Consider the following 57,671-nt stretch of genomic DNA (forward strand, 5'->3'; position numbering starts at 1 on the left):
TTTATGAAAGAGATCTAATATATATCCATATTAAATAAGTCTGAAATTTAATTATTGCAACAAATAATCAAACCAGCAACCTAGTTCTGGAGGTAATAACCCCCCCTAAGGTGGCTTAAATTTGTTCTATTCTTATTAGAAAAACTATTTTTATTATTGAGTCTTCGACTCTCCCCATAGCTTTTCATTATTTTTACGACCAATAGGAATCTAGCGTGCCATCACCTCATCAGGGACTCTCTGTTGCAGATCTATAGTCAATAAACTATTATCATAATCTGCCTGCTGAACCTCTACATGTTCATCCAGGCGTAACGATAACTTAAATGAACGGCTTGCGATTCCCTTATATAAATATTCAACGTTTGGATCGTTTTCTTCTACTACTTTACCAGTTATAGTCAGTACCTTGTTTTCCAAATTAATCTCGAGTTGATCCTGATTAAATCCTGCAGTTGCAATAGAAATACGATAATTATTATCTCCTGTTTTTTCAATATTATAGTGGGGGTAATTTGGCGTATCGCTTTGTAATGCAAAATCGAATAGATCACTTAAGCGGTCAAAACCAATACTCCGACGGAATAGTGGTGATAAACTGAAATTACTCATCGTAACACCCTCCTGATTTTATCAACTAGCTGAGACTTCATTATCGATTCTGATAATAAAATAAGAAGCAATATCTGGATTGCTATCTTATTTATCAGGGTACATGCAGGTATTTTCAACGACAGAAATAAATGAAAACACGTTTCTTGCCCTATTTATATTTTTCCCGGCAGATTTAGAAAAAATTAAATTTAAGTGAGTATTTAAAACATCGTTTTTTTCTTAGGAAAGGCAAAAATTAATATTTTTTATAAAAAAAACCGCACCTTGGGGAAGATGCGGATAAAAATCGATATTTAATCAAGTTTGGAGCTTTTTGAACACCTAGTAAAATAATCAAGATTTAAGAAACTGTCAATAAAATATTTAACTAAAATCTTAATTGATAAAGATAAAATTTTCTCTCTAGCGGGTTTTATGAGCGTCTATTTAATTAGACTCAATCGTTATTGTCACCTACCTCGCCCCCATGGACCTGATGATCAATTTCAGTTGCACCCTTCAAAGCCAATAAACAAAATATAAGGTTTAGCATAATTTTTCTTCCTATGAATAAGTTTATGGGAATGTTTAAGTATTTTCCTCTTTTAACTGCCTTGATTTAAATATCATCTTATTAAAAATTAAATAAGATCATTTACATCACATTAAGAATTTCCTGAATCTAAGAAAATTTGAGGAATCTACTTAACAATATTGTTCCAGCAATTAAGCCGAGAACTCTTTTAATAAAAATCGCTTTACTGTCTCATCAAAATCCGGATTTGCGAGAATTGGCTGATTATTTTTAATAACTTGATAGCAACAGCTTGCAGCCACACCTACACCTAATAATGTCAACAATTTCATTGTTCACCTCAGATACTAAAAAGTTAAACTTAAACTATCATTCAAAATTGTAGCCTTCCAACTTAGTTTTGATGATTTTATGTTCTGTATGTAATTGAATGTAGGTAAGATAAATGGTGTTGGGTAAAAAATATACAGTTAAGTAAACATTGTAATTAACCTACTGTCTTGCACCACAGTTTTGTCAAAAAGGTCAATTCAGGTTAATTATGACTTAAATTACTTCTGTTTAATTATGTTCTTATTCTAATAAAAATAAAATGACAGGCATCCGGCATACTAGGTCTGAGTGCATTACATAACCAATTTCTTAAAGAGTAAAATATTTATATTTCATGTTTAATACTGAGTGGAAAGTTATTCCAAACCTGCAAAAAGTGTAATTACGTTTTTAAGTGGTTTTGTGTCTATATTCATCTTATCTTAATTTTTATTACAGATAAAAATTAGAATGTAGAGGTCAATTATGTGCTCAAACTATGAGTTTCCTTCGAAACAACGCTTGTCTTTACTCGACATTCATGAAGAGCAGCTAGAATTAGAAATTAAATCTCATGTCTATCCACTTGCACCTGCTCCTATCATTATGCGTGGCACGGAAAATTTTGAACTCGATATTGCCCATTTTGGACTAATCCCTTCCTGGGCAAAAGAATTAAAATTTGGTCGTCACACCTACAATGCACGTACTGAAACAGTTGCCAGCAAACCCAGTTTTCGGCATGCCTGGGTAAAAAACCAATTTGCATTGGTGCCTGTAGATGTGTTCTATGAACCTAAATATATAGAGGGAAATTCACATTGGTTTGGAATTTCACATGCAGATGGTAACCCTTTTACTGTTGCTGCAATTTATGATGATGCCCATATTGATGGCAAGAGAATCAGATCTTTTTCAATGTTGACCATGAACGCAGATAAACATCCATTTATGAAACAGTTTCACCGTCCAGACGATGAAAAGCGTTCGATTATTGTCATCCCAGAAGAATTGCGCTATGACTGGTTGCACTGTAGTCATGAAGAAGCCAATGATTTTTTTATTGAAATGAAAGACGAATTTATTGCCAAGCCTCAGAATAAAGAAAATTTATTAGATAAGAAAAATTAAGTACTCATAATAGCATTCAGTTTACTTATTTAAATACTTATAGAGCAAAAATATTTTATTAACACTTTTTAAAAGACAATTAAAAGCCCAAATAAAATTGGGCTTTATTGGATTAAAATTAGTTTCACTCTTCCACTTCTATAGGATCACCATCTTTCGGACGTGTATGACGCGTAGCATCATCTGCCGGGTCAACACTTGAACCATCTTTAGTAATTGCATTATATAATTCATCTTCCTTCTTATCATCAATAAATTCCTCGTCATCAAATTCCAGAGGCTCATTATCATCATTAAAGTTTAAAGGCTTTTCTTCATCTTTCATGGCGATCCCTTCATAATTATCATGAGAAATTCTTATGCTCAAACATTGGTTAAAGTTATTCAATAGTCAACAATCATCATTTGTGTAACTAAAAAGAAAGAAGAGTAAAATTTAAAATGTTTTAAAAAACTATCCGCTACTTCTTCTCTTAGCCTAAATCTATAATTCAAATGATTTAAAAATAAAATTTTTCTTGAAAGTCAGCTAACAAAGATAATCAGTTATCTTATAGCTGATTAAAATAGAAATTTTATTAAGGGATGGATACACAACAAAACCATAACCTTCTAGAGATACTACATAATAAAACTCCGATTAGAATTATTTTTAAAACATGAGTTTATTAGTTGTATTTCATACGATATTTATATTGATATCGAGGTTAATATGAGTAATCGGCATATCAAAGAAATAATTTCCTCAGCTGGACGTAACTTGCATACCATTATCATCACTGCGCGAGAAGATGACGGTTCAATTGAAACACGCGAGGCGGAACCTTATAGTTATCGTCGTAAAGGTAAGACTGAGAAATTTTTTTGTTATGACATTCGCAGAGATGGTATCCGAAATTTTCATGTTGATAATATTATTTTCGTTGAAGAAACAGAAAATACTTTTTATCCACGCTGGATCGTAGAGGTTTAGGCTCAAATTTCATCAATAAAAATCAGACTGTCCTATCAAAGTCCACCTATTACAATGCAGGCCAACTTTAACAAGTCTAATAATAAATGAAACTAATATATTTTTTATTGATTAATTTACAATCAATTTAGCTTCTTTGATTTATAGAATGACCAAAAATTTAATTAACTATTATCTATTTACATAACCTTTAAAAATAAGGCGCATAATTTTTGGGATTGTACTTTATTATACATTTTCTTCATCAACGTCCTTCCAAACTTAAATTCAGTTATGAAGCCCAAAAGAAAACCGCCTTATAGCGGCTTTCTTCAAGTTTCAATACTTAGCGCTGTTGTCCGCGTTGATTTTGTTGATCACGCTGATGAGCTTGTTGTGTTGAATCTTGCTGTTGACCTTGTTGATTAGGCTGCTGTTGCTGTTGCAGATCCTGCTGATTCTGTTGATCTTGCTGGTTCTGCTGATTTTGCTGACGTTGATTTGGGTTCTGTTGATTTTGCTGGTTAGGCTGTTGCTGTTGCTGTTGATTTGGATTTTGCCATTGGTCTTGCTGATTTTGCTGACGCTGTTGCTGATTCTGGTTCGGATTTTGTTGGTTTTGGTTAGCCATTGGAGACGCTCCTTTTTCCTTTATAAGTTAATGAACCGATCTTTACGAGTTCAGTATTTACTCTACAGCCTTCTGCATAAACTCCAAGTCATAACCTGTTACAGACTAATTCAATGTAAAATAAATTGATTTAAACTATTGATAATCCATTTTTACACTTACATTATTTACCCAAGCATCTCGTAAATAATAAGAATAGCTACTAATATGTGCAGATGAAATCTATATCTTAAAAAATGCAAAATTCTAATTTTTTAAAATATAAATATTTTATGTATAATTCGTAAAATTATTAACTATAAAACTTAGATTTAATATTTTTTCAAGACATCAAAACCTATATAAAGATTCTAAATACTTTATACAGGGAATATCAAAAATTGGTTATACACTCAATTAAAATATAAGTCATTTTTGAGAAGATTAAACAATTGGGGTAAGTATGGGGCGAAGACCAAATTACCGATCATTCTAGTCTAAATATAGTTAAGTCAATTAGTATAGCTTTCCATCATATTATAATTTTGTATATAAGCAGAATCGTTAATCCCATGCGCTACTACATAGTTTCCGCAATCTGTAACCATCTGAAGATTGATCAATACATTCAATTATGCAGAAAGACCAAAAATAAAAACCAAAGGAATTACTGCTGATAAAAGTTTTTTCATGATATTCCCCTAAAAATTAAGGAAAATTTTATTTTTAATTATTAGTATATGATTAAAGCGAGGAACAAAAACAAAATAAAGTAACCCTTTTAAGATATTAATTACTGCATTATAAACAATTTAATTAAACACAATATTATAAATAAAAATAAGCAAGTAAATATTTTATAATATATTGTTATCTAATAGTTTATTAAAAAACCTCTAAAAAAGAGGTTTTTTAATCTTATTCAAATTATCAATTAAATCGCGACCATTTTTACAATAATCGTTTGGGTATCTTCTTTTTCATCGGGTAATTGCAAACGTTTTAACTCCTTGCTTTTCACCTTTAGTTTTAAATTCTGGTAGGTAATAATCGCAGGAATCTGATCAAAATACTGTGCATCCGCATCAATTTCTTCCTGAAATAAAGGGGTACCCAACTGATAGTCCAGACTTTTCAGGACTACATATTTAACTGTAGTTTTCATTGTAACAACCTACTTTCATCAAGCACTTTATTTTTATTTTTACCACTGTTTAAGCTTAGATGATACCGTTAAATGCAAATTTTGCTTAACTCTTGGTCAAACACACTCATTCGCTGAATTTTGAACATGTGTATCTCATATTTAGCTTTTAACAGCATGTTTTGTATAAATGTATACAATCGTAAGGGTGATTGAAGAATCCGCATTTCGTCTATACATTGAATACATCACCCTCAAATAAAAATGATAGCCATGTTAAAAGAATGTTGTGATTTACTCGAACAAAAAAAACTGAAAGTTGCTTTTGTAGAAAGTGCAAGCTCAGGCTATTTAAGCAGCCAGTTTTCGCTTTATAAAGAATGTGGTGCACAAATTTTACTCGTTGGACTGGTTTGTTATGATGCCAATCTGAAAATGTCAATCTTAGGGGTACCTCAGGATTTAATTGATAAATATTCACCTGAATCCCCGGAAGTGACGAATGCGCTTGCGATTACCGGCCAGAAGCTGTTTCAAGAAGCCGATTTGATCGTAGCGTGTACCGGCTTGCTCAAACCTGGTGGTAGTGAATGTAAAGAAAAGCCGGTAGGAACGTTTTTTGTTTCGGTTTTCTATGAAGGTCAAACTTATGATTATCGCTATCTGATTGATGGTACACCTGAGGAACGCCTGGATATATTGACGGAACAGATTGCTGATCAAATGATGGATTTAATTGATAGCAAAACTGCTTAATTTCGCGTCTTTATAAAAAATTAGTGGATGAGGATAATGATGAAAGTCAATATTAGTTTGTTTTTACTTGGTATTTGTCTTAGTCCATTGAGCCTTGCGACGGTGGGTGGCCCACAAAACCTTGAAGTTTTGGGTTATGAAGCCAAGGACCAAAAACTATATCTGTTGCGCCATTATCTGGATGGGCGTGGACGTCTGCCTCAACTGTATTATTATAATTTTAAATCCAAGATGCCAAACCAGCTGATTCAGGTCAATTCCCTATATATCAATCCTAAAACCAAGAAAATTGACTATGATCAGAATAGCAAGAAGTTTGATCAGGAAATTGCCAAAATCAAGAAACGTTTGACTCCGGTAGTTCCTCTTCCGAAGCAGAATATTCAGCTCAAGTTACTAAAGACCAGAAAAGGCACTGCACCTGCATGGCATGATCCGAAACAAAGCGTACCTAAATGGACCTATCAATATCGGATTGAATCAGGTCACTATAAGAGTCCAATACAACAGGCTATCAGCTATAAACCCGATTTAAGGTTAAATCAGATCTATAAAATTCCGAAACAGGATAAATTACTGGTCACTGTAAAATATTTAGGCATTCAATTTGAAACTGGGTATCACATTGAAGATCCCGCCCTGCTCAGCCATTAAATGAAGATTAAATAAATATAACCTATAAAAAAATAAGGTCTGACGAGAGACCTTATTTTTTTATTTACAATAGCTGTAACTTAAACTGCTACAGCGCCGCGCTCAGCAATTGGAATCACTTTACGTAGTTCCGGACCCGTATAGTCTGCGCTTGGACGGATAATACGGTTATCTGCACGCTGTTCCATCACATGCGCTGCCCAACCGGTAACGCGTGACATCACAAAGATCGGTGTAAACAGTTTGGTTGGAATACCCATGAAGTGATAAGCAGATGCATGGAAGAAATCAGCATTACAGAATAATTTCTTCTCACGCCACATGACTTCTTCACAACGGACTGAGACTGGATAAAGTACGGTGTCGCCTACATCTTTCGCCAGCTTCTCTGACCACTGCTTGATAATACCGTTACGCGGATCATTGTCTTTGTAGATTGCATGACCGAAGCCCATGATCTTTTCTTTACGTTCCAGCATACCCAGCATTTCACGCTCAGCTTCTTCTGGCGACGTCCAGTTTTCAATCATATCCATCGCGGCTTCATTGGCACCACCATGCAGGGGACCACGTAGTGAGCCAATCGCACCGGTAATACAAGAATGCAAATCAGACAATGTCGATGCACATACGCGTGCGGTGAAAGTTGAAGCATTGAATTCATGCTCTGCATATAGAATCAGTGATACATTCATCACCTGCTCATGCAGCGCATTTGGCTTTTCACCACGCAGTAAGTGCAGGAATTGAGCACCGATTGAATCATCATCGGTATTTTCATCAATACGGATGCCGTCATGGCTATAGCGATACCAGTAACAGATAATCGCGGGTAGCGTTGCCAGAATACGATCCGCTACATCCTGCTGTTCAGCAAAAGACTTTTCTGTTTCCAGATTACCCAGCATGGAGACGCCGGTACGCATCACATCCATTGGATGCGAGTCCGCCGGAATGCGTTCCAGCACTTCTTTCAGTGCTTGCGGAAGGCGACGTAATGACTTAAGTTTTGCCTTATAAGCTGCAAGCTGCTCGGCAGTTGGCAATTCACCAAAGAAAATCAGATAGGCTACTTCTTCAAACTGGCAGTGTTCTGCCAGATCCTGCACATCGTAACCACGATATGTCAGTCCTGCACCGCTTTTGCCTACTGTTGAAAGTGCCGTTTTCCCTGCGACTTGTCCACGCAATCCTGCGCCAGTGAGTACTTTTCCTTCAGCCATTGTTTTAATTCTCCTGCTTAAACAGTTTATCTAATGTGTCTTCGAAGCTGTGATAATCTAAAAATTCGTAGAGTTCTTTTCGTTGTTGCATTTTGTCCAGTACATTTACCTGAGTACCGTTTTGACGGATCGACTGCATCACTTCTAAAGCCGCCTTTTGCATTGCACGGGTAGCTGACAGTGGATATAGCACCATACGAATGCCCTGCTCAGCCAGTTCTTCGGTGGTGTAATACGGTGTATCACCAAATTCGGTGATATTTGCCAAAACAGGTACACCCACCGCATCGCAGACTGTTCTATACATGGTGATGTCCGTCATTGCCTCAGCAAAGATCGCATCCGCACCCGCTTCTACACAGGCGCAAGCACGATCAATCACAGCCTGTAAGCCTTCTTTTTGCAAGGCATCGGTACGTGCCATGACCACAAAGTTAGAATCCGTTTTGGCATCCACTGCCGCCTTGATCCGGTCTACCATTTCCTGTTGCGATACGATTTCTTTATTTGGACGGTGGCCGCAACGCTTTTGTGCTACCTGGTCTTCAATATGTACTGCTGCTGCGCCAGCTGCAATCATCTGCTTAATGCTACGAGCAATATTAAATGCACCACCCCAGCCTGTATCAATATCTACCAGTAATGGCGTATCCACACGTTCAGTAATACGGCGTACATCTTCAAGGACATTATCAAGACTGGTCATACCCAGGTCAGGCAATCCATAAGAATAATTGGCCACACCGGCACCAGAGACATAAAGGGCTTTATAACCGACCTGTTTCGCCATCATGGCTGCATAGGCATTTACGGTTCCAATGATTTGTAGTGGTTTCTCAGTTTCTAATGCTTCTCTAAACTTTAAACCTGCAGACATTTGTTGTGTCATCTTCCCTTTCCACAGTGTTGGCTATAATTATTGAAGTTCGAGTATACCTATTCAAAACGCTCAATCCATGGCCTGATAGAATAAAAACTCTAAAACTTTAGTCAAATAATGCGGATAGATTTAGCATAAATCTTAGTCGAGATAATAGATACAGCAGTCTCCATGAAATGTGCGCACAACTTTGTTATGATGGCAACTGAAATAATCGAAAAGTGCTGATTTAGTCGTCAATATGCAGGATCTCGTTCAACTGGAACCCTTAGCCAAAGATGTGCCACAGACCAAGCGTGGTCATGAGCGCTGTCTCGCCCTTTTGATCAGTGCAACAGAGCTGTTCCTGGAACATGGTTATGATGCTGTATCACTGGATGATATTGTCAATCATGCCGGTGGCTCCAAGGCATCTATTTATAAATACTTTGGCAATAAAGAAGGCCTGTTTAAGTCGATTTGTGATTATCGCCGTACCCAGTTCTTTAAAGATATTTGTCTCCCCTTTTCTTTAAACAGTTCTAAAGACTTTAGAAGCTATTTGATTCAGACCTTGCTGAACTTCTACCAACATATCAAACAGCCGGAAAATGCCGCATTTATGCGGCTGGTGCTGGAACAAAGTGGACGCAATCTGGATATTGCTCGACATATTCATGAACAGGGGCCAAAACATATCCAGCACTCTATTGCTGAAGTTTTGTCACAGGCACATGCCAAAGGTCTGCTCAGCTGTCCAAATCCATTATTTTCTGCACAATTATATTTCGGTATTTTAAGAAATATGTAATGGCGCATTTTAATGGGTTTGCCAAGCGATGAAACTGATCAGGAAACTGTCGAATATGTGAATTATTGTGTCGATCGTTTCCTGGACGGTCATCAAAAAGTCTAGTTTTTTTGCAATTTCCTATTCATATAGTATATTAGCCGATTCCGTATTTTTTTAACTAACCAACAACTAATTGTTGAACCAGTTTTTCAGCAATTATTGTGGAGTAACGAATGGCTCTCCGTCACTTTCTGACTTTACGCGATCTATCGACTTTAGAACTTAACCAGATACTGCAACGCGCCATCGAGCTCAAGCGCAAACAGCATAACAATGAAGTTTTCCAACCGTTTGTTGGTAAAGTTATGGGAATGATTTTTGAGAAATCCAGTACCCGCACGCGTGTTTCGTTTGAAGCTGGCATGACCCAATTCGGCGGCAGCGCAATTTTCCTGTCTTCACGTGATACTCAATTGGGCCGTGGCGAACCTATCGAAGATTCTGCACGTGTTATTTCAAGCATGCTTGATGTAGTGATGATCCGTACTTTTGGTCATGACATCGTTGAACGTTTTGCTTCTTATTCAAAAGTACCCGTGATTAACGCTCTGACTGATGACCACCATCCTTGCCAGCTGCTTGCTGACATGCAGACTTACCTGGAACATCGTGGTCCAATCGAAGGTAAAACTGTGGCGTGGATCGGTGATGGCAACAATATGTGTAATTCATATATTGAAGCTGCGCATATGTGGGGCTTTAAGCTGAAAATTGCTGCGCCTAAAGGTTATGAGCCACAAGAAAAATTCCTGTCTGAATTTGCACACTGTGTAGAGCTGGTTGACTCAGCTGAAGATGCAGCAGTCAATGCTGACCTGATCGTGACTGACGTTTGGGCAAGTATGGGACAGGAAGAAGAACAGAAAATCCGTGAAAAAGCATTTGCTGATTATCAGGTCAATGAGCGCTTGATGGATCTGGCTCACCCCGACTGCCTGTTTATGCACTGTTTGCCAGCACACCGTGGCGAAGAAATTTCAGAAAATATGCTGGATCACAAAAATGCCGTGGTTTGGGATGAAGCTGAAAACCGTCTACATGCTCAGAAAGCATTGGTTGAATTTCTGATTAATGAAAATCTGAAAAAAGACTAAGTGTTCTTTTAATAAAAAAGCACCGAATTTGGTGCTTTTTTATTGCTCAAAGATTAATGATCATCTTTTAAATATTTTGGTTCTTTCGGTAATTGCCAGCTACAGAAGAAACATACAATCAGCATCACAATGACATACACGAAGAAGGTATTTTCAACACCTGCTGATTTAAACTGTAATGCGACCGAAGGTGCTGAACCACCAAAGACGGCATTACCCACTGCATAAGAGAAACCTACTCCTAAAGCTCGTACATGTGGCGGGAACATTTCTGCTTTTACGATACCGCCAATCGAGGTATAGAGGCTCAGTAACATCATCAGGAAAATCAGCAATAATGCAACGATCACTGGGGTATCACTGAAGACTCGCATACCGACCGCCATGACCGGATAAATCGCAATCGCCATCAATCCACTAAACAGCAGCATACAAGTACGACGACCAATTCGATCCGATAAAGCACCAAAAACTGGCTGTGCAATCATCAATATAAAGATACAGGCCGTCATAATAAATCCGACAGTCTTTGGATCAATACCGATATTGGTTAAATAGGTTTTTGAATAAACCGTAATTACATAGAAGCTTAGTGAACCCGCTGAAGTATAGCCAACCACCAGCAAGAATGTTTTCCAATGGTTCTTGAACAATTCTTTAAGTGTACCTGAATCTTCCTTATCACTATCTTCCGTAGATAGCGTTTCTTCAAGACGGCTACGTGCCAATAAAGAAACAATTGCCGCAATACCACCAATCACAAACGGGATACGCCAGCCACCATCAAGTAACTGTTGTTCGCTCATAAAGCCCAGGAAAATAACCCCGAGTAAACTTGCCAGCAACTGACCACCGGTCAAGGTCACATATTGGAAAGATGAGAAAAATCCACGCTGACCTTTTAAACCCAGCTCACTCATATAGGTCGCAACAGCGCCATATTCACCACCGACTGATAAGCCCTGTAACAGACGCACCAGCAGCAGCAAGAATGGTGCTGCCATACCCACCTGCTCATAAGTTGGTAAAGCTGCGAATAGGAATGAACTGATGGCCATTAAACAGATCGAAATGACCATGGATTTTTTACGGCCATATTTATCGGCAATACGGCCAAATAGCCAGCTACCTATAGGGCGCATAAAGAAGCTGGCAGCAAATACACCCCAGACATAAATTGCCTGAGTTGAACTGTCCATATTTGGTGCAGTGAGTGCCTTGGTAAAATAAACCGCAAATACAGCATAGATATAAAAATCGAACCATTCGACTAGGTTACCGGAGGCTGCCCCGACAATTCCTTTAATACGACTGTTTTTTTCCTGCTTGGAATAAGCTTGACTCAAAATATGACATCCTTATTTTTAAATCATTGAAGTTTCTTGTTTATAGGTTAATATTTTATACCTTTAAACTTAGATATTTTTTTGCATGCACCCTACGTACTTACCGGTATGCTGCGTGAGGAGGTGTAAGACTATAAACCTAGATGAAATCCCACACAAAAAATAAAGTGTAATTATTAATAGATTTTTCACATAAAAGATCGTTAAAACTTTAATATTTAAAAATAAGCAAAAAGAAGAAATCTGAGGATGCAGGAGAATTAACCAAGGTAGAGTTGCGTACAGATCTTATTCATGCTCTTATAATCCGTAAAACACAGTAATAATTTGTGGCCTTAAATGAAATATAAAATAAATCTATTCACTGCTTTAACCCTTGGCATTAGTTTTCTTAGTAGTCAGGTTTATGCTTCCGAATTTGATCAATACCTGCAACAGCAACAGATCATTGATTCAAAATTTAAAATCAAGAAAAAAGCAGAACTCAATGAAATGCTGGCTGTATTAAGTGCGGAAGATTCTAAAACTTTGCCCCTGCAAATTGATCACAACACAATTATTGAACAACTGAAACTCACTGCTAATAAAACCGAATTAAAAGGTTTAATTATTACTCCAGACTTTGCCCAGTTTGAAAAAGATCTAGGTCCTAAGGAAGTGACTCAGCTTATCCGCAAAAACTTATTACAGAACTGCGGTATTTTCTTTGAGCACCGTTATCAGTTAGAAAATCCTTATAAAGTAATGCTAGAGCTGAGTTCCACTACTCGGTCTTATGACGTTGAAATATCGCAGAAGGACTGTAAAGGGAACTAAGTTTCTACAGGAAGTAAATCAACGGATTAAACCTTGGGGTTGTATGATAATAATCAGCGCCCCAAATATCACCACTGCACCACCAAGCAAATCCCATCGAGACAGGCTGATCTGATCTACAAAACGCAACCACATCAAAGCAGTAAAGATATAGATACCACCATAAGCTGCATAGATCCGGCCTGAAGCAGCTGGATGCAAAGTTAATAGCCAGACAAAAGCTGCCAAAGCCAGAGCTGTCGGAATCCATAACCAGTGACTTCTTCCCTGATTTAAAATCAGATAAGGAAAATAACAGCCTAGAATTTCCATCACCGCCGTGACCAGGAACAGAAAAAAAGTCGTAATAAGTTTAGTGAACTGAAATTCCATATCTTGTTAAATCTTAGCCAGGCAATAAATCTTGATCAGATCATAGCAATAAAGAAATAAAATAACCCGTGCAGGCACGGGTTATTTTACGATGAGTAGAAGTTAGGCTGGTTCGGCAGTCTGATCTTCAAACACTTCAAGTTTCAAGCCTACAGCTTTGCCATTTTCTTTCTTCACAGATACAGCAACATTACCACCATTATCTGCCAGCTCACCAAACAGAATCATTTCTGCCAATGGTTTTTTCAGATGTTCCTGAATCAGACGCTGCATTGGACGCGCACCCATCAATCGATCGTAACCATTTTCAGCCATCCATTCACGTGCACTCTGATCCACTTCCAGAATAACTTTCTTCTCATCTAGCTGTGCCTGCAACTCGGTTAAGAACTTGTCGACTACATTTTCAATGATCGTGCTTGGCAAGGCCTTGAACTGGATCACGCCATCGAGACGGTTACGGAATTCAGGTGAGAATGCTTTTTTCATCGCTTCCTGGTTATCATTGCTGTTGTCTTGTTCCATGAAACCGATACTGACACGTGAAATGCTTTCAGCGCCAATATTGGTGGTCAGTACAAGCACCACATTACGGAAGTCTGACTTACGACCGTTGTTATCGGTCAATGAGCCATGATCCATAATTTGCAGCAACAGGTTAAATACATCCGGATGTGCCTTTTCGATTTCATCCAGTAGCAATACACAATGCGGATTCTTGTGAATCGCATCGGTCAACAAACCACCTTGGTCAAAACCAACATAGCCTGGAGGTGCACCAATCAGACGGGATACCGCATGACGTTCCATATATTCAGACATATCGAAGCGAACCAGCTCCACGCCCATCAGTTTCGCCAATTGCTTGGTGACTTCAGTTTTACCGACACCCGTTGGACCGGCAAAGACAAAACTACCGACTGGCTTATCTGGAGATTTCAGGCCTGCCCGAGACAGCTTGATTGCCGAACCGAGTGCTTCAATGGCTTCATCCTGACCGAAGACCACACGTTTCAAATCACGCTCAAGATTTTCTAATACAGTCTTGTCATCTTTAGAAACTGTTTTTGGTGGAATACGGGCAATTTTCGACACGATGTCTTCGATATTTTCTACCGTAATCATGCTATCGTCTTGCTCGGCTTTTAAACGGCGTTGCGCACCCGCTTCATCGATCACATCAATGGCTTTATCTGGCAAGAAACGGTCATTAATAAACTTCGCTGACAGTTCTACCGCTGATACCAAAGCCTGATCTTCATATTGAACATGATGGAAATCTTCAAACTTAGATTTCAGACCACGTAAAATATCAATAGTTTCAGAAATAGAAGGCTCATTCACATCAATTTTCTGGAAACGGCGCGATAAAGCATGATCTTTTTCAAAGACCTGACGGTATTCCTGGAATGTGGTCGAACCTATGCAACGCAATGAACCATTTGCCAGTGCTGGCTTAATCAGGTTCGAAGCATCCATGGTACTACCCATGCTGGAACCTGCACCGATGATCATATGAATCTCATCAATGAACAGCACCGCATCCGGTTTTTTCTTCAAGGCATTGAGAAGTTGTTTTAGACGTTTTTCGAAGTCACCACGGTATTTGGTTCCTGCCACCAGTGCACCGATATCCAGACTATAGATTTCGGCGTTTTCTAATGGTTTAGGCGCTTTACCATTGACAATCAGCCAAGCCAGACCTTCAGCAATCGATGTTTTACCCACACCCGGATCACCGACCAGCAACGGATTATTTTTACGGCGACGACAAAGAATTTGTGCAGCACGCTCAATTTCTTTTTCACGGCCAATCAATGGATCAGTTTTACCTTTTTGCGCTTCGTGATTCAGGTTAGTGGTGTAAAGATCCAGTGGACCTGGAGCATTCGATGAACCGGTTTCGCCGTCCAGTTCCTCAATTTCTTCTTCGTTCTGCACTTCTTCCTTGCGGGTGCCATGCGACAAATATTGAGTCAAGGTTAAACGGTTAATCTGATGACGTTTCAGCAGATACACTGCAAACGAATCACGCTCTGAGTACATCGCAACTAGAATGTCCGCACCTTCTACCGTACGGTCTCCACCACTTGACTGTACATGGAAAATGGCACGCTGCAGGATCCGGTCAAAACTTTCAGTCGGATGAGGTGCCTGATCGTTATTTTCGCCGAGTTTTGGAGTGTGTTGTTCTACGTATTCTTCAAGTTCTTTACGCAGCACAATAATGTCTGCACCGCATGCTTTAAGGGCATTCACGGCAGAATCGTTGTCGAGTAAAGCCAATAATAAATGTTCTACTGTCAGAAACTCATGTCTCTTTTGACGAGCCATGCTAACAGCCAAACGTAGTGATACTTCTAATTGACGACTGAGCATGCAACCCCCTTAATCTTTAGGCTCTATCTGGCAAAGTAAAGGATGACCTTGTGATCGAGCGTAATTATTGACCTGGTTCGCTTTCGTTTCCGCAATGTCTCTTGGATAGACGCCAGCAACACCTTTTCCTTCATAATGTACAGTTAGCATTACTTGCGTAGCTTGGTCAAGATTCATTGCAAAGTATTGTTGTAAAATTTCAATTACAAACTCCATTGGGGTGTAATCGTCATTCATCAATACCACCGCATACATCGGTGGGCGCTTCAACTCTGGCGGTGCTGTTTGTACTGTAATATCAGCATCTTCGTCATGAAAAGGGTCGTTTGCCAAGCGTGGGCTTATGTGCCAGTCAACCACACCGGACTGATTAAAAGAGTTCTTGATTTCACTTAAACAAATATGACGCTTGTTGCTAGGCATAAGATTTACATTTCACACTTTAGTTTGCATTGGCTTCTGTCTGAGGAATCTCTGACAGGAATGCAGATTGATTTTCAATTGCCTCGCCCTTACTCCAGCTAAAACGGCGGGTAACAGGCTTGCTTGTACCAGTCAGTCGAACTTCTATAAATTCTGGTACAAAACCTTTCGGCATTGTCCAACGACCAGTCAGACGTTCATAATTTTCGAAATTGAAGTTTTTATCTGCCAAAGGCACAATTAAAATTTCAGTTCCCCGAATCAGGCGCAATTCAACCGAACCGGAAACACGCCCCTTGCTTGGACTTACCTGAATCAGATCAAGCTGATATTCAAAGGCATTTTCAGGTAGAGGCTTTACTGCCAGATGCTGAACAGATAAAGGCATACCACCACGCTGACGCAGTACTTCACGATATAAGGTCGCCAGGCTTTCTGCCTGCGTATATTCATCACGGGTTTTATTCATCGCAAGATACAGGTCATTGGCATTACTTACGGCCAGATCACGTTCCTGCGTTGCTGTATTCAGGGTTTTATTCAGGGTTTCCAGACTGGCTTTCTGCTTTTGTACAACCTCAACCAGCTGTTCAGCATCCGCCTCAAAACCTACAACGGTCAGACCTTGACGATGACCTACCGAATAGCCAAGTAAACCACTACTCAGTACCAGAATTGCAGCACCTATCGCAAGTGGCGTGTTCCCTTTCAGAAATGGCATTTTCTTCTTGTTATCTGTGGTCAGATCGTGAGGTTCAGTATTCGGCATTGTCATCTCTTCTATCTTTTTCAAGACACACATTTAAGTCGAAATTCAAATGTGTGTGAAGTTGTAATACGTTTTTTATGGTAATAAAGCAATGTTTTGCAAGCCAGCGTTTTCAGCAAAGCCAAACATCAGGTTCATATTCTGTACCGCCTGACCTGCTGCACCTTTCACCAGGTTATCTTGTGCTACCAGAATAACCAGTTTCGTTGGTTGAGGCTTGTACAGTGCAATACGGAGTTCATTGGCACCACGTACTGAACGGGTTTCTGGCGAACTGCCTGATGGCATGACATCAACGAACTGTTCATTGGCATAGAACTGTTCATAGAGTGCCTGCAAATCTGCTATCTGGCCTGCTTCAGTCAGGTCAATGTAAATAGTTGACAGCATACCGCGAATCATTGGCACCAGATGTGGTACAAATAAAATATGGTCAAATACACCTTTTTGACCTGAGATATTTTCTAGCGCTTCTACAATCTCAGGATGATGACGGTGACCTGCTACGCCATAAGCTTTAAAGTTATCTGCATTTTCAGAATAGATCATGCCTAGGCTGGCTTTACGGCCTGCACCTGAAACCCCTGATTTAGCATCAATAATAATACTTTCAGGTTTCACTAAGGCTTCCGCAGATTTTAATACTGGTGCAAGGCCGAGCTGCACGGTTGTTGGATAACAACCCGGGTTACCAATCACATTCGCCTGTTTGATCTTGTCACGATTCAGTTCAGACAGACCATATACAGAATCTTGTAATATAGATGGACAAGCATGTTGCATGCCATACCATTTTTCAAACTGTGCCAAATTCTGTAAACGGAAATCTGCGGCAAGGTCAATTACCTTGGTATTTGCAGCTAGCAGTTCTTCTGCATGTTTCATCGCAACGCCATGTGGTGTCGCAAAAAATACGACATCACAAGATTTTAATAAATCAAGGCTGAGATCAGAAAATTCAAGATCAGTATGACCACGCAGGCTTGGGAACATATCGTCTACACGGCGACCTGCTTCGGTACGTGATGTCAGTGCTTTGACGCTAACGTTTGGATGTCGCAGTAATAGACGCAAAAGTTCAACGCCTGTATAACCTGTGCCACCCACAATACCCACTGAAATCACGATAATTACCTCTAACTAGATGTTTCCTTTATGCCAGGTAGTATGACAGGAAGTTCACGTTTTCTAAACTCTTTCACTGAGGAATGCTGATTTTTTATATATTTTGAAATGCATGTTTAAAGATAAGATTGAAACACCTTTATGTGTGTTTGGTCGTTACTGGAGTAGACCAACTATAATGACAAAGATAAATTACAAATAAGAAAGCAGGTAATGCCAAAAACATAATGACGTCTAGTCGAATCATAAATGGAATTAACCCTAAAATGGCCAATAGTGTTGCACTGGCTGAAAATTTTTTAGGTATTTGACGATGTTTAATCCATAAAATAGCCATATAAAATAGCATTCCCCACGCGAGCACTCCTGTCAGCATAAAAAATTTGACGGTTAAAGGATAATCCATGGGTAAACTTGGGAAAAAAATACTGTATAAAAATAGCCCGTAAAAAAACAGCGCAGGAAGCGAGACTATAAAAATTAAAATTGTGAGGATTAACCGCATCATGAGGACTTCTAATTTATCGTTATCATTAGATCTCTTTCATAAATCAAAAATGATCTACTTTTTGCTGCTTATTTGTACCGAAGAATTTTCAATATTCATGCATAATCTGCGGATGAAATACATCGATTCAAAGAAGCTTTCTGAAACACAGTTTAAGCGATACACCTGCATCTCATGGTCAACCTTTGATTTAATGGTTGAACAACTGAAAATGCATGTCCCTGCTAAAGGTAGACCATCTAAGTTAAGTGTAGAAGATCAGGTTTTACTCTGTCTGAGCTATTGGCGTGAATACCGGACATTATTTCACGTTGCTACGAGTTATGGGGTTTCAGAACCGACTGCCTCAAGAATCGTCCGTCATGTTGAAGACTGCCTGATTCAGTCTAAACTATTTAATTTACCGAAAAACTTGCCCGAAGGTGAAGGCATCGACTGGAATGTAGTGATCGTAGATGCCACAGAAATTCCAATACAAAGGCCTAAAAAAACAGAAAAAAAGCTATAGTGGCAAAAAGAAAACACATACCTTCAAAGTTCAAGCCATCATTCATTATAGAACTCAGAAAATTCTGAGTTTATGCACGAGTCGTGGTGCTGTACATGATTTCGAGCTTTTCAAACGCAACTTGAATCAGATTCCTGCAGGCGCCTTTATCCTTGCAGATAAGGGTTATCAAGGGATCTATACAGTGTATCCAAATAGCTTATTGCCATTAAAAGCAAAAAAAACGCTGCAAACTAGATCCCGAGCTAAAACCTTACAATCAGGAAATCAATAAAAGAAGAATTGGGATTGAGCATGTATTTGGCAGTTTGAAAACCTTCAAAATCCTTGCCGAGCGATATCGTAACAGAGGCAAAAGACTAGGATTAAGATTTAGTTTAATCGCGGGAATCTATAATTTGGAGCTGAGTAAAAAATGACTTATGAAAGAAGTCTAATGATTCTTGCATTAATTCTGACTGACCCACCACCATGGCATTGCAGTGTTTTTCAATATTTTTCGATGAATTAGATAGTCTGAATCATGCCGGGCCACTTCAGTCCAAAAATGCGGGCTATGATCAAAATGCCGGGTATGTGCCAGTTCATGCACGCAGAGATAACGGACGATATTTTCAGGAAACAGAATAATACCGCTATTCAGCATAATGTCATGTCTGGCAGAACAGCTGCCCCAACGGGTTTTCGGCTGGCGGATATTACAGACATTGAAAGATAATCCTGTTTCCAGACTAACCTGTTCAAGATAAATCGGTAACTGTTGTTTGGCATAGGCAATTACAAAAGCTTTTAAGTAGCTTTCAGGATTTCGATCACTGATATAGAGCATATAGTTTCCATGATCCAGAATAAAATTATGCTTCTGGGCCTGGTATTGAACTGATATTGGCTGATTCAGATTAAATAGCTGCAAGCTGGCAGGTAAACTACGATCAACACTTTGTATTTTTTCCTGCTGGGATTGCCAGGTTTTGAGTAACCAGCTTTCGGCATCATTAATAAAATTCTGGATTTGTTTTTTTGTGCAAAATACGGGTGCAGTCAGGCGAATTTGAGTACCATCCACACGAAGCTTTAAACGTGTTGAGCGAATATTTCGGACAATTTGAATTTCAGGTAAGTCGGATAAGGTCATTTTTATTCTTTTTTAATCTCCGCAAACCCCTCTTTCTCAAAGAGGGGCTTTTAAAAATCTCCCTTCTTGCACTTGTTTTAAAGCAGTGCTTTAAAACTTCGCTCAGAAAGATTTAGAGGGATTTTTTCTAGAAAGTTTAATTAAACCGCAGTACGCTCTTCAATACCGTTATCAGTAGCAACCACAGCAATATCAGCTTTATTTAAGGCAAAGATACCGTTACAAACAACACCTGGAATGTCATTCAAAGTTTTTTCTAACTCTAATGCATTCAAAATGTTTAAGTTATAAACATCCAAAATTACATTACCGTTATCAGTGATTACGCCTTCACGGTATGCAGGGTCCCCCCCTAAAGCAACAATTTTACGTGCGACTGCAGAACGTGCCATTGGAATCACTTCTACAGGAAGCGGGAATTCACGACCTAACTGTTCTACCCACTTAGAATCATCGACGATACAAACGAATTTTTTCGCAATAGACGCAACAATTTTTTCACGTGTCAGCGCAGCACCGCCACCTTTGATCATGTGCATATGGCGGTCGATTTCATCCGCACCATCGACATAGGCATCCAGACCGCCTACGCTATTCATATCAACAACCTCAATGCCTAATTTTTTAAGGCGTTGTGCAGTGGCTTCAGAACTTGCAACTGCTGCTTCCAATTGAAGTTCAGGCAAAAGTTCGATTAAGAAGTTGACAGTACTCCCAGTACCGACGCCTAAAATGCCCCCTTTTGGTAAGTGCTTTAACGCTGCTTTGGCTGCAGCTTGCTTTTTCTCATCTTGGGTTGCATATAGACTCATGACATCACTCAACTAATTTGGACTTTTGCAGTAATTTTAAACCGCAAAGCCGCGTGGTTTGTTACAATAAGTGCTTATTTTAAACTGTTAGATGGAAAATTAACATGCTGTCTCGTTTGGTTCGACAAATTTTACAAGCAACTGTATACGATGTTGCAATCGAAACCCCACTCGAAGCAGCGCCACGAATTAGCGAGCGCTTAAATAATAACATTCGCTTTAAACGTGAAGATTTACAACCGGTTTTTTCATTCAAGCTACGCGGTGCCTATAACCGTATTAGTCAATTACCGAAATCACAACTCGAACGTGGCGTTATCACAGCTTCAGCAGGCAACCATGCCCAAGGCGTGGCGCTGTCAGGGAAAAAGCTGGGGATTCGCGCGATTATCGTGATGCCAAAAACCACGCCTGATATCAAGGTTCAGGCGGTAAAACGCTTAGGTGGCGAAGTCGTATTGCACGGTGATTCATTCGACGTTGCCAATAAATATGCGATTCAACGTGCCGAAGAAGATGGCATGACCTTTATTCCACCTTATGACGATGAACTGGTGATGGCCGGTCAAGGTACCATTGCCAATGAAATTTTGCGTCAATGGCGTGATGTAGAATATGTCTTCGTTGCTGTTGGTGGTGGTGGTCTGATAGCCGGTGTTGCAGCGTACTTGGGAGATGTTGCTCCGCATGTCAAAGTTATTCCTGTGGAATATGATGAATCCGCGTGCTTAAAAGCGGCCTTAGAAGCCAATGAACGTGTGATTCTTCCATCTGTCGGTTTATTTGCCGATGGTACTGCAGTGGCACAAATTGGTGAAAAACCTTTTGAGGTCATCCGCCTGCAAAAATCAGATAATTCTGGTCCAATTGTTGAACCTGATGTGGTACTGGTCAATACTGATGAAGTCTGTGCAGCAATTAAAGATACCTATGACGAATGCCGTAGTATTGTAGAACCATCTGGTGCAATGGCGTTGGCAGGGATTAAAAAATACGTCGCTGAACACGGCATTCAAGGTAAAAATATCGTGTCGATTGTTTGTGGTGCCAACATGAACTTTGACCGTTTACGCTATATTGCCGAACGTACTGAACTCGGTGAGCGTAAAGAAGCAATCTTTGCCGTGACCATTCCTGAACAGAAAGGCGCTTTCCTGAGTTTCTGTCGTGCCCTGCAAGGCCGCAACATCACCGAGTTTAACTACCGTGCCAGCGATGCAACTGCAGCTCAGGTCTTCGTGGGTATTAGCCTGAAAAATGGCGAAAAAGAACGTCAGGAAATTTATGAAAACCTGAAATTCCAGTATGACGTTGATGATCTGTCTGACGACGAAGTAGCAAAACTGCACATCCGTTATCTGATTGGTGGTCATGCAGACATTGAAAATGAACGTCTGTTCCGTGTCGAATTCCCGGAGCGTCCAGGTGCGTTATTGACTTTCCTTGAACGTCTAGGCCCAACTCATAACATCACCCTGTTCCACTACCGCAACCACGGCGCGGCTGAAGGTCGCGTACTGGTCGGCTTGGAAGCGGAAGATGCAAAACAGAATCCAGACGGTTTGATCGAAACTCTGGAGAGTATCACCTATCCATATGACGAGATTACCAATAACCTGGGTTATCAACGCTTCCTGAAATAATTTCAGATTCTGATATCTAAACTAAAAAACCGTCTTTCGAGGCGGTTTTTTGATATAAGCAAATAAGAACGCAGGTCTTTGATAATATTTATGTAAAGCAAATAGCTGAAAAATTAATTAAGCACTAAGATAAGCACGTAAATTAATAGAAAGCGCATGTATAAGCGCAGCAACTTTAGGAAAAATACATGGCACTGTTTGCTGTGATCGGTTTAGGAAGTTTCGGTGCCACTGTTGCCACACAACTGATGTCACTCAAACATGAAGTAATTGGCATCGACCTGAATAAAAAATATGTTGAAAGCATTTCAGATGAACTCACCCATGCCGTGATTGCAGATGCCACGGATGAACATGTGCTGGACGAACTAAATGTTCAGAACTGTGAAGCGGTGGTGGTGGCGATTGGTGAAGATATTGAAGCCAGTATTCTCTGCGTCCTACACCTCAAGAATATGGGAGTTAAAAAAATCTGGGCCAAATCCAAGTCCAAAGCCCATCATATGATCCTGACTCATCTTGGGGTAGATAAGATTATTCATCCCGAGGAAGATATGGGCGTTCGGATCGCGCAATCCTTAAGTTATCCGATGGTCAGCCGCTATATGGCGCTTGAGGATAATCGTTATCTGGTCAAAATTGAGATTCATACCGAACAAAGTGGTATCAAACTCAATCAGCTGATGGATCATGCATCAGAAATTAAAACCATTCTGCACAAGCGTGGCCCCGTGGTTCAATATATCCTCGACCCGCATCTTATTCTTAAAGAAGGTGATATTCTGCTTGTTGAGGGCTTGCTGGAACCTTTACGCCGCCTGTCCAAACATTTTAAAAATCTATGAAAATAACTGCTCATAAAAACCGGACCATTAATCTCAGTCCACCCAGCATTATCGCATTGGGATTTCTGGCATTGATTCTGGTTGGTTCAATCTTGTTAATACTGCCAGTTTCTCATCATGGTGATGTCACTTGGTTTCAGGCTGTTTTTACTGCAACTTCTGCGGTGACCATTACCGGTTTGTCTGTGGTCAATGTCGGAGAAGCTTATACGGTCTTCGGCAAGATCGTAATCATGATTCTCCTGCAATGTGGCGGACTCGGCTTTATGACCTTTGCCATTCTGGCTGCCATGAGTCTGGCGCCTAAAATGGGACTAAGGCAACAGGTCATGGCTCAGGAGTCCATCGGTCAGACCAGCCTGAAAAAGATCAGTACTACCATTAAAGGTGTGTTTCTATATTCACTGTTCTTTGAAGCAATTGGCACAGTAATTCTGACTATTGCCTGGCTGCAGGACTATAACTTTGCCCAGGCTTTTTTCTACGCTTCTTTTTATAGTATTTCTGCTTTTAACAATGGTGGCTTTTCCCTGTTCCCGAATAGTCTAATGAGCTTTGCCGATCAGTATCTTATTACCTTCACCATTAGCATGCTGTATATCATTGGCGGCATTGGCTTTTTGGTGTTGATGGATGTACGACAGCATAAACGCTGGCGCAAACTGAGTACCAATAGTAAGCTGATTTTGAGTACCATTGCTGCACTGAATCTTTCTGCCTTTATCCTGATCTGGATTCTGGAAGCTTCTAATCCTCAAACACTGGCATTGATGAGTGTGGGCGATCAGGCGGTCAATGCCTGGTTCCATGCCACAGTACCGCGTTCTTCAGGTTTTAACAGCCTGCCGATGGATCAGCTGACCAATGCATCCACCTTAGTTACCATGTTCCTGATGTTTATTGGTGGTGGTTCTTTAAGTACCGCAGGTGGCATTAAGGTCGGAACTTTTATCATTGTAGTGATTAGTGTAATTAGCTTCCTACGGCGTGAAGATGAAATTCGTTTATTCAAGCATTCGATTCCAGAGAAAACCACCTTTAAAGCGTTGGCAGTGGTCTGTATTACCGCCCTCCTGATTGCAACCGGCTTTATGAGTCTGCTTATTCTGGAGCCAGATCAGGACTTTCTGGATCTGCTGTTTGAAACGGTTTCTGCCGCATGTACTGTTGGGTTGTCTCGTGGCGTCACTTCTGAATTACAGCCAGCCAGTCTGTTGATTCTGATGCTGTTAATGTTTGCAGGTCGTTTAGGTCCTTTGACCTTGGCCTATTTTATTGCCACACCGAAAAAGAGCCGCCTTAAACATCCACCTTCAGAAATTCAGGTTGGGTAATTTCGATATAAAACAAAAAATCCATGTCAGCACGTGGATTTTTTGATGATAATGCTTGTTAGAACCAGTTCATCAACGAAACACCCAAGCCGACATACGTCGCCTTATGGTTATAGTCGATCAGGCTTTCACCGTAGCCATCAAACAGCTGAAAATGTCCACGCAGACGACCACTGATCGGGAATGACCAGTCAAATTGCGCTGCACCACGACTGTCATCACCGCCTTTTAAGGTATGTCGCAACATAAGTGAAAAGTCATGATCTTTCCAGCGATAAAATGCAGTCAAATCGCCACGACCGACATAGTCTACGATATCCGGATTGTTATCATCTGGCAGGTCTTCTTCAAAACGATACCAAGGACGTAGCATCAGGGCAAAGTTATTACGCTCAAAGCCCAGATTCAGCATCACCCGGTTCCAGCTACGTGATAGTGGATCGGAACGGCCATTGGACTGATGATTAATGGTCAGACCTAGCATACGCCAGTCCAGACCAAATAAATCGTAATTGGTTCGGAATACAATACTGGCTTCTGGTTCATAATTGGTTTCACGGAATGGACGTGATTCTTCAGAGTTATATACTTGCCAGCGTGAAGACTGGGTATACGCCAGCCAGATATCACCATTATTACCAAAAATATTTTCTACTGCTTTGGTTTTTAGTGAAAGCTGAAACTTGGCTTCCATGGATTTCAGGTTCTGATCTTCTGTTACCGTATTACGTTCATTCGGACTTTCAGGAAACTCATTTTTCTCGGAGGTCCAAAATCCTGGCAATACATACACCGGCTGATAAGAACGGATATTCCAGGTACCCAGTTTACTTTCCGGTGAAAGTTCCCAACGGCTGTCCAATAAAGACAGGTTCGGTTTCAGTGGCGAGCCTTCACTGACCGTTACCGTAGAAACAGTTTTATCAATTCTAGCTTTCAGGTTATCGGGTTCAGGCGCAAGTTCAGCAGCTGCGCGACGTTCAGATACCAGTACCACTCTTTCAGCTTCTGGTACTTTGAACAAAGCATCATAACACGCTAGACGTTCTGCACTGGTTTCTACCGCGGCACAGGCCTCAGCCGTTGCTGGCATCGGACTGCTGGGAATAGTTGTTTGATTTTCTTCTGCATACACCTGCGCCCCACCCATACAGCCCAGCAAAATACTCAGCTGCAAAGTTGGGCGCTTAAACGAATTAAGCGCCATTCAATTTTCCTTTTTTCTTTTATTGAACTTGTTGAATTACAAATCCGAGCTGTTCCAGTGCTTCACGTTTTGCTACTGGTGCAACCACAGCACGCGACGGCTGTTGTTCTACCAGATATTGCTGGGCCACACGCTTCAGGTCGTCGAGCGTCACATTGAGCAGACGTTCACGTAACTGCTTACGGAATGCTGGAGTACGCTGATGCAGGTAAGCATAACAAGCTGTAATTGCCTCACCTGCTGGTGAACCCGGCTTATCCATGCTGGCAATCAGACCCAGAATCGCTTCTTCCAGTTGATGTGGCTGTTGTTCCGCATTTAATAGCCACTGAACACTCGCATCAAAGTCTTTGAAAGTCTCTGCTAAACGTGGATCACGATAGCTGTAGAAACGGAATGAACAGGCATTACCGTCATAGCTGGCACCGCCACCATAAGCACCGCCTTTTTCACGGATCGCACTATGCAGGTATCCATTACGCAAATAGCCTGCCAAGACCATCAATGGTGCTGCATCAGGATGAGATACTTCCACTGCCGGATAAGCTGCTGCACAGAACTGAACATTAGCCTGAATCAGCCATGCCTCATCTGCTTCATTCAATACTTTTTCAGTTTGAGCAAGTTGTACCGGATTACGGTCCACAGCAACTTTATCCCAAACATTCTGAACTTCTTCTACCAGATGGTCCGCTTGCGGTTCTTCACAAACCAGTAAGAACTGTTTTGGAGCTTGCAGTAAAATACGATGAATGCGTTTCAGCTCTTCAATCATGGCATCGTAAGCAGCTTCATCTTTCTCAATCTGAGACACCAGATTCGTCAGCCAGTTCAATGCACCAAGACCAGTGTTATGATAATCACGGGTCGCTAAAGCACTGTGCTGACGCGAAGCTACCTGCATTGCATAACTATGGCCTGAGCCCGAAATACGCGAATGCCAGCGTGTTTTACGCTGTTGCAGTAATTCGATAATACGGCCTTTTTCATCAAAACGAAGCTGCTCAAAACCGGTTTTCAGCAACTGAATCGCTTGCAGGTTATTTACCAGAGATTTAGTTGTGAGCGTTAACCAGGCAGAAACCTTATTCTTGTCATCTACTTTTGAACGTAATGAAGCTCCCATACCTAATCCACCGCTAACAGCAGTCTGGATTTGCTGGAATTCAAGATAATCATATTCGCCCGCACCGACTTCACCGACCAGAATCGACAGCAGGTTAAAATATGGTGATTGCACCACTTCATTAGGAATCTGTACCAGGACTTGTTGGTAATAAATACCATTGGTACCAGCATAATAAAGGTTTAATGGCGTATCGATGCCATTGGAAATCACTTCACGCAACTGACCCTGTACGATCTGCATTTCGGCAGGCACGTCTTCCAGGCCAACCTTAGGTAACAGGTTCAGGTCATCCGGTGTATCTTGACGAACTTTTAAAGCTTCAGTCTGCGCAACGATTTCAGCTTTTTGTTCTTCAGTCAGTGTTTTGCCAATTTCTGCCAGTCGTGCTTTTTCCGCTTCGGCCTCTTTGGCAGATTTGGTAGCATCTGGAACCAGCGTCAGTTGCACACGGTGCGGGTTATCAATCAGATGCTCTTTGATCAGATTAGACAGCCACATCGGGTCTTTCAGTTCTTCTTTAACTGCGGCAATTGCAGAATCCACATCCCAGACTTCAACCGGATCACGGTGATGAATTGCGCTACCTAAACCGTTCAGGATCAGGCTTAAACCATATGGCGTACCATCACCATTGATTTCACGCTGATGCAATTCAATCTGATGCAGAATCGCATCTACTGCCTGCTGATCTACCGGTTTCGCAGCAACATCTTCCAGAATCTTGAATACGCCATTTTTAAATTCTTCAGCATATTCTGGATTTGAGCCTTGAACTGCGCAATAGAAAGTCATTTCAAAGTTAGAGTCATCAACCCCCATAAATGGGCCTGTTGCATCTGCATAACCACAGGTTTCCAGATAATGACGCAGTGGAGATGCCGAATCTTCTAACAGGATACCTTCTACCAGACGCATACCCAGACGAAGTTTGATTTCGCTTGCTTCCGGTAGTAACCAGGAAATAACGTGATAGGTTTTATCACGTAAATCCTCTGCATCAACTGCATAAGTATCAGTCACGGATACCGGTGCAGACAAACGGGTTTCTGGCGTTGAGTATAAAGTCTCACCCTGTTCAAATTTAGACAGTGCCAAGTTTTCAAACTGTTCTTGCAGTTCATAAGCTGACTTGTTGCCAAAGGTCATGAATACCGCATTACTTGGATGGTAATGTGACTTATAGAAATCAACCAACTCCTGGTAAGTCAAATCAGGAATATCTTTAGGATCACCACCTGAGTTGTAGTGATAGGTGGTATCCGGGAACAGGTAATGCGCCAGCGTATGATAGAGCTGATCTGAAGGTGAACTCATCGCACCTTTCATTTCATTAAACACAACACCTTTGTAAACCGGTTCACCATTTTCGAGCTCAATACGGATCCCTTCCTGGGCAAAATCCAGCGGATTCAGGTTCGCTGCAAAAGCAGCATCCATATATACTTCTAACAGGTTCTGGAAGTCTTTATCATTCTGGGTTGCAAACGGATAAGCTGTCCAGTCCGCCGCAGTAAAGGCATTCATGAACGTGTTCAGGGAACGGCGAATCATCAGGAAGAATGGATCACGTACCGGAAATTTTTCTGAACCGCAAAGCGCGGTATGTTCAAGAATATGTGCTTCGCCTTTAGAATCCATTGGCTGCGTACGGAAAGCCACTAAAAAGACATTTTCATCGTGATTGGTTGCCAGGTGATAATGAATGGCGCCGGTCACATTATGTTTATATTCAGACACTAAAATGTCTAAAGCATCAACATGGTGTTGACGTACCAACTGAAACGCAGGATGTACAGTTTGTGAAATGGTTTCAGTGACATCTACAGTCATGCGATCTCCTAATTTTTAGATAAAAAACAACTGATCGCATTATAGCTGTAGTTTTTGTTATTATTCACGCTGAAAACCGATCATTTTGATCGAATTAAGTAAACTTGGTCATTCAGAAAATGAATCACCAAGTTTATGAACCGTATTTGTTAAATTGAAAATCGGCTAGATCAGATATTTAAAGTAATTGTAATTCGGATGGTTTTCGACAAACACATAATTTTGCTTCTGGTAAAAGCTCGCCGCCAGTTTGGTTTCAGTATGCAGGCAAAGTGCAGAATAATGCGGACGTGCTAACTGTTCCAGATAAGCCAGTAATTGCTTGCCTACTCCATGCTGGCGATATTTCGGATGTACATAGAAACGACGTACACGGCCAATACGCTCTTCCACACCATCTGGTCCCCATTGCTGGTTCAAACCGCCACAAGCAATCAGCTTGTTTCCATCATAAGCCACAGCAAGATATTCATTATCTTTACTGAAGGAGTTTTTTCCTGTGCGATATTCTTCAACTAATTTCTCAATTAAATCATAGCCTTCCTTTTTTGCCAGAGCAGCAAAAGTTTCGATTTGATCTGGTAATTGCTCGGCTTTTACGATTTTAATATCCATATATACACACTGTCAGAAATTGTAGTCTCGGCTCAACCTGCATTTGCATGAATATGCAGTTACAGGTGATATAACACTTATAAATAAAATCCGCTATTTAAATCAATGGCACGACCGCAGGATTACGAAATTTATCTGCTTTAATTCGTCCAAAGTGCGAAATGAATGCCTTACAGCATACCCTAAAACTTTTTGAAAATGATTTAACACCCTATAGCAAACCTGAGCATTCGTGTAAACTTATGACTTTCGTTTTTTGAATGTGACTCTCTGACATGGCAAATGTTGATCTTTTTGCAATTGGTAATGCGCTAATTGACCAGGAATTTAAAGTATCTGACGACTTTTTAACTGCACACAACCTGCAAAAAGGCACCATGCAACTGACTGATGGTGAAACACAAGCTGCGCTGTATGAGAACCTGAAAGCCACGCAAAACTATAAAGGCCAGGCATCTGGTGGTTCAGCTGCAAACACGACTGTGGCTTTTGCTGCGCTCGGTGGTTCAGCTTTCTATGCCTGCCGTGTCGGGAATGATAATCTGGGTCAAATCTACCTGGATGGTTTAAATGAAGCCGGCATACAAACCACAACCCGTTCAATCAGTGAAGGTGTTACTGGTACCTGTATGGTACTAGTAAGTCCAGATTCAGAACGTACCATGCATACTTATTTGGGTATCACTGCGGAACTGACTGACGTTCAAATTGATTTCACACCTCTCAAAACTGCAAAATGGCTATATATCGAAGGTTATCTGTCGACTTCAGAAACTGCCCGTCATGCTGTAGAACAGGCACGTACCATTGCCCGTGCCAGTGATGCGAAAATTGCTTTAACCTTGTCTGATCCAGCCATGGTGCAATATGCACGTGCCGGCCTGGATGAGATGATTGCAGATGGCGTAGATCTATTGTTCTGTAATGAACAGGAAGCTTTGATGTACACTGAGACTGAAACGATTGAAGCCGCTTTAGTTAAATTGCAAGAAATCAGCCAACACATTGTCATTACATTGTCAGCCAAAGGCGCGTTGATCTGCAATGAAGGTCAAAGCTTTACTGTACCGGGTCGTGCTGTAACTGCAGTTGATACCAATGGTGCTGGTGATGCCTTTGCCGGTGCTTTCCTGTATGCACTGAATGCAGGCCTAGGCTGGAAAGTTGCAGCTCAATTGGCAATTCTGGTTTCAAGTCAGGTGGTTTCACAATTTGGCCCACGTCTGGCCATTGCTGACTATGCTGCGTTATTGGAAAACTTCCAAAAGGAATGCGCTTAATGTTTAAAATTTGCATGACCGAAGACATCCCGGAACGTGAAGCACGTTCTTTTGAAACGCCAAATGGCGACACCATTTTCATTACTCAACGCGATGGTATGTTCTATGCTTACCAGAACCTGTGTCCACACTTGCAGGTTGAACTGGAGTTTCTGGAAAACCAGTTTCTAGATCGTGATCAGGAATTTATTGAGTGTTCAACCCATGGTGCTTTATTCCTGGTTGAAACCGGAGAATGTATTTCTGGTCCATGTCAAGGTCAAGCACTTGAAAAAGTAGAGATTAACGTGCATTCTGATGGTGGAATTTACCTCATAGAATAACTCTGAAATTGGACGCTACCATGCCGGCATTTTTCGTAGACTATAACTTGATGCCTTTTCATTTAAGTTTATTCGCTGTGATTTTGCTGGGCGTGGTAGAAACCTTAGGTTATTTATTTAAAATTCGCCCGACGAAATTTTTGAAACAGATTTCCCCTTTCTACTTCCGCAATCTCGACCTACTTAATGTTAAATTTTCGAAAATTTTAATTGTATTTTTCCTGCTGATGAATTTTAGTGTTGCCGGTTATGTGCTGCAACTGCTGATCTATTCTCAGGAACAGGAATTTCTACCGGTGTATTACCTGATTATTCCTGCGTTGATTATTGCAATTTTTTTTACAGTATTTATGATTCACTGTCTGGATCAGGTGATTCCACCTAAATACAAAAAGCACCATGTCAATCTGATTGGTCGTCTGGCAACCATTTCCAGTGGCAATGCTCGTCCCGGATTTTCAGCTCAAGCCCGTGTAAGGGATGAATTTGGTCAGCTACATTATGTGCAGGTGGAGCCGGAATTTGGTGAGCTAGAATTCCAATCTCAGATTATTTTAATACGTCTGCGCAAATCACATTATGTTGCCAAAAAAATCAGCAAATCTAATCGTCTGTTTAGCTTGGATTTGGAACACTCATAATTTATAAAAATACAAAAAAACCCGGCATTTATAGCCGGGCTTTTTTTAAAGAAATTTCAGTTAACGCTTTAAGAAACCTGAAACCATGTTCAGGACATTCTGAATATCATTATTGGCTTCCTGCTTGCTGGTTTGCTCACCCTGCGGAGTTAATGAATCAATAATCTGCGGTAAGACTTTGGAAATGGCGCTATATACATCCTGCTTTGGGGCATGCACCTGCTCAGCCACCTGTTCGACTTCCTGATCATCAAATAACAGCTGTAACTGCTGGTTATCCACGGGCGCATTCTCACCAGGACCTGTAGACACCCAGTCATCAACCTGACTGTTTAAGCCTTGACCTTTAAGCTTATCCAGTGCTCCCTGTAAACCACCCTGCTTTTGAATCCAGGCAAGTACCAATGGCAATACGGCAATAAGTAAGGTCTTGGTTCCACCTGCACCCAATCCTGATGATCGAGGTTGCTGATGCGTCTGCTGATTTGACTGCTGCTGTGGCTGACTAGCACCACCCAGTTGACTCAGTACAGAACCTAAAATCCCACCCAAGCCGCCTTGCTGGGATTGACCAGTTTGATGCGTATTACCCGGATTTAACTGTCCAAGTACGGCACCAAGAATTCCACCCAAACCACCTTGTGACTGTTGCGACTGGTTTTGGGATTGATGCTGATTGGTATTCTGCTGTTGCTGACTACCGCCTAAGGCCTGCTTGGCCAGCATCTCTACAATATTACTGAGGTTTGTCATACTGCTTATCCTGTCAATCTTTCTTACAGCATACGTGCTGAACAGAAGGTTGAAATGGATGAATATGTTAATATTTGCAATGAAATTTAGTAGATTTTTTCCTTACCAACGGAACTTATTCCAATTTTCCGGATTGGCCCAGAATTTGGAATTAAACCAATCTGGTACATGCTTATAGGTCAGAATATTAAATTGCCATAGGGCAAAGTCGGCCTTATGTGTTGTTTTATCAATAAGTTGGGTTAGTCCTAAAGAACGGAGTAGTTTCTCATCCTGCAAACGGCTTACTACGACCAGACGTTTTGCAAATAAGTCACGCAGCTTGACCAATATCTGACTGATCAATTGATCTGATAACTCACTCGTTTCAGGTGTATCTAGCATCACTACTGCCAGATCATAACGTTGCTGAAAAGGCAGACTTAAAAAGTCAGATACGCTAAAATAATGCCATTGAATGGACTGATTAAACTTGACTTGGGTCAAATCCTGACCAATACAAATCGCAGTTTTTATGGGCTGTTCCTGCGCAAAATCGTCTAGCATCGAAGTGATGACATTCTGTTCAGCCATAACAGCATCCTTATGATTTAAGTGAGTAATTTATATGGAACTTCAAGGCATTTGCCATAAAATGCATGCCGGTCTCAAGAACCTTAGTGTAACTGAACAAGATATACACAGGGCAAATGTTGAATATAAATTCATATTAGATCGTTCAGAAATTGATCTCCCATTTAGCCTGGGTCAAGAAATCGAGATCGAATGGACCGGTAATATCTACTGCGTGTCTTGTGGTACCAAAACATCAAAATCATTTTCTCAAGGTCACTGCTTCAAATGCTTTAAAACCAAAGCGTCTTGTGACATGTGTATTATGAAGCCCGAGAGCTGCCACTATCATTTAGGTACCTGCCGTGAAGACACCTTTGCGCATGAAGTATGTTTCCAGCCTCATATTGTATATTTAGCTAACTCTAGTGGACTTAAAGTCGGAATTACCCGTGTCAACCATATGCCAGGACGCTGGCTGGATCAGGGTGCAACGCAAGCCTTACCCATCATGAAAGTAGGTTCTCGTCGTCTTTCAGGTCAAATGGAAGTCATGTTCGGCACCCAGGTTGCCGATAAAACCGATTGGCGCAAACTGCTTAAAGGTGAGGCTGAGCCCCTTAACCTGATTGATATCCGTGACCAGCTGCTGGATGAATTCGAACCACAAATTACCAGCATTCGTGACGAATTCAGCATGAGTCTGGACTTTAATGAAAATGTCGAGATTCTGGAACAAGAACGCCCACGCGAGTTTATTTATCCGGTAGAAAGCTATCCTGAAAAGATCAAATCACATAACCTGGATAAAACCCCAGTGATCCGTGGCAAATTACAAGGTATCAAAGGCCAGTACCTGATCCTGGATACCGGTGTTATTAATATCCGTAAATATACCGGCTATGAAATTAAGGTTCGTGCCGAGTAAATCGAACTATTTAAAAAAGCGGGATAAAATGTCCCGCTTTTTTATTTACTCATCAGGGAATTTACTACCAAAATTTAAAACACATTTCAGTATTTCAATGCCTCCTTGACTCTAAAGATGGCTCTCTTATAGAGCAAAAACTTTCCCAGAAAATAAAAAAACCGGCTCGAAAGCCGGTTTTTTTAAAGGAAAATCTGTTATTTGATTTTCGCTTGCGATTTCAGATAACGCGTATAATCATCAAATTCTTGCTGACCACGTAACTGGGCATAAAGTTTTGCCAGTTCAGTACGCTGTTCTTCACTTAAGACATCAATCGGATTCTTCTTCACTTCAGATACAGCAACTACTACCAGCTCATTAGGCAAGCTTGCAGTCGTCACAGACCAGAATCCAGCTTTAGGTACTTTCAGGCTAAATGCTGCACGCTGTACATCACGCTTTAGCAAGCCTTCAGCACGGGTATAGATACCCGCATCTTCAAACACCAGATTACCTTTTGCTACAGAAGCAGCAGGTTTGGTCTTAAACTCATCCAATGATTTCTGAATCTGGGCTTTTGCAAGAGCTCGCGCTTTTTCTTCAATCAGTTCTGCTTTAACACGTGGTTTCGCTTCCGCCAGTGATTGCTCACCTGCTGCATGGTAATCACGCACTTTTACCCAGGCTACATCACCGTTTGCCAACTGTATGCTAGAAGATACATTACGGTCACCATTCTTCACATCGTCATTGAACAGCTTCACTTTCACATTGGCATCACTGAGTAATGGATCCCGTGTAGACAATGTCACGCCTTTGGCTGATTGTACGCGAACACCTTTAACTTCTTGTGTTACCACATCCAGTGAGTCACTGCTGACCACCATATCATTCAGGCTATTCACAGTATCAGAGAATGCATTTGATTTTTTAGAAGCCAGCACCTCTTCAGTCAGACGTGCTTTTTGTGATTCAAATGATGGCACAGCTACATCAGGTGCCTGTACAGCAATGATATGATAACCATAATCTGTTTTCACGGGTGCAGAAACCTGACCAGATTGTAATGAAGCAACAGCTTTATCAAAAGCATCACCGAACACACCCGCTTCATAAACTGCGATTGCACCGCCTTTGGCCTTAGATTCAGGATCTTCTGAATACTGAGCTGCAGCCTGAGCAAATGTTGTACCCGCTTTGATCTTAGCTGCTACATCTGTTGCGAGTTTTTGCGCTTCAGCTTCAGAACGATTATCCGCAGTGATCAGGATATGTTTCACTTCTGGCTTGGCAGTCGATTTTTGTGCCGCAACAAAACTGTTATAGGCATCTTGTAGTTCGGCATCGGTTACCGTAACAGCAGCGGTATTAATATCACCCGCTTTTAAAACTACGTAATCTACATCCACACTTGTTGGCTGCTTGAATACAGTCTTATGCTTTTCATAATAAGCTGCAATTTCTGCATCAGTCACCTTAACGTTTTTCTTGTAGTTCTCAAGATTGACACTGGCAATATGCACATGACGCTGTTCAGTCTGCAAGTCAGCAATCTGCTGAATTTCCAGTTTACTAACCAATGGATAGTCAATAAAGGTAGATGACAACATTTTAAGAGCATGGTCAGTGCGCAGGCTTGCAATCAGCTGCTGGCTGTTCATGCCTACAGAGCGCAAATAGTTTTCATAGAGCGCATTTGAAAACTGACCATTTTGCTGGAAACTCGGTTGCTGAGCAATCATTTGCTCAATTTGCTGATCACTGAGACTGATGCCCAGGTTTTCAGCTTGTTGCAGCAAAACTGTACGTGCAACCAGCGTATCCATTGCTTTTTGATCAATGAATGCCTGATTTAATAATGTTTCATCGCCATTGGCATAACTGAGATATTGTTCTTTGAATGATTTTGTCAGAGATTCCAGTTCTTTTTTAGAGATATCTGTGCCATTTACCGTCTTGGCTGTATCTTTGTTCCCACCACTAAAATATCCTTCAATACCTACAAGCGCTAAAGGGGTTAAAAACAGAACGAGCAAGACCTTGCCCAGCCAACCCTTAATAACTTTACGAAAAGATTCCATAAGTATTCCAATATTTTATTTGCATGGGATTTTACCCGAAAAAACCCACTGAATGAATGTGTTAATCCTGACTATTTAATTAATCAATAAAAAAAACGCGCCTAGTGAGGCGCGTTTGGTTGCTGTTGGCGATTAAGCTACAGCGTCTTTCAAGCCTTTACCAGCTTTGAAGCTAGGTACTTTGCTTGCTTTGATTTCTAGCGTAGCACCAGTTTGTGGGTTACGGCCAGTACGTGCAGCACGTTCTTTAACGCCGAAAGTACCAAAACCAACGAGAGTAACTGTATCACCTGATTTAAGCGCTTCAGTAACAGAAGCAATTGTAGCATCTAAAGCCTTACCAGCGTCAGCCTTAGATAATCCCCCTTTCTCTGCAATTGCATCAATTAATTCTGATTTATTCATGAAAATTACGTCCTCTTAATATCGTTTATTTAAGGTCCAAGAATTTGTTTAAATTGCCATAGCGACTTTATAACAATGGTTTAGGGCTAAACGCAATACTCTTCGACCTCTTTTTTTTTAAAAAATAAGCGAAAAAAACATTGAATAATGAATAAAGTCACTTTCGTTGTGATTTTTTAGACAATTCATCCTGTATTTTCCCCTGTTCTTCCATCAACTGATCGACTTTAGCATGCAGCTGCAGGATCAGTTTTTCTAGATGCTGTACGTCCTTCAGCGTCACTAATCCTATACGATTCAAGGAATGATGAACAGAGTGATCAATTAATTTTTCAACTTTATCTTTGGTATCTGTGACAGACTCTTTGGCCTTTTCTGAGACTTTTTCGACAGTTTGGTCGGCAATGTCAGTCGTTTTGGATTCTAGCTCTTCTCCCACCTTGACCAAAGAGTCGAATAATTTATTGCCTTCTTCTTCGGCACGAGAGAATGCACCCAGTCCAGCCAGCCAGATTTGTTTGGTATATTTTCGAAAGTCGAGGACCGATTTACGCTCTGATCCTGATCTCGACTTAGCTTTTGATGTTTTTTGTTCTGTTTCCGGAATTGCATCCTGTGCCACTTCAGATTTGTCCATGTGCACGCCTCCTGATTATTTTCTATGCAAATTTTATATAGAAATCTACAAAATTACAGCATATTACCAAATTTAATACTTGCCAGTTTTGCTAAACTGTTCTACAAAGCAATTTATTTCATGTTTTAAGTTTAATCCCTGAAATATCAATTAGGCAGGATGCTTTATATTTCAAATTTTTCAGGAAAGGATTGGTTGTATCTATGAGCGAATCGCAGCAAAGTCAAAAGCAGCCGCACTTATTGCTGACAATGACTTTAATTGTTTTAGAAACGATTTTCACTTTTATTCTAAAACATGATCGCGTTGTTGCATTACAAGCTAAAAAGTTTATTGATGAAAATATCGCTATTAAGATTAATAGTTATATTCCTTATTTCGACTTTTATGTGCAGTTTACCGATAAGGGTCTGCTATTTGACCATAAAGCGCCAAACAAGATCATTGACCTTGATGTTCGTACTAATCTGTCCGATCTGATCAAAATCTTTATTTTTGGTAATCGTCGCAGTATTAAGGCTATGCGTATTGATGGCAATCAGATCCTGAAAGACGAATTCCGTGATCTGCTGACCCTGTTTGCCCTGCCGAAACTGCTTGCTGACTGGAAACAGTGGCTGTATGAACCAAGAGACGAGTCTGAAGTCGTTACTTCACGTAATCGTCTGGCCCCACTTCTAGATAAAATTGACCAGCAACGTTCTAAAATTAACACCCTACAAATAGAAGTTAAGCAGTATGAAAACCGGATTCGACGCATGCAACGTCGTCAGAAGCAAATTAATATAATCTTTGGTCTTATCACTGTAGGTTTAATTACGTTATTAGTATATAATTGGCTTGCTTAATAAAGCCTTCTTTTTGGTACGATTTAACGTTTCACTTTGCATAATAAAAAAACTTGACTATTTTAGTCAGGATTCTTAAAATCGACACATCTAGTCTAACCATGTGTATCGAATCATGCGCTTAACCACTCGCGGTCGCTACGCAGTGACTGCTCTTCTTGATCTAGCTTTGCAGCCAACTGAACAAACGATCACGCTTGCTGAAATTGCAGCTCGTCAAACTATTTCCGTTGCCTATCTTGAGCAGTTATTTGCGAAACTAAAACGTCATGGCTTAGTTTCAAGTGTCCGTGGTGCCAATGGTGGTTATCATCTGGCGCGTAATGCTCAAGACATCACTGTGTTAGAAATCATTGAAGCTGTAAACGAAACCGTTGATGCTACTCGCTGCGACCATAAAGGCAACTGCCAGAATGGTGCGATGTGCTTGACTCACGATTTATGGCAGGAACTCTCCCACCACATTGCCGATTATCTCGCAAAAATCTCGCTTGCTGACCTCGTAGCTCGTGACAACGTTCAAACCGTTTCACTACGCCAAAATTCAGCATCTTTTGATTCAGCTCTTTTATCGGTTACAGGTATTTGACATGAAACGTCCGATTTATCTTGACTATGCAGCAACCACTCCTGTAGACCCTCAAGTTGCAGAACGCATGATGGAATGCTTAACTTTCGAAGGTACCTTCGGTAATGCTGCATCTCGTTCACATGCATACGGCTGGCAAGCGGAAGAAAAAGTTGAATACGCACGTGAACAGGTCGCTAACCTTATCAAAGCTGACCCACGTGAAATCGTATGGACTTCTGGTGCGACTGAATCTGACAACCTTGCCTTAAAAGGTGTAGCTCAGTTCTATGCATCTAAAGGTAAGCACATCATTACGTCTAAAATTGAACATAAAGCAATTTTGGATACATGCCGTGAGCTGGAGTCTGAAGGCTTTGAAATTACTTACTTGGAACCACAACCAAAAACTGGTTTAATCACCCCAGACATGGTTGAAGCTGCAATTCGTCCAGATACCATTCTTGTTTCCCTAATGATGGTAAACAACGAAATTGGTACCGTAACGGATGTTGCTGCAATTGGTGAAATCACTCGTGCCAAGAAAATTTTCTTCCACGTAGATGCTGCCCAGGCTGCAGGTAAAGTTGAAATTGACCTTTCTCAACTGAAAGTCGACCTGATGAGCTTCTCTGCACACAAAATCTATGGTCCTAAAGGCATCGGTGCCCTGTTCGTACGTCGTAGCCCACGTGTACGCCTGAAAGCACAAATGCATGGTGGCGGTCACGAACGTGGCATGCGTTCTGGTACGCTTGCGACTCACCAGATCGTAGGTATGGGTGAAGCATTTGAACTTGCAGGTAAAAACTTGCATTCTGAACAAGCGCGTTTACGTGTACTTCGTGACAAACTTTGGAATGGTTTACGTGACCTTGAACAGGTATTTCTGAATGGCCACGAAACTTATAACGTTGCGAACTACCTGAATGTGAGCTTCAACTTTGTTGAAGGTGAATCACTAATGATGGCTCTGAAAGATGCAGCAGTATCTTCAGGTTCAGCATGTACCTCTGCAACACTAGAACCTTCTTATGTTCTACGTGCATTGGGCCTATCAGACGAACTTGCACACAGCTCAATCCGCTTTAGCTTTGGTAAATACACCACTGAAGAAGATATTGATCATGTACTTGAAGTCACTAAAGCTGCTGTTGAGAAGTTACGTGAACTTTCTCCGCTTTGGGATATGTACAAAGAAGGTATCGACCTTTCTACAGTTGAATGGGCTGAACACTAATCTTGCATCAAAGATAACAGCATTTATGTTGTTATCTCATTGATAAAAGTTTTTTAATCCCCATATTTAATATTAGGCTGACCCCGAGGTTTGGAGAAGCAACATGGCTTATAGCGAAAAAGTAATCGATCATTACGAAAACCCACGTAACGTTGGTGTTTTAGACAAAAATGCAGAAAACGTAGGTACAGGCATGGTGGGTGCACCAGCATGTGGCGACGTGATGCGTCTTCAGATTCAAGTGAATGATGAAGGTGTAATCGAAGAAGCACGTTTTAAAACTTATGGCTGTGGTTCAGCAATTGCATCTAGCTCACTGGTAACCGAGTGGCTAAAAGGCAAAACTCTGGACGAAGCTCAAGCGATCAAGAATATTGATATCGCAACTGAACTTGCTCTTCCTCCAGTAAAAGTACACTGCTCTGTACTTGCTGAAGATGCCATTAAAGCTGCTGTAGAAGATTATCGTAGCAAAAAAGTGAAAGCTTAATTGCTGACGTGTATTTTTGAAGAAAGATTAACGGAGTTTTCATGATCCATTTAACTGAAAATGCTGCAACTCATATCAGCAATTACCTGAAAAATCGTGGTAAGGGTGAAGGCATTCGCGTTGGTGTGAAAACTTCAGGCTGTTCTGGTCTGGCTTATGTGCTTGAATTCGTCGATGACGCTGATACACATGATGAAGTATTTGAACAGTTTGGTGTTAAAGTTTTCGTTGACCCGAAAAGCCTGGTTTATCTCGAAGGTATGGAGATGGACTACGTAAAAAATGGTCTGAACGAAGGCTTCGAATTTAACAACCCGAACAAAAAAGGTGAATGTGGCTGCGGTGAATCCTTCACTGTATAAGGCTTAATCATTAGCGTACATTTATCCTTGCAGCATTAAAACAGTGTCATCTACACTGTTTTAATTGCATTTAGGCAGTAGTTTTTAGCTGTACATTGCAGTTAATTTGCATATTAATCGTGGATCCAATCTCCCATGAATCATTTTGAGTTGTTCAACCTCCCTGTCGCACTTGATATTGATTCAGCTGCTTTAAAAGCTGAATTTTTAAAGTTACAGCAACAATATCATCCAGATAAAGCTGCAGACAAAGACCAGGCCCTGATCAAATCAAGTGAAATCAATCAGGCATATAAGGTTTTGTCGGCCGTGGATAGTCGCGCTGCTTACTTACTTTCATTGAAAAAACAGGATTATCATCTGGATCAGTCCATCAGTGATTTTGAGTTTCTGCAAGATGCGCTTGAAATTCGTGAGCAGCTTGATGATGCAGCTTCGGCAGAAGACTTATCTTCCCTAAAAGTTGAAGTTCAACAGTGGATTGATGGCCTGGTGCGTGAATTCAAAATAGATTATGAAGAGGAAGACTGGGCTGAGGCTCGCGATACTGTGCGTAAACTGCGCTTCTTTGTCAAAGTCATGGCCGATATCGATAAAGCGGAAGACCGTTTCCTCGATGACGACAGCTTTGACCTCGATGACGATTTTTAATTTCTCTCTTTAATATTTAACGTGCAAAGGATGTAACACTATGGCTCTCTTGCAGATTGCAGAACCAGGTCAATCAAGTGCACCGCATGAACACCGCATTGCGATTGGTATCGATTTAGGCACCACCCATTCTTTGGTCGCCACGGTTCTTTCAGGTAAAGCCAAAGTACTTAATGATGAACAAGGACGTGTGTTACTTCCTTCTATCGTTCATTATGCAGAGCAAAGCACTCAGTACGGCTATGAAGCTGCACCATTCATAATGACCGACCCAAAGAATACCATCGTTTCTGTAAAACGTTTTATGGGTCGTTCTCAAGCGGATATTAAATTCCAGCACCCGTATACTTTAGTGGGTGAAGCGAATGAAATGCCAGCATTTGAAACAGCTCAAGGTCGTAAAACACCCGTCGAAATTTCAGCACAAATCTTAAAACAGCTGAAAGACCGTGCAGAAGCAAGCTTGAAAAATGAGATTAATGGCGCTGTCATCACAGTTCCTGCATATTTTGATGAAGCACAACGTCAGGCAACTCGTGATGCGGCACAACTGGCCGGTTTAAATGTACTTCGTTTACTGAATGAACCTACTGCTGCTGCTGTAGCTTACGGTCTGGATCAGGAAACTAACCTCAGTACAGATCGCAACTATGTGATCTACGACCTAGGTGGTGGTACTTTTGACGTATCTATCCTGCGTTTCTCGCAAGGCGTATTCGAAGTATTAGCGACTGGTGGCCATACTGCTCTGGGTGGTGATGACCTGGATCGTTTGATTCTAAAATGGGCCAAGAAACAGCTGAATATTGAAACCCTCAATGATGCTGAATATGCACATTTCATTACAGCTGCGCGCAAGGCCAAAGAAGCACTCTCTGATACTGAATCTGTAGAACTAAAACTGCTAGATCAGGTCTTAACATTAGATCGTCCAACGTTTGAAGAAATCATTAAAGTTGCACTGGATAAAACGATTAGCGTTTGTAAACGTGTAATGCGTGATGCCAAACTGGAACTGGATGATATTCAAAACGTAGTTCTGGTAGGTGGTTCTACCCGCTCCTATGCCGTTCAGAAAGCAGTGCGTGAAGTGTTCAATCAAGAACCTCTATGTACCATCAATCCGGATGAAGTAGTTGCAATTGGTGCCTCGATTACTGCGAATCAATTGATTGGTAATTCAACCGACGGTTCATTGTTATTAGACGTAACACCATTGTCTCTGGGTCTTGAAACCATGGGTGGTCTGGTAGAACGTCTGATTTCACGTAATACCGCGATTCCTGTGGCACGCCGTCAAGAATTCACCACCTATCAAGATGGTCAGACCGCGATGTTGATCCATGTAGTTCAGGGTGAACGTGATCTGGTGGAGCATTGCCGTAGCTTGGGTCGCTTTGTGCTGCATGGTATTCCCCCAATGACTGCAGGTCAGGCACGTATTGAAGTGACTTTCCAGGTGGATGCTGATGGTCTATTAACCGTAGCTGCACAAGAAACCACGTCTGGCGTGAAAGCACAGATCGACATTAAACCATCTTATGGTTTATCGAGCGAAGATACAGAGCGTTTACTACTTGAAGGTTATAAATTTGCTGAAGAAGACAAGAACCTGCGTCATCTTCAGGAAACCAAAGTTGAAGCACAACGTGAACTTGAAGCACTTACTCAGGCCCTGAAAATGGATGCGGCGTTGTTAAGTGAGCAGCAGCTTACTGATCTGCAAGCTGCTCAAGCCAAGCTTGAACAAGAGCTGCAAGGTACAGATATCAAAGCGATTGAATCTGCCGTAGAACAGCTTAAAATACATAGTGATGCATTTGCTGCTGCTCGTATGAACCAGCATATCGATGCAGCACTGAAAGGTACTAAACTCGACGACTGGTCAAACTCAAACTAATTTAAGGTAAAGACTATGCCACGTATTAAAGTTCTTCCACATGCGCAAATTTGCCCTGAAGGTGCTGAGTTTGAAGTTGAACAAGATGCCAATTTATGTGAAAGCCTGCTAAATAACGGGATCAAGATTGAACATGCTTGCGATATGTCATGTGCATGTACCACATGTCACGTGATTGTGCGTCGTGGCTTTGACAGCCTAGAAGAAATGAATGATGTTGAAGCAGATCTGTTAGACCGTGCATGGGGCCTTGAGCCTGATTCACGTTTGTCTTGTCAGGTCAAAGTGGTGGACGAAGATCTGGAAGTTGAAATTCCGAAATACACCATCAACCATGCTTCAGAAAATCACTAAGCGATTTTCATAAAAAACCACGCTTGAGCGTGGTTTTTTTACATCTGATCTTTATGGTGATTGTTTTTTCTTAACTCGCGCGACTGGTCTTTTTTTCTGATTGATCTGACCTGGTTTCATATTCTTGCTTCTCAGTCTCTTTTTCTAATACCACAGGTTCTGCTGTACTCGCTGGTAGATGTTCAATGACTTCATCTTCAAGTTTTAACTTTACAATACCTTGTGAATTGGTCATCTTCTGCTGGGTCTGAATCCGCTTAATCATATTTTCAAGCACATGCACCAGTTTAGGATATTCGTAGTTCTGTACTTCATCCAGATTAAGTAACAGATGGAAACCTTTATATTCGTAGTCAAACCAGCGTTGATAATCAATTTTCTCTGAAGTAAATCGCTCCATTACCTGCCAAGTACGTACTGGCTCTTTAATCCCCTTCAGGAATACTGGTTTTTTTCCTACACAAAGATAATCATTCTTGATAAGTGTATGGGTATCTTCAGAAATCAGGATTTCATCTACTTCAGCAGCACATTGTAATCGTGCTGCCAGGTTGGCATCTCGTCCCACAATCGTATAAGCCATACGGTGATTAGCGCCATAATTGCCAACGTGGCAATAACCCGTCGAAATACCCATACGGATATGTAGCGGTGGATAGCCCATTTTCACCCAACGTTCACGCAGGATTTTCATCTGCTGACGCATGGCAATCGCCATATCCAGACAGTTTTTGGCATCCTGCTCAACACCATCAGAATGCGGATCACCGAAAAAGATCAGGATCGCATCACCCATGAATTTATCTACCGTGCCTTCATAGTGCTTGGCGATTTCTGTCATGTGACTGAGATAGTCATTCAGCAGGAAGGCCAAATCATCTGGAATCAGCGTTTCAGAGAGTTCCGTGAAACCCTGGATATCGGAAAAAAATACGGTAAGTTTCTTACGTTTATATTCAATCTTGGCTTCAGACTCACCTTTCATAATTGATTGCCACAGCTGCAAGGGTGCATAACGGCTCAGCTGGTTGGCAAATTCCATATAGCGGTTCATCTGATCATAATAATGGTTCTTTTTCTGCGCCATAAAACGTGCACGCGTGGTTTGATAGTAATTCCCTACACCAAAATAGGTCACCAGACAAAGGAAGCCCAAAACCGTCAACTCATTGCTGGTTGGCTGAAAATATTCACCAAAACCAAAGATAAAAATATTGCAGAAATAAAAAATGGCAATACCGATCAGGCTTGCCAATGAGAACGTCAAAAATGAAATTTTGTTACTGATTGCGGTATACAGCAATGCGACCAGTCCCAATAAAGACAGTACCAGACTCATATGCATTGCAGAAAGAATGACTGCAATTACAGCAATGTCGAGTACAAAGAAGACATTACGCTTGATACTAGTATTGTAGCGATAGATGAGCCAGCGCGACAGCTTCGGCAGAGCCAGTATAATCGCAAGAAAGAAAAACGGGATAAAAATCTGGTACTGCGTATCAGGCTCTGTATAGTGAAAAACGACGATGACCAGCGACAGCATGATATATCCCATCAGTCGATGGAAATATTCAAACTGTTTCGGCTCTTTATGTACCCAATCGTCTATTTGCACTCAGTTGCTCCTTGCAGCACTGTATAATTTACAGGCCTGATTGCAGCATGGGATCAGATTAATCCATACGCCAGTCGAATGGCATATCTCCCTGACCACGTAGAGCCAGCATTAACGTCTGACGCATATGAGCAAGAACTTCGCTGCTATAAGGAACCGCAGGTGTTCCCCACACTGGTTTTGGCCAAGCCACATCGTTCTGGTAACGAACCACATGATGAAAATGTAGCTGTGGAACCATATTACCTAATGCAGCCACATTCATTTTGTCTGCACGGAATACACGCGCAAGCTGACTAGACAACCAGCTTGATTCACGCAGGAACTGTTCCTGGTCGGCCTGGCTAAGTTCATATAATTCTGTAATGCCCGGCACACGTGGAATCAGGATTAACCACGGAAATTGCATATCATTCATCAAACGACATGTTGATAAAGGAAAGTCGCCTACAAAAAACGTATCTTGAGCAAGTTGAGGATGCAAACTAAACATATCTTTATAAATGATGCAAAATTAGAATGATGCCTAATACTAACATATCCAGTGCTAGCTGAATATTGTGAGCAATGTGTTTAAATACAAATTTGGATGATTTGTTATGAACTCGGTCACAACTCAGACTTTACCGAATCACACAAATTAATCAAAACTTTCTTTCCATTGAGGCGTGACTTCGCCATCGATTTAAACGAATGGTCAGAATTCCTTTTCTGACCTATTTTTTAAAACCTTTTTAATGCAGCTCTTTCAGCAGGCTATCCAGCAAATCGGTTAAAAACTGAATACGTTTCTGATAGTCTTCGAGCATGACCATGACTTTCAGACGTTGCCCGCCATTCATCCGGAAATAGGTCGGATGTTTCTGCATCATCTGGATAATACTCATGGCCTGCACTGGCGTATCCGGAGCAAATTCGATATGCCCGCCCTGACCGCCAATGTCGATTTTGGTAATGCCCAGCTGTTCTGCTTTCAGACGAAGCTGATGCACTGCAAATAGCTGCTTCACTGGCTGTGGTGGAATACCAAAACGGTCAATCAGCTCCATACGGATATTGTCGAGTTTGTCTTGGGTATTGGTATTACTGATACGTTTATAGAACAGCAGACGCTGATGTACATCCCCCAGATAGTCATCCGGAATCAAGGCTGGCATATGCAGATTAATTTCTGCCGTTAAAGATAATGGTGCATCAAAGTTCGGTGTCTTGCCCTTTTGAATGGCTTTGGTGGCTTTTTCCAGCATTTCCATATATAGGCTATAACCTATCGCCTGCATCGAACCACTTTGCTGTTCACCCAAGAGTTCACCTGCACCCCGGATTTCCAGATCTTCGGTTGCCAGCATAAAACCCGCGCCCAGATTTGAAGCCCGTTGAATCGCATCCAGGCGTTTTTCAGCATCGCCTTTTAAACCTTTTATCGATGGAACCAAGAGATAAGCATACGCCTGGTGATGGGAACGACCAACACGCCCCCGCAACTGGTGCAACTGGGCCAGACCGAGCTTATCCGCACGTTCAATAATGATGGTATTGGCACTCGGCACATCGATCCCGGTTTCAATAATAGTCGAGCACACCAGAACATTGTATTCCTTGTGATAGAACTGCTGCATGACCTGCTCCAACTCACGTTCACGCATCTGCCCATGGGCAACAATGACACGCGCTTCTGGTACCAGTTCACGTAGGCTTTCTGCAGCACGGTCAATGGTATCCACTTCGTTATGCAGGAAATAAACCTGACCACCACGCAGCAATTCACGCAGAATCGCCTCTTTAATGGTGTCATTGGTCTGTTCCTGAACGAAGGTTTTTACTGCCAGACGACGTGCTGGTGGTGTCGCGATTATTGAAAGATCACGCATACCACTAAAAGCCATGTTTAGGGTACGTGGAATTGGTGTTGCGGTCAGGGTCAACATATCCACATCGGCACGTAGAGCCTTAATACGTTCTTTGTCCCGCACCCCGAAACGGTGTTCTTCATCGACAATCATCAGGCCAAGATTGTTGAATTGGACATTTTCCTGCAAAATTTTATGCGTACCAATCACAATATCCACTTTGCCTTCTGCCAGGTCCTCAATCGTTTTAGTATGTGCCTTGGAAGAACCGAAACGTGACAACACTTCAATACGTACTGGCCAGTCCGCGAAGCGGTCTTTAAAGGATTCATAGTGCTGTTGTGCTAACAAAGTGGTTGGAACCAAAACTGCGACTTGACGGTTATTCTGCACTGCCACAAAGGCAGCGCGCATTGCGACCTCAGTTTTCCCAAAGCCTACATCACCACAAACCAGACGATCCATTGGTTTGGCCTGCTGCATGTCATATAAAGTTGCTTCAATGGCATTGGCTTGATCTAACGTTTCTTCATAGGCAAAGCCGCTAGCAAACTGCATATACAGGCTTTGATCCAGCTCAAAACTGATTCCGGGCTTGGATGAACGACGTGCCTGTATATCCAGTAATTCGGCTGCGACATCGTGAATCTGTTCCAGTGCCTTACGTTTTGCTTTGCTCCAGGCATCTGTTCCGAGCTTATGTAGTGGTGCCAGATCAGGATCACCACCACTATAACGGCTGATCAGATGCAGATTGGTAACTGGTACATAAACCTTGGCATCATCGGCATAATCCAGTTGCAGGAATTCATGGTCCTGATCGTCAATGCTCAAAGTAATCAGGCCGGCATAACGCCCTACACCATAATCAATATGTACAACTGGGGCACCAATGGTCAGCTCGGTCAGACTGCGAATCAGGAATTCTTCGGATACTTCCTGTTGACGCTTGCGACGGCGCTGTACCACCCGATGTTCATAGAGCTGGTTTTCCGAAATCACAGTGATACGATCAGTCAAAACCAGACCACGTTCTAAGGGTGCACTAGTAATGGCAATCGCATGTAATGATGCGACAAAGGCATCAAAATTCTCGACAGTCGGGATATCACCCAGACTTGGACGCAGTGCATCTTTTAGAGTTTCTCGGCGACCTGCACTTTCAGCCACGAGTAGAACAGGATGATTAGCTGCATCGATATATTTTTTAACTTCGATGAATGGCTTTTCCCGTTTCGGATCGACCGGCAGTCGTGGCGGTGTCTGAGTATCCAGATTTATCACGCCAGCTTTTTCATCAAAAACATCTTGAGAGGCAATAATGCGACCAAACTGGTTCAATTGTTCCAGCACAAGATTAGTCTGGGTAAACAGCATTTCCGGAGGTAGAATTGGCTGATCCACATTATGACGGCGATCCTCATAACGACGTACCACCTCAGCCCAAAACTGGTTTAATGACTCTTCCAGACCGCGATCTGTAATGACAATGCCATTCTTTGGTAAGTATGAAGCCAAAGTGCTGTGAGCTTGCATTGCTTCTGCACTAAAGAAAAGCGGCATGTAAAACTCAATACCCGGCGAAGCAATACCATCCATGACATCTTGATACATCGGGTTTTTCTTGGGGTTTGCTGTCGGGAACAGCTCACCATAACGGTCCCGGAAAGTGGCGCGCCCTTCTTTCAGTGGAAATTCTTGTGCCGGTAATACGGTAAATTGTTCTAAAGTTTGCGTAGTGCGCTGGGTTTCCGGATCAAAAAATTTCAGCGTTTCAATTTCATCATCGAACAGGTCAATCCGGATCGGTGCATCCTGACCAGAGGCATAAATGTCCATGATGCTGCCGCGGACTGCAAATTCACCATGGTCATATACAGTATCAACCAGATGGTAACCCGCCTGAATCAGTTTTTTCTTTTGCTGTTCCAGATCAAGCTTTTGCCCGACACGAATATCAAAGTGTTCACCCAATACCCATGAGCTTGGTGCTACACACTGTGCCAGCGTAGAAGCAGATAACAGCAACACCCCGGTTTGCGGCATATTGGACAGAATTGCCAGACGTTCAGAGACAATGTCCTGATGCGGAGACAGACGGTCATAAGGCAAAATTTCCCAGTCTGGAAATATAGTCGGCTTGATGCCATAAAATTCCAGTTCACTTTCCAGCTGACCAAGGTGCTGATTATTGCGGGCCACAATCACAAATAACTGTTTATGCTGCTTGGCAATTTCCTTCAGCAATAATGCTGTGGATGATCCCTGCAGGTTGCCTAACCAGCGTCGTTCACCAGCCTTGAGTTGTTTTAAATTGAGTTGGGAAATTTCTTGTTGGAACATGTATATAGCTTTAAAGTCTAAACAACATATCTCTTATACTATCACGATGGTATCTGCGCATTTCGTTATTTTTATGCAGTCTTTGCTATCAGGAAAATAATAGTTTCTTTCCACTTCAAATGCTATTTTTTCTCACGCAGAAAATTTCGGTAGTAATCATTCAACTTTTTTACGATTACTTTAAATTGCAGCAAGTTTTCTTCAGTATTGCCCAATCTTGAATTAAAACGTTGATTGGCAATTTCCAGATCAATTTTTTCATTAATGATCATGGCTGTAGAATATAATTCTTTCAGATCATCAAATGTTTTCATGCGTCGGTTAGACAGATATTCCAGTCTTTCACCTAACTCTTGATTCAGGTTAATCCCATCTACGATATAGCCAGTTTCTTCGGTATATTGAATATTATTTTCTTCTAGATAAAGCAGTGCAGGAGAAGGTTTATTTGATTTGAATAAAGCGCTGATTTTATCAAACATGCTATGTTCCGAATTCATCGTGAGATTTATCTAGTCTAGATGAAAATGCCCCAAATCCACAGACTGGATTTGGGGCAAATGGTTAAAATCAGCACGATCCTATAAATCGTGATTCAAAGCCTTAAGAGCTTCAGGACACTTGTTCTAGCTGATTGATCTCGCTAGGTACTTCCGAGACCAGATTTTCAAAGGCAAAGATTTGATCTAACTGAGCCTGACTGAGCAGCCCCAGCTCCAGTACGACTTGAGGCACAGTTTTATTTTCACGAATACACTGTTTTCCGATTTCATCACACATGGCATGCCCTAGCAGTGGTTCCAGTAAAGTGATAATACCGATGCTGCGCATCACGGCATTTAAACAGTTCTGCTCATTGGCCTGAATGCCGGCAATACATTTTTGCTGTAGCGTCTGCATACCGTGGGTCAGTAATTGAATCGATTCATTTAAAGATACCGCGATGACAGGTTCCATGACATTAAGCTGTAATTGTCCAGCTTCCGCTGCCATGGTCACGGTCAGATCATTGCCAATTACCCGAAATGCAATCTGATTCACCACTTCCGGAATCACTGGATTCACTTTGGCTGGCATGATCGAAGAACCTGCTTGTAATTCTGGCAAGCGGATTTCTGCCAAACCGGTACGTGGTCCAGAACTTAAAAGACGTAAGTCATTACAGATTTTGGACAACTTGACTGCCAGACGTTTCAGGCTGCTAGACAGAATAATGAATACGCCACAATCACTGGTCGCTTCTACATAATCTTCCGCGCCTTTTAAAGGCAGATCAGTAATGTGTGCCAAAGTTTCTACAGCACGCTTGGCATAACCCGTTGGTGTATTTACACCAGTTCCAATTGCTGTTGCACCCAGATTAACTTCCAGCAATAACTGACGCATCTGCTCAATCAGCTTAAAATCTTCTTTTAATAAAGTCGCAAAAGCGCGGAATTCCTGCTCCATAGTCATAGGAACGGCATCTTGCAATTGAGTACGGCCCATCTTGATCACATACTGAAATTCTGTAGCCTTACTATATAAAGTATCAATCAAAGATTTTTGCACATTGAGCAGTTCATCTAAACGTGTATAAGTAGCTAGACGCAGTGCCGTGGGATAGACATCATTGGTAGATTGCGATGTATTCACATGATCATTCGGATGCAGAATATGATATTCCCCTTTACGATGCCCCATCAGTTCCAGCGCACGGTTGGCAATCACTTCATTGGCATTCATATTGATGGAAGTCCCGGCTCCGCCCTGATAAGGATCCAGTGGAAAAGCATCCTGCCAGTTTTCCGGATGTTGAATCAGCTCATCACAGGCTTGCTGAATGGCTGCACATTGTTGTTCTGAAATTTTCTGAAAATGTAGATTGGTTTGTGCAGACGCTTTTTTAACTTGTGCCAAAGCGCGAATAAAATGTAACTGCTGTCCTACAGTTAAACCTGATATCTGAAAGTTTTCCAGCGCACGTATAGTATGAATTCCATAATAACTATGCTGTGGAATCTGTTTTTTACCCAATAAATCCTGTTCGATTCTGTTCAAGTCAATTTGAAGCATATTGTCCATATTTTTTACTCTTGGCGATGATGCACTTTAATGGTGCTCTTTCACTATGCGCGGAGTGGTCAGAAACAAATAGAAATCTTTTAAGTGATATTTGCAACAAAATATGTCTAGTTCGCATTTGCTGTTATTTTTGTAACTTTGTGTAATAAAATAACAAAAGTTTAATGATTTTAACTATTTATTAAAAATTAGCTTCTTAGCTCTAAATTAGACTATTCTTGGCTTTATTTAGCCATTTTAAATTTCATAAGATTATATTTAAAAAATCAAATCTACATAAAGCATACATAAAAACTGCTTAACTGTTACAGAGTGTAATTTTTAAACCGTGTTTGAATCACTGCCCTGTGAACGCAGTACAAAAAATCATCCCGGATGATGATGTGCAATATTTAAGGATACTCTGCCTATGAGCTCGCTAAACCCGACACTGATTACTTTTCTGTTTTATATCGTCGCCATGATTGGAATTGGTTTATACGCCTATCGTGCGACGTCCAATTTTGATGAATATATTCTGGGTGGGCGAAGTCTGGGCAGTGTAGTAACTGCACTTTCGGCAGGCGCCTCCGACATGAGCGGCTGGCTGCTGATGGGTCTGCCTGGTGCTATTTACCTGTCTGGCTTGTCTGAAGTCTGGATTGCGATTGGTCTGATTATTGGTGCCTGGCTGAACTGGCTCCTGGTGGCTGGCCGCTTGCGTGCCCACACCGAATACCAGAACAATGCCCTGACATTGCCCGATTATTTTACCAGCCGTTTTTCGGATAAGAAGCGGATTTTACGCTTGCTCTCTGCAATCGTAATTCTGGTGTTCTTTGCGATTTACTGTGCTTCCGGCATGGTTGCAGGTGCACGCTTATTTGAAAGCCTGTTTGGCTGGGACTATACCACTGCACTCTGGCTCGGTGCTGTTGCCACGATTCTGTATGTGTGTATCGGTGGATTTCTGGCGATCAGCTGGACCGATACCTTTCAGGCCGGTTTGATGATTTTCGCCTTGTTAATTACCCCGATCATTACCTATCTGGCATTGGGTAATAATGCTCAACAGGTCGGTACATTGCTTGAAACAGCCCGTCCACATGCATCCAATATGCTGGAAGGTCTGAGTATGGTGGCGATTATTTCAAGTTTGGCATGGGGCTTAGGCTATTTTGGCCAACCGCATATTTTAGTGCGTTTTATGGCGGCAGATTCGGTAAAAACCATTCCCGCTGCACGTCGTATCGGCATGACCTGGATGATCCTGTGTCTGGTGGGTGCAATGTCTGCAGGTTATATCGGAATTGCTTATTTTGCAGTCAATCCTGATTTACCTGCTGCAGCGATCGTGAACCAGAATCCTGAAACAGTCTTTATGGAACTGACCAAAATCCTGTTTAATCCTTGGGTGGCTGGCATCGTTTTGGCTGCAATTCTGGCTGCGATTATGAGTACTTTAAGCTGTCAGCTGCTGGTCTGTTCTACAACTCTTACCGAAGATTTATACAAAGGTTTCCTGCGTAAAAATGCTTCGCAAAAAGAACTGATCTGGGTTGGCCGTGGCATGGTGATTGTGATTGCCTTGATTGCAATCTCCTTGGCCATCAATCCAAACAGTAAAGTTCTGGGTCTGGTGGCTTATGCCTGGGCAGGCTTTGGTGCAGCGTTTGGTCCATTGATCATCTTCTCGCTGTTCTGGAAACGCATGACTCTCAAGGGCGCAATTGTTGGCATGGTAGTAGGTGCAGTAACCGTAATTGCCTGGAAAAATTATATGGGCGATACAGGTCTGTACGAGATTATTCCCGGCTTTATTCTGGCAGCGCTTAGCATTGTGATTGTTAGTTTGCTAGATAAAGCTCCAAGTCACGATGTAGTCAATCGTTTTGAACTGGCGAAAGCCGAATATCAAAAAGAAATGGCAGAAATGAAGAAATAGTCTTTCTATTTCAAAAATTAAAAGGGACTTTATGTCCCTTTCGTTTTATCAGCATTTTATACTTTAGCTTTGGCAGGTACTTTCAGCTTGATCTGCTGGGTTTCCTTAATTACTTCCATCACCGGATAACTGCGGGTTTCTTTTACGCCCGGCAACTGCCACAGAATATCTCCGGAAATTTTACGGAATTCATCCATATTCGCACAGCGGATTTTCACTACAAAATCAAAGCCACCACTGATCATATGACATTCCACAATATCCGGAATATGCTGCACTGCTTCAGAAAATTCTTCCAGTACATTCGGTGTAGTTTTATCCAGCAGTATCTCGACAAAAACTACAAAACCGTTATTCAGCTTGACCGGATTCAGACGGGCTTCATAACCGAGAATAAATCCTTCCTTGGTCAATTTTTGCACCCGTGCCAGTACTGCTGTTGGTGACAGATTCACCATTTCTGCCAGTTTGATATTGGAAATTTTCGATTCAGATTGCAGCAAATCAAGAATACGAATATCTATTCGGTCAAGGCTTACATATGGGCTATTCATTAGAATTATTCTCTAAAAATGATACAAACTATAGTGAGATATTCGTCAATCATTTTGGGATTATAGATTAAAACTCATTCAACTCAAAGAAACGTTTGACGCAGTACAGGAAGTCACTATGTCCACCATCCTACGCCTAAATTCGCACTCGAATGCCATGCAGCAATCGAATTATATTGCTGAATTTAGGGATAAAAATGAATATGAACAGCGCATTAATTCTGCATGGCGACGTGCAGAATCCGAGTGCGTGGAAACCCTGCTGGAACATAGTGAAATTTCCTCGGAACTGACGGACAAAATCCAGAACCTGGCTTTTGATCTGGCGCATTCCTTACGTGAACGTAAAGGTTCAGGTGGCAAGGCCGGCATTGTGCAAGGGCTATTACAAGAGTTTTCGCTGTCTTCTCAGGAAGGTATCGCATTGATGTGTCTGGCAGAAGCTTTGCTGCGTATTCCGGATACGGCGACCCGCGACCTGTTAATTCGTGACAAGATCAATCAGGGCAACTGGAAAGAACATCTTGGTCAAAGCCAGCTGATGTTTGTCAATGCTGCGGCCTGGGGACTGATGCTGACCGGCAAACTGATGGAAACCCCACAGCAGAAAAGTCTGTCAAGTCTGTTAACTGGCCTTTTGGCACGCAGTGGCCGTGGCATTATCCGCAAGGCGGTCGATGTGGCGATGCGTATGATGGGTGAACAGTTTGTGACTGGCGAAACCATTGATGAAGCACTGAAAAATGCCGAACGTCTGGAAGAAAAAGGTTTCCAATATTCTTATGACATGCTGGGTGAAGCAGCACTAACCGATCCGGATGCAGAACGTTATTATCAAGATTATCAAAATGCAATTCATGCCATCGGTCAGGCATCAATAGATAAAGATGTTTATAACGGCCCGGGCATTTCCATCAAACTGTCTGCGCTGCACCCACGTTACCAGCGCTCACAGATGGATCGTGTTAATGATGAACTGTATAGCAAAGTACTGAATCTGGCGGTTCTGGCGAAAAAGTACAATATCGGTTTGAATATCGATGCGGAAGAAACCGAACGTCTGGAAATTTCCCTAGAGCTTTTAGAACGTCTGTGTTTTGAACCGATACTCAATGACTGGAAAGGCATTGGTTTTGTGATTCAGGCCTATCAGAAACGCTGCTTCTATGTAGTGGATTATATTATCGATCTGGCTAAACGCAGCCAGAAACGCCTGATGATCCGTCTGGTTAAAGGTGCGTATTGGGACAGCGAGATCAAAAAAGCCCAGATCGAAGGTATGGCGGATTATCCGGTGTTTACCCGCAAGGTACATACTGACCTGTCCTATATTGCCTGCGCACGTAAACTGCTGGCAGAACCCGATTATATCTACCCGCAATTTGCCACTCACAATGCACAAACTGTGGCTACCATTTACCAACTTGCCAATCCGGAACGTTACTACGCTGGTCAATATGAATTCCAGTGCCTGCACGGCATGGGTGAACCGCTATATGAAAATGTGGTCGGTGACAAAGCGGCTGGCAAGCTAGGTATTCCATGTCGTATCTATGCCCCAGTCGGCAATCATGAAACCCTATTGGCTTATCTGGTACGCCGTCTGCTGGAAAATGGTGCCAATACTTCTTTCGTGAATCGCATCGCGGACAAGAGCTTAAAAGTTGAAGATCTGATCGAGAATCCTCGTCAGACGATTATAAAGACCGCTCAGCAGGAAAATGTATTAGGTGCCAAACATCCTCATATTCCCTATCCTCAAGATCTTTATGGCACACGTATCAATTCATCTGGACTGGATCTGGCCAATGACGCGGAACTCAATGCTTTAAATGAAGTTGCAGCAAGTCTGGCTGATACCCAGTTCCAGGCAGCAGCAATGGGCACAGCTTTTTTAGAACCTGATACAAGTAATACTGTACACGTAATCAATCCAGCCCAGCATAAGGATATCGTCGGTACCGTTTATGAAGCAACGACTGAACAGGCAGAAATTGCCCTGATCCAAGCTGCCAATGCACAACATTTCTGGACCAATCTGCCAAAGAATGAACGTGCCGCCTGTCTGAATAAAGCTGCCGAGTTGATGCAGCAACGCCTGCTGCCCCTGATGGTTCTGCTATCGCGTGAAGCTGGTAAAACCTATCCCAATGCCATCGCAGAAGTACGTGAAGCGATTGACTTCCTGCGTTATTATGCTGGCCAGATGTCAGATCTGTCTGAAAATGTCCATATCCAGCCTTTGGGCACTGTACTGTGTATTAGCCCCTGGAACTTCCCGCTGGCAATTTTCACTGGCCAGATTTCTGCAGCACTGGTGGCGGGTAATACTGTGATTGCCAAACCGGCTGAGCAGACTCCGCTGATTGCCGCCCAAGCTGTACAAATTCTCTGGGAAGCTGGCATTCCACAAGATGTATTGCAACTGTTGCCCGGTCGTGGTGAAACCATTGGTGCCCAGCTGAGCCAGGACTCCCGCATTCAAGGCATCATGTTTACCGGCTCTACCGAAGTAGCAAAGATTCTGCAAAAAACTGTAGCCAAACGGTTAAACCAGTTTGGCGAAAGTGTGACCCTGATTGCCGAAACTGGTGGCCAGAATGCCATGATTGTCGATTCATCTGCATTGACCGAACAGGTAGTGCTGGATATAGTTAACTCTGCTTATGATAGTGCCGGTCAGCGTTGTTCCGCCCTGCGTGTATTGTATGTACAGGAAGATAATCTGGACACTGTACGCCATATGTTAAAAGGTGCCATGCAGCAGTTGCGTGTTGGCAATCCAGTTATGCTTAAAACCGATATTGGTCCGGTCATTGATGCCGAAGCCCAGCAGAACATTCAGAAGCATATTGACCAGATGCGCAGCAAAGGCCATAAAGTCCATCAATTGATGTTTAATCAGGATGCTTCTGAACTGGCTCAAGGCACCTTCATTCCGCCTACCTTAATTGAACTGCCCAACCTGAATGATCTGGAACGTGAAGTTTTTGGTCCGGTGTTACATTTGATTAGCTATAAAGCTGGCCAACTGCCACAGTTGCTAGATCAGATCAACAGTAAGGGTTATGGCCTGACTATGGGACTACATACCCGGATCGATGAAACCATGCAGACTGTGATCTCGAAAGCACATGTCGGCAACCTGTATATTAACCGTAATATTGTCGGTGCAGTCGTTGGGGTACAGCCCTTTGGTGGTGAAGGTCTATCCGGCACTGGTCCAAAAGCCGGTGGTCCACTTTATATTTACCGTCTAATGCATCAGGTATCCGAGAAAAAGTTAGCTCAACCTTATGCGATGAATTCTGCTCAGGCAACGCTTGAAAATCCATTGCTACAGGAATTTAAAGCCTGGGTATATAAAACTTTCCCAACGATTTCCTTAACCACTCCGGCTAAAATCACAACTGGGCACAGCTTTAGCCTGCAAGGTCCAACAGGTGAAGAAAACCAGTACATGATCTTGCCACGTGAAAGTGTATTATCTCTGGCAACGAATGATGCTGATCAGATTCAGCAATTACTGGCGATTTTATCGGTGGGTAGTCGCCCGGCTGTACTGGCAGACAATACTTTCATACTTAAACATTTACAAAGTATGCCAGCAAAAGTGGTAAAGGCCATTAAAGTGATTAAAGATATCGAATCTGGTGATTTCGAAGCTGTACTGCATCATGGTGATGCTTCTGCACTGATTGATCTGCAGCAGCGTATTGCAACACGTCAAGGTCCAATTGTAGGTATTACTCATCTAAGTTCCGGAAATTATGAGATTCCGGTGGAACGTTTTGTAATTGAACGTGCAAT

At 41.8% G+C, this 57,671-nt stretch carries 55 protein-coding genes and 1 pseudogene (1 of these 56 running past the window's edge); 27 read left to right on the plus strand and 29 right to left on the minus strand.

Annotation, left to right across the window (positions count from 1 at the left end; all coding sequences use genetic code 11):
• Nucleotides 1-210 precede the first annotated feature (210 nt).
• A complete protein-coding gene (locus tag BK820_RS07105; RefSeq protein ID WP_071320517.1) occupies nucleotides 211-612 on the minus strand; it encodes an Hsp20 family protein in 402 nt (133 codons plus the stop codon).
• 708 nt (nucleotides 613-1,320) lie between these two features.
• Nucleotides 1,321-1,461 carry a hypothetical protein gene (locus BK820_RS15480; protein WP_004809164.1) on the minus strand — a complete coding sequence of 47 codons (141 nt, stop codon included), beginning with the start codon at nucleotides 1,459-1,461 and terminating at the stop codon, nucleotides 1,321-1,323.
• 466 nt (nucleotides 1,462-1,927) lie between these two features.
• Between BK820_RS15480 and BK820_RS07110 the strand changes: the two genes are divergently transcribed.
• Nucleotides 1,928-2,572, plus strand: coding sequence for an SOS response-associated peptidase (locus tag BK820_RS07110; RefSeq protein ID WP_048881640.1), 645 nt, complete (start codon nucleotides 1,928-1,930; stop codon nucleotides 2,570-2,572).
• 124 nt (nucleotides 2,573-2,696) lie between these two features.
• Here BK820_RS07110 and BK820_RS07115 read toward each other — a convergent pair whose 3' ends face one another.
• Nucleotides 2,697-2,897, minus strand: coding sequence for a hypothetical protein (locus tag BK820_RS07115; RefSeq protein ID WP_071320518.1), 201 nt, complete (start codon nucleotides 2,895-2,897; stop codon nucleotides 2,697-2,699).
• Between the two features lie 387 nt (nucleotides 2,898-3,284).
• Here BK820_RS07115 and BK820_RS07120 point away from each other — a divergent pair, with 387 nt between their 5' ends.
• Nucleotides 3,285-3,545, plus strand: a complete 261-nt coding sequence (locus BK820_RS07120; protein WP_048881641.1) for a WYL domain-containing protein — start codon at nucleotides 3,285-3,287, stop codon at nucleotides 3,543-3,545.
• A 325-nt stretch (nucleotides 3,546-3,870) separates the two neighbouring features.
• Here the strand turns inward: BK820_RS07120 and BK820_RS07125 are convergent, their stop codons facing one another.
• Both BK820_RS07125 and BK820_RS07130 read right to left on the minus strand, forming a co-directional pair.
• Nucleotides 3,871-4,155 carry a hypothetical protein gene (locus BK820_RS07125; protein WP_004809157.1) on the minus strand — a complete coding sequence of 95 codons (285 nt, stop codon included), beginning with the start codon at nucleotides 4,153-4,155 and terminating at the stop codon, nucleotides 3,871-3,873.
• Nucleotides 4,156-5,068: 913 nt separating this feature from the next.
• On the minus strand, nucleotides 5,069-5,299 hold the full coding sequence (locus BK820_RS07130) for a hypothetical protein (RefSeq protein ID WP_004809153.1): 231 nt from the start codon (nucleotides 5,297-5,299) through the stop codon (nucleotides 5,069-5,071).
• A gap of 252 nt (nucleotides 5,300-5,551) precedes the next feature.
• Here BK820_RS07130 and BK820_RS07135 point away from each other — a divergent pair, with 252 nt between their 5' ends.
• Together BK820_RS07135 and BK820_RS07140 are read left to right on the plus strand one after the other, a co-directional pair.
• Nucleotides 5,552-6,034: a CinA family protein gene (locus tag BK820_RS07135; RefSeq protein WP_005221849.1), complete on the plus strand. Its 483-nt coding sequence runs from the start codon at nucleotides 5,552-5,554 to the stop codon at nucleotides 6,032-6,034.
• 39 nt (nucleotides 6,035-6,073) lie between these two features.
• Nucleotides 6,074-6,688 carry a hypothetical protein gene (locus BK820_RS07140; RefSeq protein WP_005221848.1) on the plus strand — a complete coding sequence of 205 codons (615 nt, stop codon included), beginning with the start codon at nucleotides 6,074-6,076 and terminating at the stop codon, nucleotides 6,686-6,688.
• An 80-nt stretch (nucleotides 6,689-6,768) separates the two neighbouring features.
• Here BK820_RS07140 and prpC read toward each other — a convergent pair whose 3' ends face one another.
• Together prpC and prpB are read right to left on the minus strand one after the other, a co-directional pair.
• Nucleotides 6,769-7,911: a bifunctional 2-methylcitrate synthase/citrate synthase gene (gene prpC, locus BK820_RS07145; protein ID WP_004894563.1), complete on the minus strand. Its 1,143-nt coding sequence runs from the start codon at nucleotides 7,909-7,911 to the stop codon at nucleotides 6,769-6,771.
• A gap of 4 nt (nucleotides 7,912-7,915) precedes the next feature.
• Nucleotides 7,916-8,800, minus strand: a complete 885-nt coding sequence (gene prpB / locus BK820_RS07150; protein WP_004810717.1) for a methylisocitrate lyase — start codon at nucleotides 8,798-8,800, stop codon at nucleotides 7,916-7,918.
• A gap of 232 nt (nucleotides 8,801-9,032) precedes the next feature.
• Here prpB and BK820_RS07155 point away from each other — a divergent pair.
• A pseudogene (locus tag BK820_RS07155) lies at nucleotides 9,033-9,686 on the plus strand (TetR/AcrR family transcriptional regulator).
• A 110-nt stretch (nucleotides 9,687-9,796) separates the two neighbouring features.
• Complete coding sequence (gene argF, locus BK820_RS07160) at nucleotides 9,797-10,717, plus strand: ornithine carbamoyltransferase (RefSeq protein ID WP_004812788.1); 921 nt, start codon at nucleotides 9,797-9,799, stop codon at nucleotides 10,715-10,717.
• A gap of 53 nt (nucleotides 10,718-10,770) precedes the next feature.
• Here the strand turns inward: argF and BK820_RS07165 are convergent, their stop codons facing one another.
• Nucleotides 10,771-12,063: an MFS transporter gene (locus BK820_RS07165; RefSeq protein ID WP_071320519.1), complete on the minus strand. Its 1,293-nt coding sequence runs from the start codon at nucleotides 12,061-12,063 to the stop codon at nucleotides 10,771-10,773.
• Nucleotides 12,064-12,402: 339 nt separating this feature from the next.
• Here BK820_RS07165 and BK820_RS07170 point away from each other — a divergent pair, with 339 nt between their 5' ends.
• Entirely contained in the window at nucleotides 12,403-12,879 is a 477-nt protein-coding gene (locus tag BK820_RS07170) for a hypothetical protein (protein ID WP_071320520.1), read from the plus strand.
• A gap of 18 nt (nucleotides 12,880-12,897) precedes the next feature.
• Here BK820_RS07170 and BK820_RS07175 read toward each other — a convergent pair whose 3' ends face one another.
• The 5 genes from BK820_RS07175 to argC all read right to left on the minus strand — a co-directional run bounded on the left by BK820_RS07175 (nucleotide 12,898) and on the right by argC (nucleotide 17,953).
• Nucleotides 12,898-13,251, minus strand: a complete 354-nt coding sequence (locus BK820_RS07175; RefSeq protein WP_048881648.1) for a YnfA family protein — start codon at nucleotides 13,249-13,251, stop codon at nucleotides 12,898-12,900.
• 102 nt (nucleotides 13,252-13,353) lie between these two features.
• On the minus strand, nucleotides 13,354-15,630 hold the full coding sequence (clpA, locus tag BK820_RS07180) for an ATP-dependent Clp protease ATP-binding subunit ClpA (protein WP_071320521.1): 2,277 nt from the start codon (nucleotides 15,628-15,630) through the stop codon (nucleotides 13,354-13,356).
• A 9-nt stretch (nucleotides 15,631-15,639) separates the two neighbouring features.
• Nucleotides 15,640-16,053, minus strand: a complete 414-nt coding sequence (gene clpS / locus BK820_RS07185; protein ID WP_004894548.1) for an ATP-dependent Clp protease adapter ClpS — start codon at nucleotides 16,051-16,053, stop codon at nucleotides 15,640-15,642.
• Between the two features lie 19 nt (nucleotides 16,054-16,072).
• Nucleotides 16,073-16,822, minus strand: coding sequence for a DUF6776 family protein (locus BK820_RS07190; protein WP_071320522.1), 750 nt, complete (start codon nucleotides 16,820-16,822; stop codon nucleotides 16,073-16,075).
• A gap of 75 nt (nucleotides 16,823-16,897) precedes the next feature.
• Nucleotides 16,898-17,953, minus strand: coding sequence for an N-acetyl-gamma-glutamyl-phosphate reductase (argC, locus tag BK820_RS07195; protein WP_171260599.1), 1,056 nt, complete (start codon nucleotides 17,951-17,953; stop codon nucleotides 16,898-16,900).
• Between the two features lie 614 nt (nucleotides 17,954-18,567).
• On the opposite strand from argC, the gene BK820_RS07205 reads away from it, so the two are divergent.
• The 3 genes from BK820_RS07205 to BK820_RS15845 are packed head-to-tail and all read left to right on the plus strand — an operon-like array spanning nucleotide 18,568 to nucleotide 19,382.
• On the plus strand, nucleotides 18,568-18,963 hold the full coding sequence (locus tag BK820_RS07205) for a transposase family protein (protein ID WP_071320558.1): 396 nt from the start codon (nucleotides 18,568-18,570) through the stop codon (nucleotides 18,961-18,963).
• On the plus strand, nucleotides 18,911-19,237 hold the full coding sequence (locus BK820_RS07210; protein ID WP_004894538.1) for a transposase: 327 nt from the start codon (nucleotides 18,911-18,913) through the stop codon (nucleotides 19,235-19,237). The genes BK820_RS07205 and BK820_RS07210 overlap by 53 nt, the downstream gene beginning before the upstream one ends.
• Nucleotides 19,230-19,382 (plus strand): transposase, encoded by a 153-nt coding sequence (locus tag BK820_RS15845; protein ID WP_108619318.1) that lies wholly within the window; start codon nucleotides 19,230-19,232, stop codon nucleotides 19,380-19,382. Before BK820_RS07210 ends, BK820_RS15845 begins: the two co-directional genes overlap by 8 nt.
• Before the next feature lie 29 nt (nucleotides 19,383-19,411).
• Here BK820_RS15845 and BK820_RS07215 read toward each other — a convergent pair whose 3' ends face one another.
• Together BK820_RS07215 and rpiA are read right to left on the minus strand one after the other, a co-directional pair.
• On the minus strand, nucleotides 19,412-20,098 hold the full coding sequence (locus tag BK820_RS07215) for a YgjP family zinc-dependent metalloprotease (protein ID WP_071320524.1): 687 nt from the start codon (nucleotides 20,096-20,098) through the stop codon (nucleotides 19,412-19,414).
• A 140-nt stretch (nucleotides 20,099-20,238) separates the two neighbouring features.
• The gene (rpiA, locus tag BK820_RS07220; RefSeq protein WP_005221821.1) at nucleotides 20,239-20,910 is read right to left on the minus strand and encodes a ribose-5-phosphate isomerase RpiA; all 672 of its coding nucleotides are present in this window, start codon (nucleotides 20,908-20,910) and stop codon (nucleotides 20,239-20,241) included.
• 104 nt (nucleotides 20,911-21,014) lie between these two features.
• Between rpiA and ilvA the strand changes: the two genes are divergently transcribed.
• From ilvA to BK820_RS07235, 3 genes are all read left to right on the plus strand, one after another.
• A complete protein-coding gene (ilvA, locus tag BK820_RS07225; RefSeq protein WP_004812768.1) occupies nucleotides 21,015-22,553 on the plus strand; it encodes a threonine ammonia-lyase, biosynthetic in 1,539 nt (512 codons plus the stop codon).
• 188 nt (nucleotides 22,554-22,741) lie between these two features.
• Complete coding sequence (locus tag BK820_RS07230; protein ID WP_004812766.1) at nucleotides 22,742-23,398, plus strand: potassium channel family protein; 657 nt, start codon at nucleotides 22,742-22,744, stop codon at nucleotides 23,396-23,398.
• Nucleotides 23,395-24,732 carry a TrkH family potassium uptake protein gene (locus tag BK820_RS07235; protein WP_004812765.1) on the plus strand — a complete coding sequence of 446 codons (1,338 nt, stop codon included), beginning with the start codon at nucleotides 23,395-23,397 and terminating at the stop codon, nucleotides 24,730-24,732. The genes BK820_RS07230 and BK820_RS07235 overlap by 4 nt, the downstream gene beginning before the upstream one ends.
• Nucleotides 24,733-24,790: 58 nt before the next feature.
• On the opposite strand, the gene BK820_RS07240 is transcribed toward BK820_RS07235, so the two are convergent.
• The 3 genes from BK820_RS07240 to BK820_RS07250 form a co-directional block, all read right to left on the minus strand.
• Nucleotides 24,791-25,939 carry a phospholipase A gene (locus tag BK820_RS07240; RefSeq protein WP_004812763.1) on the minus strand — a complete coding sequence of 383 codons (1,149 nt, stop codon included), beginning with the start codon at nucleotides 25,937-25,939 and terminating at the stop codon, nucleotides 24,791-24,793.
• 19 nt (nucleotides 25,940-25,958) lie between these two features.
• A complete protein-coding gene (locus BK820_RS07245) occupies nucleotides 25,959-28,898 on the minus strand; it encodes an insulinase family protein (protein WP_071320525.1) in 2,940 nt (979 codons plus the stop codon).
• 165 nt (nucleotides 28,899-29,063) lie between these two features.
• The gene (locus BK820_RS07250) at nucleotides 29,064-29,513 is read right to left on the minus strand and encodes a GNAT family N-acetyltransferase (RefSeq protein WP_004812759.1); all 450 of its coding nucleotides are present in this window, start codon (nucleotides 29,511-29,513) and stop codon (nucleotides 29,064-29,066) included.
• Between the two features lie 275 nt (nucleotides 29,514-29,788).
• On the opposite strand from BK820_RS07250, the gene BK820_RS07255 reads away from it, so the two are divergent.
• The 3 genes from BK820_RS07255 to BK820_RS07265 are packed head-to-tail and all read left to right on the plus strand — an operon-like array spanning nucleotide 29,789 to nucleotide 31,757.
• Nucleotides 29,789-30,793 (plus strand): adenosine kinase, encoded by a 1,005-nt coding sequence (locus tag BK820_RS07255; protein ID WP_004812757.1) that lies wholly within the window; start codon nucleotides 29,789-29,791, stop codon nucleotides 30,791-30,793.
• A 14-nt stretch (nucleotides 30,794-30,807) separates the two neighbouring features.
• Entirely contained in the window at nucleotides 30,808-31,116 is a 309-nt protein-coding gene (locus BK820_RS07260; protein ID WP_171058625.1) for a Rieske (2Fe-2S) protein, read from the plus strand.
• A 20-nt stretch (nucleotides 31,117-31,136) separates the two neighbouring features.
• A complete protein-coding gene (locus BK820_RS07265) occupies nucleotides 31,137-31,757 on the plus strand; it encodes an OB-fold-containig protein (RefSeq protein ID WP_004812753.1) in 621 nt (206 codons plus the stop codon).
• 60 nt (nucleotides 31,758-31,817) lie between these two features.
• On the opposite strand, the gene BK820_RS07270 is transcribed toward BK820_RS07265, so the two are convergent.
• Together BK820_RS07270 and BK820_RS07275 are read right to left on the minus strand one after the other, a co-directional pair.
• A complete protein-coding gene (locus BK820_RS07270; RefSeq protein WP_004812752.1) occupies nucleotides 31,818-32,510 on the minus strand; it encodes a YidB family protein in 693 nt (230 codons plus the stop codon).
• Nucleotides 32,511-32,612: 102 nt separating this feature from the next.
• Nucleotides 32,613-33,083, minus strand: a complete 471-nt coding sequence (locus tag BK820_RS07275) for a DUF6231 family protein (RefSeq protein WP_004812751.1) — start codon at nucleotides 33,081-33,083, stop codon at nucleotides 32,613-32,615.
• Nucleotides 33,084-33,117: 34 nt separating this feature from the next.
• On the opposite strand from BK820_RS07275, the gene BK820_RS07280 reads away from it, so the two are divergent.
• Complete coding sequence (locus BK820_RS07280) at nucleotides 33,118-33,990, plus strand: DUF2797 domain-containing protein (protein WP_004812750.1); 873 nt, start codon at nucleotides 33,118-33,120, stop codon at nucleotides 33,988-33,990.
• 197 nt (nucleotides 33,991-34,187) lie between these two features.
• Here BK820_RS07280 and BK820_RS07285 read toward each other — a convergent pair whose 3' ends face one another.
• The 3 genes from BK820_RS07285 to BK820_RS07295 all read right to left on the minus strand — a co-directional run bounded on the left by BK820_RS07285 (nucleotide 34,188) and on the right by BK820_RS07295 (nucleotide 37,095).
• On the minus strand, nucleotides 34,188-36,053 hold the full coding sequence (locus BK820_RS07285; RefSeq protein ID WP_071320526.1) for a SurA N-terminal domain-containing protein: 1,866 nt from the start codon (nucleotides 36,051-36,053) through the stop codon (nucleotides 34,188-34,190).
• Nucleotides 36,054-36,185: 132 nt separating this feature from the next.
• The gene (gene hbs / locus BK820_RS07290) at nucleotides 36,186-36,458 is read right to left on the minus strand and encodes a non-specific DNA-binding protein Hbs (RefSeq protein ID WP_004279807.1); all 273 of its coding nucleotides are present in this window, start codon (nucleotides 36,456-36,458) and stop codon (nucleotides 36,186-36,188) included.
• Between the two features lie 157 nt (nucleotides 36,459-36,615).
• Complete coding sequence (locus BK820_RS07295) at nucleotides 36,616-37,095, minus strand: phasin family protein (protein ID WP_071320527.1); 480 nt, start codon at nucleotides 37,093-37,095, stop codon at nucleotides 36,616-36,618.
• 203 nt (nucleotides 37,096-37,298) lie between these two features.
• On the opposite strand from BK820_RS07295, the gene BK820_RS07300 reads away from it, so the two are divergent.
• The 8 genes from BK820_RS07300 to fdx all read left to right on the plus strand — a co-directional run bounded on the left by BK820_RS07300 (nucleotide 37,299) and on the right by fdx (nucleotide 43,508).
• Complete coding sequence (locus BK820_RS07300; RefSeq protein ID WP_071320528.1) at nucleotides 37,299-37,943, plus strand: hypothetical protein; 645 nt, start codon at nucleotides 37,299-37,301, stop codon at nucleotides 37,941-37,943.
• 115 nt (nucleotides 37,944-38,058) lie between these two features.
• Nucleotides 38,059-38,532 carry an Rrf2 family transcriptional regulator gene (locus tag BK820_RS07305; RefSeq protein ID WP_004812744.1) on the plus strand — a complete coding sequence of 158 codons (474 nt, stop codon included), beginning with the start codon at nucleotides 38,059-38,061 and terminating at the stop codon, nucleotides 38,530-38,532.
• Nucleotide 38,533: 1 nt separating this feature from the next.
• The gene (locus tag BK820_RS07310; RefSeq protein ID WP_004812743.1) at nucleotides 38,534-39,751 is read left to right on the plus strand and encodes an IscS subfamily cysteine desulfurase; all 1,218 of its coding nucleotides are present in this window, start codon (nucleotides 38,534-38,536) and stop codon (nucleotides 39,749-39,751) included.
• Between the two features lie 103 nt (nucleotides 39,752-39,854).
• Nucleotides 39,855-40,241: a Fe-S cluster assembly scaffold IscU gene (iscU, locus tag BK820_RS07315; protein WP_004812740.1), complete on the plus strand. Its 387-nt coding sequence runs from the start codon at nucleotides 39,855-39,857 to the stop codon at nucleotides 40,239-40,241.
• A gap of 41 nt (nucleotides 40,242-40,282) precedes the next feature.
• Nucleotides 40,283-40,603, plus strand: a complete 321-nt coding sequence (iscA, locus tag BK820_RS07320; RefSeq protein ID WP_004812739.1) for an iron-sulfur cluster assembly protein IscA — start codon at nucleotides 40,283-40,285, stop codon at nucleotides 40,601-40,603.
• 135 nt (nucleotides 40,604-40,738) lie between these two features.
• The gene (gene hscB / locus BK820_RS07325; protein WP_004812736.1) at nucleotides 40,739-41,254 is read left to right on the plus strand and encodes a Fe-S protein assembly co-chaperone HscB; all 516 of its coding nucleotides are present in this window, start codon (nucleotides 40,739-40,741) and stop codon (nucleotides 41,252-41,254) included.
• A 40-nt stretch (nucleotides 41,255-41,294) separates the two neighbouring features.
• The gene (gene hscA, locus BK820_RS07330; protein WP_071320529.1) at nucleotides 41,295-43,154 is read left to right on the plus strand and encodes a Fe-S protein assembly chaperone HscA; all 1,860 of its coding nucleotides are present in this window, start codon (nucleotides 41,295-41,297) and stop codon (nucleotides 43,152-43,154) included.
• 15 nt (nucleotides 43,155-43,169) lie between these two features.
• On the plus strand, nucleotides 43,170-43,508 hold the full coding sequence (gene fdx / locus BK820_RS07335) for an ISC system 2Fe-2S type ferredoxin (protein WP_004812732.1): 339 nt from the start codon (nucleotides 43,170-43,172) through the stop codon (nucleotides 43,506-43,508).
• 70 nt (nucleotides 43,509-43,578) lie between these two features.
• On the opposite strand, the gene BK820_RS07340 is transcribed toward fdx, so the two are convergent.
• The 5 genes from BK820_RS07340 to BK820_RS07360 all read right to left on the minus strand — a co-directional run bounded on the left by BK820_RS07340 (nucleotide 43,579) and on the right by BK820_RS07360 (nucleotide 51,383).
• Nucleotides 43,579-45,126, minus strand: coding sequence for an adenylate/guanylate cyclase domain-containing protein (locus BK820_RS07340; protein WP_071320530.1), 1,548 nt, complete (start codon nucleotides 45,124-45,126; stop codon nucleotides 43,579-43,581).
• A 58-nt stretch (nucleotides 45,127-45,184) separates the two neighbouring features.
• A complete protein-coding gene (locus BK820_RS07345; RefSeq protein WP_004894486.1) occupies nucleotides 45,185-45,619 on the minus strand; it encodes an HIT domain-containing protein in 435 nt (144 codons plus the stop codon).
• Between the two features lie 241 nt (nucleotides 45,620-45,860).
• Nucleotides 45,861-49,319, minus strand: coding sequence for a transcription-repair coupling factor (gene mfd, locus BK820_RS07350; RefSeq protein ID WP_071320531.1), 3,459 nt, complete (start codon nucleotides 49,317-49,319; stop codon nucleotides 45,861-45,863).
• A 122-nt stretch (nucleotides 49,320-49,441) separates the two neighbouring features.
• Nucleotides 49,442-49,801, minus strand: coding sequence for a hypothetical protein (locus tag BK820_RS07355; RefSeq protein ID WP_071320532.1), 360 nt, complete (start codon nucleotides 49,799-49,801; stop codon nucleotides 49,442-49,444).
• A 130-nt stretch (nucleotides 49,802-49,931) separates the two neighbouring features.
• The gene (locus BK820_RS07360; RefSeq protein ID WP_071320533.1) at nucleotides 49,932-51,383 is read right to left on the minus strand and encodes an aspartate ammonia-lyase; all 1,452 of its coding nucleotides are present in this window, start codon (nucleotides 51,381-51,383) and stop codon (nucleotides 49,932-49,934) included.
• 409 nt (nucleotides 51,384-51,792) lie between these two features.
• Here BK820_RS07360 and putP point away from each other — a divergent pair, with 409 nt between their 5' ends.
• A complete protein-coding gene (putP, locus tag BK820_RS07365) occupies nucleotides 51,793-53,307 on the plus strand; it encodes a sodium/proline symporter PutP (RefSeq protein WP_071320534.1) in 1,515 nt (504 codons plus the stop codon).
• Between the two features lie 56 nt (nucleotides 53,308-53,363).
• On the opposite strand, the gene BK820_RS07370 is transcribed toward putP, so the two are convergent.
• Nucleotides 53,364-53,861 (minus strand): Lrp/AsnC ligand binding domain-containing protein, encoded by a 498-nt coding sequence (locus tag BK820_RS07370; protein ID WP_004812716.1) that lies wholly within the window; start codon nucleotides 53,859-53,861, stop codon nucleotides 53,364-53,366.
• A 118-nt stretch (nucleotides 53,862-53,979) separates the two neighbouring features.
• Here BK820_RS07370 and putA point away from each other — a divergent pair, with 118 nt between their 5' ends.
• Nucleotides 53,980-57,671, plus strand: the 5' portion of a protein-coding gene (gene putA / locus BK820_RS07375) for a trifunctional transcriptional regulator/proline dehydrogenase/L-glutamate gamma-semialdehyde dehydrogenase (RefSeq protein WP_071320535.1). Its footprint extends 61 nt past the window's final position; only the first 3,692 of its 3,753 coding nucleotides appear in the window; it begins with the start codon at nucleotides 53,980-53,982; its stop codon lies off the right edge, out of view.

This window comes from Acinetobacter sp. LCT-H3, from assembly GCF_001866125.1.
Classification (GTDB): Bacteria; Pseudomonadota; Gammaproteobacteria; order Pseudomonadales; family Moraxellaceae; genus Acinetobacter; species Acinetobacter schindleri.

Coding starts and splice junctions, on each gene's coding strand:
- BK820_RS07105 (WP_071320517.1), bottom strand. CDS start 612: ATGAGTAATTTCAGTTTATCACCACTATTCCGTCGGAGTATTGGTTTT.
- BK820_RS15480 (WP_004809164.1), bottom strand. CDS start 1,461: ATGAAATTGTTGACATTATTAGGTGTAGGTGTGGCTGCAAGCTGTTGC.
- BK820_RS07110 (WP_048881640.1), top strand. CDS start 1,928: ATGTGCTCAAACTATGAGTTTCCTTCGAAACAACGCTTGTCTTTACTC.
- BK820_RS07115 (WP_071320518.1), bottom strand. CDS start 2,897: ATGAAAGATGAAGAAAAGCCTTTAAACTTTAATGATGATAATGAGCCT.
- BK820_RS07120 (WP_048881641.1), top strand. CDS start 3,285: ATGAGTAATCGGCATATCAAAGAAATAATTTCCTCAGCTGGACGTAAC.
- BK820_RS07125 (WP_004809157.1), bottom strand. CDS start 4,155: ATGGCTAACCAAAACCAACAAAATCCGAACCAGAATCAGCAACAGCGT.
- BK820_RS07130 (WP_004809153.1), bottom strand. CDS start 5,299: ATGAAAACTACAGTTAAATATGTAGTCCTGAAAAGTCTGGACTATCAG.
- BK820_RS07135 (WP_005221849.1), top strand. CDS start 5,552: ATGTTAAAAGAATGTTGTGATTTACTCGAACAAAAAAAACTGAAAGTT.
- BK820_RS07140 (WP_005221848.1), top strand. CDS start 6,074: ATGAAAGTCAATATTAGTTTGTTTTTACTTGGTATTTGTCTTAGTCCA.
- prpC (WP_004894563.1), bottom strand. CDS start 7,911: ATGGCTGAAGGAAAAGTACTCACTGGCGCAGGATTGCGTGGACAAGTC.
- prpB (WP_004810717.1), bottom strand. CDS start 8,800: ATGACACAACAAATGTCTGCAGGTTTAAAGTTTAGAGAAGCATTAGAA.
- argF (WP_004812788.1), top strand. CDS start 9,797: ATGGCTCTCCGTCACTTTCTGACTTTACGCGATCTATCGACTTTAGAA.
- BK820_RS07170 (WP_071320520.1), top strand. CDS start 12,403: ATGAAATATAAAATAAATCTATTCACTGCTTTAACCCTTGGCATTAGT.
- BK820_RS07175 (WP_048881648.1), bottom strand. CDS start 13,251: ATGGAATTTCAGTTCACTAAACTTATTACGACTTTTTTTCTGTTCCTG.
- clpA (WP_071320521.1), bottom strand. CDS start 15,630: ATGCTCAGTCGTCAATTAGAAGTATCACTACGTTTGGCTGTTAGCATG.
- clpS (WP_004894548.1), bottom strand. CDS start 16,053: ATGCCTAGCAACAAGCGTCATATTTGTTTAAGTGAAATCAAGAACTCT.
- BK820_RS07190 (WP_071320522.1), bottom strand. CDS start 16,822: ATGCCGAATACTGAACCTCACGATCTGACCACAGATAACAAGAAGAAA.
- BK820_RS07205 (WP_071320558.1), top strand. CDS start 18,568: ATGAAATACATCGATTCAAAGAAGCTTTCTGAAACACAGTTTAAGCGA.
- BK820_RS07210 (WP_004894538.1), top strand. CDS start 18,911: ATGCCACAGAAATTCCAATACAAAGGCCTAAAAAAACAGAAAAAAAGC.
- BK820_RS07215 (WP_071320524.1), bottom strand. CDS start 20,098: ATGACCTTATCCGACTTACCTGAAATTCAAATTGTCCGAAATATTCGC.
- rpiA (WP_005221821.1), bottom strand. CDS start 20,910: ATGAGTCTATATGCAACCCAAGATGAGAAAAAGCAAGCTGCAGCCAAA.
- ilvA (WP_004812768.1), top strand. CDS start 21,015: ATGCTGTCTCGTTTGGTTCGACAAATTTTACAAGCAACTGTATACGAT.
- BK820_RS07230 (WP_004812766.1), top strand. CDS start 22,742: ATGGCACTGTTTGCTGTGATCGGTTTAGGAAGTTTCGGTGCCACTGTT.
- BK820_RS07235 (WP_004812765.1), top strand. CDS start 23,395: ATGAAAATAACTGCTCATAAAAACCGGACCATTAATCTCAGTCCACCC.
- BK820_RS07240 (WP_004812763.1), bottom strand. CDS start 25,939: ATGGCGCTTAATTCGTTTAAGCGCCCAACTTTGCAGCTGAGTATTTTG.
- BK820_RS07245 (WP_071320525.1), bottom strand. CDS start 28,898: ATGACTGTAGATGTCACTGAAACCATTTCACAAACTGTACATCCTGCG.
- BK820_RS07250 (WP_004812759.1), bottom strand. CDS start 29,513: ATGGATATTAAAATCGTAAAAGCCGAGCAATTACCAGATCAAATCGAA.
- BK820_RS07255 (WP_004812757.1), top strand. CDS start 29,789: ATGGCAAATGTTGATCTTTTTGCAATTGGTAATGCGCTAATTGACCAG.
- BK820_RS07260 (WP_171058625.1), top strand. CDS start 30,808: ATGACCGAAGACATCCCGGAACGTGAAGCACGTTCTTTTGAAACGCCA.
- BK820_RS07265 (WP_004812753.1), top strand. CDS start 31,137: ATGCCGGCATTTTTCGTAGACTATAACTTGATGCCTTTTCATTTAAGT.
- BK820_RS07270 (WP_004812752.1), bottom strand. CDS start 32,510: ATGACAAACCTCAGTAATATTGTAGAGATGCTGGCCAAGCAGGCCTTA.
- BK820_RS07275 (WP_004812751.1), bottom strand. CDS start 33,083: ATGGCTGAACAGAATGTCATCACTTCGATGCTAGACGATTTTGCGCAG.
- BK820_RS07280 (WP_004812750.1), top strand. CDS start 33,118: ATGGAACTTCAAGGCATTTGCCATAAAATGCATGCCGGTCTCAAGAAC.
- BK820_RS07285 (WP_071320526.1), bottom strand. CDS start 36,053: ATGGAATCTTTTCGTAAAGTTATTAAGGGTTGGCTGGGCAAGGTCTTG.
- hbs (WP_004279807.1), bottom strand. CDS start 36,458: ATGAATAAATCAGAATTAATTGATGCAATTGCAGAGAAAGGGGGATTA.
- BK820_RS07295 (WP_071320527.1), bottom strand. CDS start 37,095: ATGGACAAATCTGAAGTGGCACAGGATGCAATTCCGGAAACAGAACAA.
- BK820_RS07300 (WP_071320528.1), top strand. CDS start 37,299: ATGAGCGAATCGCAGCAAAGTCAAAAGCAGCCGCACTTATTGCTGACA.
- BK820_RS07305 (WP_004812744.1), top strand. CDS start 38,059: ATGCGCTTAACCACTCGCGGTCGCTACGCAGTGACTGCTCTTCTTGAT.
- BK820_RS07310 (WP_004812743.1), top strand. CDS start 38,534: ATGAAACGTCCGATTTATCTTGACTATGCAGCAACCACTCCTGTAGAC.
- iscU (WP_004812740.1), top strand. CDS start 39,855: ATGGCTTATAGCGAAAAAGTAATCGATCATTACGAAAACCCACGTAAC.
- iscA (WP_004812739.1), top strand. CDS start 40,283: ATGATCCATTTAACTGAAAATGCTGCAACTCATATCAGCAATTACCTG.
- hscB (WP_004812736.1), top strand. CDS start 40,739: ATGAATCATTTTGAGTTGTTCAACCTCCCTGTCGCACTTGATATTGAT.
- hscA (WP_071320529.1), top strand. CDS start 41,295: ATGGCTCTCTTGCAGATTGCAGAACCAGGTCAATCAAGTGCACCGCAT.
- fdx (WP_004812732.1), top strand. CDS start 43,170: ATGCCACGTATTAAAGTTCTTCCACATGCGCAAATTTGCCCTGAAGGT.
- BK820_RS07345 (WP_004894486.1), bottom strand. CDS start 45,619: ATGTTTAGTTTGCATCCTCAACTTGCTCAAGATACGTTTTTTGTAGGC.
- mfd (WP_071320531.1), bottom strand. CDS start 49,319: ATGTTCCAACAAGAAATTTCCCAACTCAATTTAAAACAACTCAAGGCT.
- BK820_RS07355 (WP_071320532.1), bottom strand. CDS start 49,801: ATGTTTGATAAAATCAGCGCTTTATTCAAATCAAATAAACCTTCTCCT.
- BK820_RS07360 (WP_071320533.1), bottom strand. CDS start 51,383: ATGGACAATATGCTTCAAATTGACTTGAACAGAATCGAACAGGATTTA.
- putP (WP_071320534.1), top strand. CDS start 51,793: ATGAGCTCGCTAAACCCGACACTGATTACTTTTCTGTTTTATATCGTC.
- BK820_RS07370 (WP_004812716.1), bottom strand. CDS start 53,861: ATGAATAGCCCATATGTAAGCCTTGACCGAATAGATATTCGTATTCTT.